This is a genomic window from Nocardioides sp. AX2bis, from assembly GCF_902506435.1.
GTDB lineage: Bacteria > Actinomycetota > Actinomycetes > Propionibacteriales > Nocardioidaceae > Nocardioides.
On sequence record NZ_LR733215.1, the window covers coordinates 1,397,707 to 1,455,377 of the forward strand.

Annotated in this window: 49 protein-coding genes and 1 tRNA gene (1 of these 50 running past the window's edge); 28 read left to right on the top strand and 22 right to left on the bottom strand. The window is 73.9% G+C overall.

The window, feature by feature from the left end:
- Window positions 1-28 precede the first annotated feature (28 nt).
- Complete coding sequence (locus GV155_RS06675; RefSeq protein ID WP_236554098.1) at window positions 29-2,323, bottom strand: glycogen debranching protein; 2,295 nt, start codon at window positions 2,321-2,323, stop codon at window positions 29-31.
- Between the two features lie 140 nt (window positions 2,324-2,463).
- Between GV155_RS06675 and GV155_RS06680 the strand changes: the two genes are divergently transcribed.
- From GV155_RS06680 to GV155_RS06700, 5 genes are all read left to right on the top strand, one after another.
- On the top strand, window positions 2,464-3,243 hold the full coding sequence (locus GV155_RS06680) for an enoyl-CoA hydratase/isomerase family protein (protein ID WP_160006389.1): 780 nt from the start codon (window positions 2,464-2,466) through the stop codon (window positions 3,241-3,243).
- A gap of 80 nt (window positions 3,244-3,323) precedes the next feature.
- Window positions 3,324-3,845 (top strand): hypothetical protein, encoded by a 522-nt coding sequence (locus GV155_RS20665; RefSeq protein WP_236554100.1) that lies wholly within the window; start codon window positions 3,324-3,326, stop codon window positions 3,843-3,845.
- A 177-nt stretch (window positions 3,846-4,022) separates the two neighbouring features.
- Window positions 4,023-4,808 carry an electron transfer flavoprotein subunit beta/FixA family protein gene (locus tag GV155_RS06690; protein WP_236554102.1) on the top strand — a complete coding sequence of 262 codons (786 nt, stop codon included), beginning with the start codon at window positions 4,023-4,025 and terminating at the stop codon, window positions 4,806-4,808.
- 24 nt (window positions 4,809-4,832) lie between these two features.
- Entirely contained in the window at window positions 4,833-5,795 is a 963-nt protein-coding gene (locus GV155_RS06695) for an electron transfer flavoprotein subunit alpha/FixB family protein (protein ID WP_160006393.1), read from the top strand.
- A 147-nt stretch (window positions 5,796-5,942) separates the two neighbouring features.
- Window positions 5,943-7,520: a 4-coumarate--CoA ligase family protein gene (locus GV155_RS06700; protein WP_160006395.1), complete on the top strand. Its 1,578-nt coding sequence runs from the start codon at window positions 5,943-5,945 to the stop codon at window positions 7,518-7,520.
- A gap of 90 nt (window positions 7,521-7,610) precedes the next feature.
- Here the strand turns inward: GV155_RS06700 and GV155_RS06705 are convergent, their stop codons facing one another.
- Complete coding sequence (locus tag GV155_RS06705; RefSeq protein ID WP_160006397.1) at window positions 7,611-9,179, bottom strand: lysyl oxidase family protein; 1,569 nt, start codon at window positions 9,177-9,179, stop codon at window positions 7,611-7,613.
- A 134-nt stretch (window positions 9,180-9,313) separates the two neighbouring features.
- Here GV155_RS06705 and GV155_RS06710 point away from each other — a divergent pair, with 134 nt between their 5' ends.
- The 8 genes from GV155_RS06710 to GV155_RS06740 all read left to right on the top strand — a co-directional run bounded on the left by GV155_RS06710 (window position 9,314) and on the right by GV155_RS06740 (window position 15,428).
- On the top strand, window positions 9,314-10,585 hold the full coding sequence (locus tag GV155_RS06710) for a glutamate-5-semialdehyde dehydrogenase (RefSeq protein ID WP_160006399.1): 1,272 nt from the start codon (window positions 9,314-9,316) through the stop codon (window positions 10,583-10,585).
- Window positions 10,566-11,078, top strand: coding sequence for a hypothetical protein (locus tag GV155_RS06715; RefSeq protein WP_160006401.1), 513 nt, complete (start codon window positions 10,566-10,568; stop codon window positions 11,076-11,078). The genes GV155_RS06710 and GV155_RS06715 overlap by 20 nt, the downstream gene beginning before the upstream one ends.
- A 41-nt stretch (window positions 11,079-11,119) precedes the next feature.
- Entirely contained in the window at window positions 11,120-11,278 is a 159-nt protein-coding gene (locus GV155_RS20425) for a hypothetical protein (protein ID WP_201300089.1), read from the top strand.
- Between the two features lie 5 nt (window positions 11,279-11,283).
- A complete protein-coding gene (gene nadD, locus GV155_RS06720) occupies window positions 11,284-12,000 on the top strand; it encodes a nicotinate-nucleotide adenylyltransferase (RefSeq protein ID WP_160006403.1) in 717 nt (238 codons plus the stop codon).
- On the top strand, window positions 11,997-12,374 hold the full coding sequence (gene rsfS, locus GV155_RS06725; RefSeq protein WP_160006405.1) for a ribosome silencing factor: 378 nt from the start codon (window positions 11,997-11,999) through the stop codon (window positions 12,372-12,374). Before nadD ends, rsfS begins: the two co-directional genes overlap by 4 nt.
- Entirely contained in the window at window positions 12,371-13,003 is a 633-nt protein-coding gene (locus tag GV155_RS06730) for a histidine phosphatase family protein (RefSeq protein ID WP_160006407.1), read from the top strand. Before rsfS ends, GV155_RS06730 begins: the two co-directional genes overlap by 4 nt.
- Window positions 13,004-13,334: 331 nt before the next feature.
- Window positions 13,335-14,885, top strand: coding sequence for an HNH endonuclease signature motif containing protein (locus tag GV155_RS06735; protein ID WP_160006409.1), 1,551 nt, complete (start codon window positions 13,335-13,337; stop codon window positions 14,883-14,885).
- Window positions 14,886-15,352: 467 nt separating this feature from the next.
- Window positions 15,353-15,428, top strand: a tRNA-Ala gene (locus tag GV155_RS06740).
- A gap of 278 nt (window positions 15,429-15,706) precedes the next feature.
- Here GV155_RS06740 and GV155_RS06745 read toward each other — a convergent pair.
- On the bottom strand, window positions 15,707-17,854 hold the full coding sequence (locus tag GV155_RS06745; protein ID WP_160006411.1) for an MMPL family transporter: 2,148 nt from the start codon (window positions 17,852-17,854) through the stop codon (window positions 15,707-15,709).
- Between the two features lie 43 nt (window positions 17,855-17,897).
- Window positions 17,898-19,376, bottom strand: coding sequence for a flavin-containing monooxygenase (locus GV155_RS06750; protein ID WP_160006413.1), 1,479 nt, complete (start codon window positions 19,374-19,376; stop codon window positions 17,898-17,900).
- Between the two features lie 199 nt (window positions 19,377-19,575).
- On the opposite strand from GV155_RS06750, the gene GV155_RS06755 reads away from it, so the two are divergent.
- Window positions 19,576-21,636: a PhoX family protein gene (locus tag GV155_RS06755; protein ID WP_160006415.1), complete on the top strand. Its 2,061-nt coding sequence runs from the start codon at window positions 19,576-19,578 to the stop codon at window positions 21,634-21,636.
- 29 nt (window positions 21,637-21,665) lie between these two features.
- Here the strand turns inward: GV155_RS06755 and GV155_RS06760 are convergent, their stop codons facing one another.
- Together GV155_RS06760 and GV155_RS06765 are read right to left on the bottom strand one after the other, a co-directional pair.
- Entirely contained in the window at window positions 21,666-22,433 is a 768-nt protein-coding gene (locus GV155_RS06760) for an SDR family NAD(P)-dependent oxidoreductase (RefSeq protein WP_160006417.1), read from the bottom strand.
- Window positions 22,430-23,242: a class I SAM-dependent methyltransferase gene (locus GV155_RS06765; RefSeq protein ID WP_160006419.1), complete on the bottom strand. Its 813-nt coding sequence runs from the start codon at window positions 23,240-23,242 to the stop codon at window positions 22,430-22,432. The genes GV155_RS06760 and GV155_RS06765 overlap by 4 nt, the downstream gene beginning before the upstream one ends.
- 160 nt (window positions 23,243-23,402) lie before the next feature.
- On the opposite strand from GV155_RS06765, the gene GV155_RS06770 reads away from it, so the two are divergent.
- From GV155_RS06770 to holA, 8 genes are all read left to right on the top strand, one after another.
- Entirely contained in the window at window positions 23,403-24,212 is an 810-nt protein-coding gene (locus GV155_RS06770; protein ID WP_160006421.1) for a class I SAM-dependent methyltransferase, read from the top strand.
- A complete protein-coding gene (locus GV155_RS06775) occupies window positions 24,203-25,183 on the top strand; it encodes a phytanoyl-CoA dioxygenase family protein (RefSeq protein WP_160006423.1) in 981 nt (326 codons plus the stop codon). The genes GV155_RS06770 and GV155_RS06775 overlap by 10 nt, the downstream gene beginning before the upstream one ends.
- Before the next feature lie 164 nt (window positions 25,184-25,347).
- The gene (gene leuS, locus GV155_RS06780; RefSeq protein WP_160006425.1) at window positions 25,348-27,837 is read left to right on the top strand and encodes a leucine--tRNA ligase; all 2,490 of its coding nucleotides are present in this window, start codon (window positions 25,348-25,350) and stop codon (window positions 27,835-27,837) included.
- Between the two features lie 80 nt (window positions 27,838-27,917).
- A complete protein-coding gene (locus GV155_RS06785) occupies window positions 27,918-29,648 on the top strand; it encodes an alkaline phosphatase D family protein (protein WP_160006427.1) in 1,731 nt (576 codons plus the stop codon).
- A gap of 25 nt (window positions 29,649-29,673) precedes the next feature.
- Window positions 29,674-30,537 (top strand): DegV family protein, encoded by an 864-nt coding sequence (locus GV155_RS06790; protein ID WP_201300090.1) that lies wholly within the window; start codon window positions 29,674-29,676, stop codon window positions 30,535-30,537.
- A gap of 100 nt (window positions 30,538-30,637) precedes the next feature.
- Window positions 30,638-31,585 (top strand): ComEA family DNA-binding protein, encoded by a 948-nt coding sequence (locus tag GV155_RS06795; RefSeq protein ID WP_160006429.1) that lies wholly within the window; start codon window positions 30,638-30,640, stop codon window positions 31,583-31,585.
- A gap of 9 nt (window positions 31,586-31,594) precedes the next feature.
- Window positions 31,595-33,943 (top strand): ComEC/Rec2 family competence protein, encoded by a 2,349-nt coding sequence (locus GV155_RS06800; RefSeq protein ID WP_160006431.1) that lies wholly within the window; start codon window positions 31,595-31,597, stop codon window positions 33,941-33,943.
- Window positions 33,944-34,003: 60 nt separating this feature from the next.
- The gene (holA, locus tag GV155_RS06805) at window positions 34,004-34,978 is read left to right on the top strand and encodes a DNA polymerase III subunit delta (RefSeq protein WP_160006433.1); all 975 of its coding nucleotides are present in this window, start codon (window positions 34,004-34,006) and stop codon (window positions 34,976-34,978) included.
- A 90-nt stretch (window positions 34,979-35,068) separates the two neighbouring features.
- Here the strand turns inward: holA and rpsT are convergent, their stop codons facing one another.
- The 4 genes from rpsT to GV155_RS06825 all read right to left on the bottom strand — a co-directional run bounded on the left by rpsT (window position 35,069) and on the right by GV155_RS06825 (window position 39,020).
- A complete protein-coding gene (gene rpsT / locus GV155_RS06810) occupies window positions 35,069-35,326 on the bottom strand; it encodes a 30S ribosomal protein S20 (RefSeq protein WP_160006435.1) in 258 nt (85 codons plus the stop codon).
- A 195-nt stretch (window positions 35,327-35,521) separates the two neighbouring features.
- Complete coding sequence (locus GV155_RS06815) at window positions 35,522-36,502, bottom strand: phosphotransferase (RefSeq protein ID WP_236554104.1); 981 nt, start codon at window positions 36,500-36,502, stop codon at window positions 35,522-35,524.
- Window positions 36,503-36,602: 100 nt separating this feature from the next.
- Entirely contained in the window at window positions 36,603-37,391 is a 789-nt protein-coding gene (locus tag GV155_RS06820) for a pyridoxamine 5'-phosphate oxidase family protein (RefSeq protein ID WP_201300091.1), read from the bottom strand.
- 42 nt (window positions 37,392-37,433) lie between these two features.
- Window positions 37,434-39,020, bottom strand: coding sequence for an alkaline phosphatase D family protein (locus GV155_RS06825; protein WP_160006437.1), 1,587 nt, complete (start codon window positions 39,018-39,020; stop codon window positions 37,434-37,436).
- A 212-nt stretch (window positions 39,021-39,232) separates the two neighbouring features.
- On the opposite strand from GV155_RS06825, the gene lepA reads away from it, so the two are divergent.
- Window positions 39,233-41,116: a translation elongation factor 4 gene (gene lepA / locus GV155_RS06830; RefSeq protein WP_160006439.1), complete on the top strand. Its 1,884-nt coding sequence runs from the start codon at window positions 39,233-39,235 to the stop codon at window positions 41,114-41,116.
- Between the two features lie 207 nt (window positions 41,117-41,323).
- Here lepA and GV155_RS06835 read toward each other — a convergent pair whose 3' ends face one another.
- From GV155_RS06835 to asnB, 3 genes are read right to left on the bottom strand one after another with little or no spacing between them, the layout of a single operon-like run.
- Window positions 41,324-41,605 (bottom strand): hypothetical protein, encoded by a 282-nt coding sequence (locus GV155_RS06835; protein WP_201300092.1) that lies wholly within the window; start codon window positions 41,603-41,605, stop codon window positions 41,324-41,326.
- A gap of 9 nt (window positions 41,606-41,614) precedes the next feature.
- Entirely contained in the window at window positions 41,615-43,000 is a 1,386-nt protein-coding gene (locus tag GV155_RS06840) for an amidase (RefSeq protein WP_160006441.1), read from the bottom strand.
- A 23-nt stretch (window positions 43,001-43,023) separates the two neighbouring features.
- Window positions 43,024-44,604: an asparagine synthase (glutamine-hydrolyzing) gene (gene asnB, locus GV155_RS06845; protein WP_160006443.1), complete on the bottom strand. Its 1,581-nt coding sequence runs from the start codon at window positions 44,602-44,604 to the stop codon at window positions 43,024-43,026.
- Between the two features lie 73 nt (window positions 44,605-44,677).
- Between asnB and GV155_RS06850 the strand changes: the two genes are divergently transcribed.
- Entirely contained in the window at window positions 44,678-45,607 is a 930-nt protein-coding gene (locus GV155_RS06850; protein ID WP_236554106.1) for an aminoglycoside phosphotransferase family protein, read from the top strand.
- A gap of 90 nt (window positions 45,608-45,697) precedes the next feature.
- Here the strand turns inward: GV155_RS06850 and ppgK are convergent, their stop codons facing one another.
- From ppgK to GV155_RS20670, 5 genes are all read right to left on the bottom strand, one after another.
- Window positions 45,698-46,489: a polyphosphate--glucose phosphotransferase gene (gene ppgK, locus GV155_RS06855; protein ID WP_160006447.1), complete on the bottom strand. Its 792-nt coding sequence runs from the start codon at window positions 46,487-46,489 to the stop codon at window positions 45,698-45,700.
- Window positions 46,490-46,508: 19 nt separating this feature from the next.
- On the bottom strand, window positions 46,509-47,471 hold the full coding sequence (egtD, locus tag GV155_RS06860; protein ID WP_236554108.1) for an L-histidine N(alpha)-methyltransferase: 963 nt from the start codon (window positions 47,469-47,471) through the stop codon (window positions 46,509-46,511).
- A 94-nt stretch (window positions 47,472-47,565) separates the two neighbouring features.
- The gene (gene egtC, locus GV155_RS06865) at window positions 47,566-48,294 is read right to left on the bottom strand and encodes an ergothioneine biosynthesis protein EgtC (RefSeq protein WP_160006449.1); all 729 of its coding nucleotides are present in this window, start codon (window positions 48,292-48,294) and stop codon (window positions 47,566-47,568) included.
- A gap of 16 nt (window positions 48,295-48,310) precedes the next feature.
- Window positions 48,311-49,693 carry an ergothioneine biosynthesis protein EgtB gene (gene egtB / locus GV155_RS06870; RefSeq protein ID WP_160006451.1) on the bottom strand — a complete coding sequence of 461 codons (1,383 nt, stop codon included), beginning with the start codon at window positions 49,691-49,693 and terminating at the stop codon, window positions 48,311-48,313.
- Complete coding sequence (locus GV155_RS20670; protein WP_160006453.1) at window positions 49,690-50,802, bottom strand: glutamate-cysteine ligase family protein; 1,113 nt, start codon at window positions 50,800-50,802, stop codon at window positions 49,690-49,692. The genes egtB and GV155_RS20670 overlap by 4 nt, the downstream gene beginning before the upstream one ends.
- Here GV155_RS20670 and GV155_RS06880 point away from each other — a divergent pair.
- From GV155_RS06880 to hemW, 4 genes are all read left to right on the top strand, one after another.
- A complete protein-coding gene (locus GV155_RS06880) occupies window positions 50,792-51,331 on the top strand; it encodes an MOSC domain-containing protein (RefSeq protein WP_236554110.1) in 540 nt (179 codons plus the stop codon). The genes GV155_RS20670 and GV155_RS06880 overlap by 11 nt on opposite strands.
- Window positions 51,332-51,410: 79 nt before the next feature.
- Window positions 51,411-53,258 carry an AMP-dependent synthetase/ligase gene (locus tag GV155_RS06885; RefSeq protein ID WP_160006455.1) on the top strand — a complete coding sequence of 616 codons (1,848 nt, stop codon included), beginning with the start codon at window positions 51,411-51,413 and terminating at the stop codon, window positions 53,256-53,258.
- A gap of 234 nt (window positions 53,259-53,492) precedes the next feature.
- Window positions 53,493-54,392: a dioxygenase family protein gene (locus GV155_RS06890; RefSeq protein WP_160006457.1), complete on the top strand. Its 900-nt coding sequence runs from the start codon at window positions 53,493-53,495 to the stop codon at window positions 54,390-54,392.
- Window positions 54,393-54,425: 33 nt separating this feature from the next.
- The gene (gene hemW, locus GV155_RS06895; RefSeq protein ID WP_160006459.1) at window positions 54,426-55,661 is read left to right on the top strand and encodes a radical SAM family heme chaperone HemW; all 1,236 of its coding nucleotides are present in this window, start codon (window positions 54,426-54,428) and stop codon (window positions 55,659-55,661) included.
- 12 nt (window positions 55,662-55,673) lie between these two features.
- On the opposite strand, the gene GV155_RS06900 is transcribed toward hemW, so the two are convergent.
- From GV155_RS06900 to GV155_RS06915, 4 genes are all read right to left on the bottom strand, one after another.
- The gene (locus GV155_RS06900) at window positions 55,674-56,111 is read right to left on the bottom strand and encodes a DUF4870 domain-containing protein (RefSeq protein WP_201300094.1); all 438 of its coding nucleotides are present in this window, start codon (window positions 56,109-56,111) and stop codon (window positions 55,674-55,676) included.
- Between the two features lie 17 nt (window positions 56,112-56,128).
- Window positions 56,129-56,980: a DUF3097 domain-containing protein gene (locus tag GV155_RS06905; RefSeq protein ID WP_160006461.1), complete on the bottom strand. Its 852-nt coding sequence runs from the start codon at window positions 56,978-56,980 to the stop codon at window positions 56,129-56,131.
- Window positions 56,981-57,067: 87 nt separating this feature from the next.
- The gene (locus tag GV155_RS06910) at window positions 57,068-57,310 is read right to left on the bottom strand and encodes a hypothetical protein (protein ID WP_160006463.1); all 243 of its coding nucleotides are present in this window, start codon (window positions 57,308-57,310) and stop codon (window positions 57,068-57,070) included.
- A gap of 66 nt (window positions 57,311-57,376) precedes the next feature.
- Window positions 57,377-57,671: the 3' portion of an MBL fold metallo-hydrolase gene (locus GV155_RS06915; protein WP_160006465.1), read on the bottom strand. Its footprint extends 584 nt past the window's final position; 295 of the gene's 879 nt are visible here — the last part of the coding sequence; the start codon falls outside the window, past its right edge — the gene reads right to left on this strand; its stop codon occupies window positions 57,377-57,379.

Sequence of the window (57,671 nt, forward strand, 5' to 3'; positions counted from 1 at the left end):
CCCCGGACGCCCCGGACGCCCCGGGCCGTCAGGTCCCCGTCTGACGCAGCACGACCACGCTGCGTCCGGCCAGCCCCAGCTCCTGCCCGGCCAGCACCGCCTCGCCGACGGCGTGGTCCGGGTCGGTCGACAGCGCGACCGCGCCCTGCCGCACCCAGTCGTTGTCCGGCAGCGAGAGCGTGACCGCGTCGGGGCCGGCGTTGAACCACATCAGGAACGAGGCGACGACCTGCTGCTCACCGCGCGGGCCGGGGGAGCGCAGGGGCGTTCCGGACACGAACATCCCGACGACGCGCTGGCCGTCGTCGTGCCAGTCGTCGGAGGTCATCTCGCGCCCCGTGGGGTGCAGCCAGACCAGGTCCTTGGGGCCACCGGTCATCGTCGGCCGTCCCTCGAACCAGTGCCGCTGCCGCAGCGCCGGCTCCGAGCGGCGCAGCGCCAGGGCCGCCCGGGTGAGCCGGTGCAGCGCCGGCCAGGAGGCCTCGGGCCGCCAGTCGACCCACGACATCGCGTTGTCCTGGCAGTAGGCGTTGTTGTTGCCGTGCTGCGTGCGCCCCCGCTCGTCGCCGGCCACGATCATCGGCACCCCGGCGCTGAGGCAGAGCGTCGCCATCAGGTTCGCGGCCTGCCGCTGCCGCAGCGCGACGACGCCCTCGTCGTCGGTCTCGCCCTCGACGCCGTGGTTCCAGGACCGGTTGCCGTCGGTGCCGTCGCGGTTGTCCTCGCCGTTGGCCTCGTTGTGCTTGTGGTCGTAGGTGACGAGGTCCCGCAGGGTGAACCCGTCGTGCGCGGTGACCATGTTGACCGAGTTGTACGGCGAGCGGCCGTCGTCGGCGTAGAGGTCGGAGGACCCCGCCAACCGGGTCGCGACCGACCGGATGCCGTCTCCGTGACCCCGCCAGAAGTCGCGCACCTGGTCGCGGTACTGGTCGTTCCACTCCACCCACGGCGGCGGGAACCCGCCCACCTGGTACCCCTCGCCGGAGGCGTCCCACGGCTCCGCGACCAGCTTCACGTGCCGCAGGATCGGGTCCTGGCCGATCGCGGTCAGCAGCGGCGCGGCCATGTCGACGCGGCGGTCCACCCGGCACAGCGCGGGCAGCAGGTCGAAGCGGAACCCGTCCACGTGCATCTCGGTGACCCAGTAGCGCAGCGAGTCGAGGATCAGCCGCAGGGCGAACGGGTGACCGGCGTCGACGGTGTTGCCGCAGCCGGTCACGTCCCAGTACGGGTCGACGTCCTCGGGCCGCACCGCGGCCGGCGCGGCGGCTGCCTCGTCGGGCGCCTGGTCTTGGTCGGTGGCCCCGGTGCCGTCGACGGCCGGCGGGGGAGCGGTCGTGGTCGAGACCGGGGGCGGCACGGTGGGGTCCGGTGTGGCCTCGGGGCGGGTGTAGATGCTGTCGTCGAGCCCGCGGAACGACAGGGTCGGGCCGAGCGGCCCGGCCTCGGCGGTGTGGTTGTAGACCACGTCGAGGATGACCTCGAGCCCGGCCTCGTGCAGCGACCGGACCATCTCCTTGAACTCCCTCACCTGCCCGCCGCGGTCGCCCGCGGCGGCGTACGCGCCGTGCGGGGCCAGGAAGCCCAGGGTGTTGTAGCCCCAGTAGTTGCTCAGCCCGCGGCCCGCCAGGAACGGCTCGCTCACGAACTGCTGCACCGGCAGCAGCTCGACGGCGGTCACGCCGAGGTCGCGCAGGTAGTCGGTGACCGCGGGGTGGGCCAGCCCGGCGTACGTCCCGCGCAGCTCGGTGGGCACGTCGGGGTGCGCGGCGGTCAGGCCCTTGACGTGCGCCTCGTAGACGACCGTGTCGCGCCAGCGCCGCTTCAGCGGCCGGTCGCCCTGCCAGTCGAAGGAGCCCTCGGTCTCGTCGACGACCACGCCGTGCGGCACCACGGGCGCCGAGTCGACGGTGCTCGGCCGGGACGGGTCGTCCACGTCGTGGGCGTAGATGCCGGGGCCGGAGCCCAGGTCGCCGCTGACGGCCCGGGCGAACGGGTCCAGGAGCAGCTGGTGCTCGTTGAAGCGGCACCCCCGCGCGGGGTCCCACGGGCCGCGGGCGCGGAAGCCGTACCGGGTCCCGGGCGCGATGCCGGGCAGGGCGCCGTGCCAGATGCCCAGGGACTGCTCGGTCAGCAGGTGACGGGTCTCGGTGAAGGCGCCGTCGTCACCGTCGTCCTCGAGCACGCACACCCACACCGCGGTCGCCCGGGGGGCGTGCACGGCGAAGTTGGTGGACGTGGACGACCAGGTCGCGCCGAGCGGCCAGTTGCGCCCCGGCCAGACGGGGCTCCGCTCGCCGAGGTGGCTCCAGGTGGGGTTCACGGGCGGGATCATCCCATCCCGCGCCGCGCCCCGGTGACCGTTCTGTGCCGCAGGTCACCTTCCTGGGCCGTCGGTGCCCTAGGCTCGGCGACCGGTACGCCGGAACACGACGCAGCATCGATCGCAGGAGGCACGCAGACATGGGTGAGCTGGTACGTCTCGAGGTCGAGGGCGGGGTCGGCACGATCCGGCTGGACCGCCCGAAGATGAACGCGATCAGCGTCCAGGTGCAGGACGAGCTGGTCGAGGTCGCGCGCGAGGCCACGGCCCGCGACGACGTGAAGGCGGTCGTGGTCTACGGCGGCGAGCGCGTCTTCGCCGCCGGCAACGACGTCAAGGAGATGGCCGACATGTCGCACGTCGACATGGTCAAGCGCTCCCGGCCGCTGCAGGACGCGGTGACCGCGGTCGCGGCCATCCCCAAGCCCGTCGTCGCGGCCGTCACCGGCTACGCCCTCGGCGGTGGCTGCGAGCTGGCACTGGCCGCGGACGTGCGCTTCGCCGCCGAGGACGCCGTGCTCGGCCAGCCGGAGGTGCTGCTCGGCATCATCCCGGGCGCCGGCGGCACCCAGCGGCTCGCGCGCCTGGTCGGTCCAAGCAAGGCCAAGGACATCATCTTCACGGGCCGCTTCGTGAAGGCCGACGAGGCCCTGGCGATCGGCATGGTCGACCGGGTCGTGCCGGCCGCCGAGGTCTACGAGCAGGCCGTGGCCTGGGCCCGGCAGTTCGCGGGGGCGGCGACGTACGCCGTGCGCGCCGCGAAGGAGAGCATCGACGCCGGGCTCGAGGTCGACCTGGCCACCGGTCTGGAGATCGAGCGCCAGCAGTTCGCGGCCCTCTTCGCCACGCACGACCGCGAGGCCGGCATGCGATCCTTCGTCGACCAGGGCCCGGGCAAGGCCGTCTTCGAGGGACGCTGACCCGCGACACGGGTCCGAGGATCGACGCAGCAGAGCACGACAGCAGGGGCCAGGACCATGGGGACTTCGAGGAGCACCGGATGAGCGAGCAGCAGGACCAGCAGACCGACGCGTCGGCGGACGCCGGGACCGGCGCGACGTCGGGCGCGACGTCGGACGTGAAGACGGACGGCAAGGCGGCCCGGAAGGCCGAGAAGGCCGAGGCGAAGGCCGACAAGAAGGCCGCGAAGGCGGAGACGAAGGCCGGTCGCACGGACGGCAAGGGCCGGGCCAAGAAGGCCGCCGCGGTCGTGGGCGACGGCGCCAACCGGGTCCGCACCCTGCTCGCCCGCATCATCTGGGCCGTCGCGGTCGTGCTGGCGCTGGTCCTGGCCCTCGGTGCGCTGCTGATCACCCTGGACGCCAACCGTCAGAACGAGGCCGTCCGGTTCGTCCTCGAGGCAGCCAACGCCGTCGACCTCGGCATCTTCTCCCGCACCGACGGGATCAAGGAGTTCACCAAGAGCAACGCCGACGTCAAGAACGCGCTGTTCAACTGGGGCCTCGGGGCCGTCGCGTGGCTGGTCATCGGCAAGGTGCTCGACAAGATCATCCGCCCCTGAGCGACGCGCGCACCGTCCCGCGCGGCGGGGGGTGAGGTGTGTGAGTCACCACATAGAAGATCGCTGTCCACAAGGATGTGACGCGGCGGTAACCTCGGTGGTGGAGTCGACGCACCCGCGTCACCGATCTCACAGGAGGGGCCTTCCCGGCCAACACCTATGAACATTGTCGTTTGTGTGAAGCACGTCCCCGACGCCACCGCCGACCGGCGCTTCGAGTCCGACAACACCGTGGACCGCGTCGGTGTGGACGGTCTGCTGTCCGAGCTCGACGAGTACGCCGTCGAGCAGGCGCTGCAGCTCAAGGAGAAGTCCGAGGACCCCGCGTCCACCACCGTCACCGCGCTGTGCGTCGGTCCCGAGAAGGCCGTCGACGCCGTGCGGAAGGCCCTGCAGATGGGCTGCGACCAGGGCATCCACGTCTCGGACGAGGCCGTGGCCGGATCCGACTACATCGCCACCTCGCTGGTGCTGGCCAAGGCCGTCGAGAAGGCCGGCGAGGAGACCCCCGTCGACCTCGTGATGTGCGGGATGGCCTCCACCGACGCCTCCGGCAGCGTGGTCCCGGCCATGCTCGCCGAGCGGATGGGCCTGCCGCAGGTCACTCTGGCCTCGGTCGTCGAGACCCAGGGCGATCAGGTCCGCGTCAAGCGCGACGGTGACACCTCCACCGAGGTCATCGGCGCCACCATGCCGCTGGTGCTGTCGGTGACCGACCAGACCGGCGAGGCCCGCTACCCGTCCTTCAAGGGCATCATGGCGGCCAAGAAGAAGCCCATGCAGACCTGGTCGCTGGCCGACATCGGGGTCGACCCGTCGCTGGTCGGGCTCTCGGTCGCCTGGAGCGAGGTCGACGAGACCACCGAGCGCCCGCCGCGCTCGCAGGGCGAGATCGTCAAGGACGAGGACGGCTCCGGCGCTCCCGCGCTGGCCGGCTTCCTCGCGTCCAAGAAGTTCATCTGAGCAGCGGAAGCAGAGGAGACACCGATGTCTGAAGTCCTGGTGCTCGTCGACCACGTCGAGGGAGCCGTCCGCAAGCCCACCTACGAGCTGCTGGCTATCGCCAAGCGCCTCGGGGAGCCGTCCGCCGTCTTCATCGGCCCTGCCGACAAGGCGCAGGAGGCGACCGAGAAGCTCACCGCCTACGGCGCCGAGAAGATCTACGTCGTCGACGACAGCGAGATCCGCGGCTACCTGGTGGCCCCCAAGGCCGAGACCCTGCAGCAGCTCGTGCAGCAGGCCTCGCCCGCCGCCGTGCTCATCCCCTCCACCTCGGAGGGCAAGGAGATCGGTGCCCGCCTGGCGATCAAGACCGAGTCGGGCCTGATCACCGACGCCGTGGACGTGCAGTCCGACGGTGGCGTCCCGGTCACCACCCAGAGCGTCTTCGCCGGCAGCTGGACCACCCGGTCGAAGGTCACGCAGGGCACGCCGATCATCACCGTCAAGCCGAACTCGGCCGAGCCCGAGCAGACCGCCGGCGCCGGCGCGGTGGAGAACTTCGCCCCGACCATCTCGGACGCCGCCAAGCTGGCCAAGGTCGTGGCCTCGCAGCCGCGGCAGGCCTCGGGCCGCCCCGAGCTGACCGAGGCCGCCATCGTGGTCTCGGGCGGTCGTGGCACCGGCGGCGACTTCGCACCGATCGAGGGCCTCGCCGACGCCCTGGGTGCGGCCGTGGGCGCCTCGCGCGCCGCGGTCGACTCCGGCTGGATGCCGCACAGCTTCCAGGTCGGCCAGACCGGCAAGACCGTCTCGCCGCAGCTCTACGTCGCCAACGGCATCTCCGGCGCGATCCAGCACCGCGCCGGGATGCAGACCTCGAAGACCATCATCGCGGTCAACAAGGACGAGGAGGCGCCGATCTTCGAGCTCGTCGACTTCGGCGTCGTCGGCGACCTGCACGCGATCCTCCCGGCCGCGACCGAGGAGATCACCAAGCGCAAGGGCTGAGCCCGCAGCACCGTCCGGCCCGTCGGCCCGCCGCCCCACGTGGGTGGCGGGCCGACGTGCGTCCAGACCTATGACGGCGCTCACACCGCTCTGGCAGGATCGTGGCGCACGCAGCCCCGCACCCGACCTGGAGGACACGTCACCGCCATGAGCGAGCCCCACATCCACACGAGCCCCCTGCCGGCCGTCGAGATCCCCGACGTCGCGCTGACGTCGTACTGCTTCGAGCACGCCGCGGACCGCGCCGACCAGCCGGCCCTGGTCGACGGCCCCACCGGGCGCACGCTCACCTACGGCCAGCTCCACGAGCAGGTACGCCGGTTCGCCGGCGGTCTGGCCGCCCGCGGCTTCGGGCCCGGCGACACCCTCGCGCTGCTGTCGCCGAACATCCCCGAGTACGCCGTGGTCTTCCACGGGGTGGCCCTGGCCGGGGGCGCGATCACCACGATCAACCCGACCTACACCGCCAAGGAGATGGCGCACCAGATCAAGGACGCGAAGCCGCGGTTCATGGTGACGATCGGGATGTTCCTCGAGACCGCCCAGCAGGCCTCGGCGGACACCACGGTCGAGGAGGTCTTCGTGCTCGGGGGGACCGAGGACGGCGACCTGCGCGGCGCCCGCGACGCGGCCGAGCTCTTCGGGGAGCCCCTGGCCGAGCAGGTCCCGGTCGGTCGCGACGACGTCGTGGCGCTGCCGTACTCCTCCGGCACGACCGGGCTGTCCAAGGGCGTGATGCTGACCCACGGCAACCTGGTGGCCAACATCGCCCAGGTCATCGATGCCGGCAAGCTCTCCGACGACGAGTCCTTCGTGGCGGTGCTGCCGTTCTTCCACATCTACGGCATGCAGGTGCTGATGAACGCGGGACTGCGCGCCGGCGCGACGGTGATCACGATGCCGCGCTTCGACCTCGAGATGTACCTCCGCCTCAACGCCGAGCACGGCTGCACCCGCGCCTACGTCGCGCCGCCGATCGTGGTGGCGCTGGCCAAGCACCCGCTGGTCGACCAGTACGACCTCGGCTCGATGGGCTACGTGATGTCCGGGGCGGCGCCGCTCTCGGCCGAGACCGGTGAGCTCGCCGCGACCCGCCTGGGCTGCGAGGTCGTGCAGGGCTACGGCATGACCGAGATGTCGCCGGTCTCCCACATGACCGTGCCCGGCGACTACAAGCCGGGGTCGGTGGGGGTCACGGTGCCCGGCACCGAGTGCATGATCGTCGACCCGGCCTCGGGCGACAGCCTCGGGATCGACGCCGAGGGCGAGCTGTGGGTGCGCGGGCCGCAGGTGATGAAGGGCTACCTCGGTCGTCCCGAGGACTCCGACGCCACCCGGGACGCGCAGGGCTGGCTGCACACCGGCGACATCGCCCGGATCGACGACGACGGGCACGTCTACATCGTCGACCGCCTCAAGGAGCTCATCAAGTACAAGGGCTTCCAGGTCCCGCCGGCCGAGCTCGAGTCGGTGCTGCTGACGCACGACGAGATCACCGACGCCGCGGTGGTCGGCACCCCCGACGAGGAGGCCGGCGAGATCCCGGTGGGCTTCGTGGTGCTGAAGCCCGGCTCCACGCTGAGCGCCGAGGACGTGAAGGCGTACGTCGCCGCCGAGGTCGCGACCTACAAGCGGCTGGGCCACGTGGTGGTCGTCGACGAGATCCCGAAGTCGGCCTCCGGCAAGATCCTGCGCCGGGTGCTGCGCGACCGGGTGCCCGCCTGAGCGCGCCCGCCTGAGCGCAGGACCGGCACGCACGACGGGCCCCGACCGGAGATCCGGTCGGGGCCCGTCGCGTGCTGGGAGGAGGACTGCTCAGCGGAAGAACCCGAACCCGAACCCGCCGAAGTTCCACACCTCGTCGACCACGCCGACCTTCTCGGCGCGGACGACCCGACGGCCGTCCTTGCGGGTGTCGAGCGTGACCCTCCGGTCCACCTGGTTGTTGGTGGTGTCGGACTCCACGAGGGCGCCGTTCGGGTTGGCGCTGACGCGGACGTAGTACGTGCCGTCCTCGAGGCTCTTGATCCGGCCGAAGGCCTGCCCGGCGCGGTACTGCGCGTAGGTGTCGCCCGAGCCGGCCGAGAGGACCTCGCGCACCGAGAGCGACCTGCGGTTGCCGCACGCGGTGGAGAGGTCGGTGTTCTCCGGGTGCCAGTCGGCGCCGGCGACGGTGTAGTCGACCGCGTCGGTGTTGGCCAGGCAGAACGAGACCTTGCCGGAGTCACGGACGACCTGCTTGTCCGCGTCGAGCAGCTGGTAGCGGGCGAAGTCCTCGAAGTGCCAGTGCCGGTGGTTCTCGGCGTGCCAGTAGAAGCCGCTCTCCTCGACCGACTGGTAGGCGACCTGGTCACCGTCGGTGTCGAAGAAGTACTGGTAGGCCGCCATCGTGTCCTCGTCGGCGGTCCGGAAGCCGTCGACGACCAGGGGGCTGTCACCGCCGTTCCAGACGTTCGCGGCGAAGCTCATCTGCGTGCCCTTGCCGTTCAGGCCGATCTCGAAGGCCGGCAGCGAGCGGAGGTCGGGCATCGGGGTGCCCTCGGGGAGGTCGGCCGCGGCGCGCGGCGCGGGCTCGGCCGTCGCGGGTCGCGGGGCGACGCCCTGGCCCCCGGCGGTGCGTGCCTGCGCCTGGGCCTGCTGGTCGCGCCACCCCATCTGCCAGTCGGGTCCGCGGTCGCCGGCCTTGCGGACGGTCAGCGGCACGTCGACGTGCGACTCCTCGGGGTCGAGGCCCCACGCGTCGGCGTACCGGTCGCCGACGGCGATCGTCGCGGTGTAGGAGCCGACGGCCAGGCGGGTGCGGGTGCCGGCCCAGAGGCGGGTGGCGTACCCGTCCTGCACGCCCTGCACGGACCCCAGGGTGTACGGGTTGTAGGGGCAGCCCCACGGGTAGGCGTTGGAGGCGGCGCCCTCAGGCTGGATGCGCTCGGAGTCGCCGTTGAGGCAGGCGGTGACCGGCCGGGTGCGACCGACCGGGTCGCCGGCGGCGTCGGTGAAGGAGACCTCGAGCAGGCCGGGGAGACCGGAGAAGTCGTCCTGCAGGTCGCTCCCGAACGTCCCGGACTGCTCGCCGAGGGTCCAGGTGGTGGTGATCGGGCCGTCGTAGGGGTCGGTGGCGGGACGGTTGCTGCGCACCTCGAGGTCACCGGCGCCGGCGACCGCGCGGACCCGGAGGTCGAGGTAGGAGAAGCGGCCGTCCTTCTGGGCCTGCAACGTCGTCGGGCCCATCAGGGCCAGGGGCCCGTCGAAGGTGGTGACGTCCCCGGGACCGCCCGGGTCCTCGTGGCCGGGGCCGGCAACGGCCGGGCCGGGGGCGGCGAGCGTGCCGGCGGCACAGGCGGTGGAGAGGACGGCTGCGGCGACGAGCCGGCGTGGTGAGGTCACGAAGTTCCCCTTAGGAGGTGGTGCGGACCACCGTGGTCCGACCTGTAGACGCCTCACCCTGGCGGATGGTTGCGTCGGGTGGACGGATTTCTCGGATGGTCTGGTCGCGGCGTGTCCTGCTCTAGGCTCGGAGCATGGTGGCGGGCCCCGGGACGTACGACGCCGCGACCGCCGTCGCCGAGCAGGCCGGCCGCGCGCGGACCGCCTCCTGGGACCTCGCCCTGGCGACCCGCGCCCGCAAGGACGAGGCGCTGCGGGCGATGGCTGCGGCGCTGGTCGCCGCGGAGGACGCCGTGCTGGCCGCCAACGCCGACGACGTGGCTGCCGCGGAGCGGGGCGGCACCGAGCCGTCGGTCGTCGACCGCCTGCGCCTGGACCCCGCCCGGCTCGGCGCGATGGCCGCCGGGCTCCGCGACGTCGCCGACCTCCCGGACCCGGTCGGCGAGGTCGTCCGGGGGTCGACCCTGGCCAACGGGCTCGAGCTGCGGCAGGTGCGGGTGCCCCTGGGCGTGGTGGCCGTGGTCTACGAGGCGCGGCCCAACGTCACCGCGGACGCGGCCGGGATCTGCCTGAAGTCCGGCAACGCCGTCCTGCTCCGGGGCAGCTCCTCGGCCGCGCGGACCAACGCCGCCGTCGTCGACGCGCTGCGTGCGGCGGTCGCCGGCACCGGGCTGCCCGCCGACGTCGTGCAGCTGGTCGACAGTCGTAGCCGGGACAGCGTGACCGCGCTGATGCGGGCCCGTGGGCTGGTCGACGTCCTGGTGCCGCGCGGGGGAGCGGGGCTGATCCGCAGCGTGGTGGAGGGCTCGACCGTCCCCGTCATCGAGACCGGCGTCGGCAACTGCCACGTCTACGTCGACGCCTCCGCCGACCTCGACCAGGCGCTCGCGGTGGTGCTGAACGCCAAGACGCAGCGCACCAGCGTCTGCAACGCCGCCGAGTCGTTGCTGGTGCACGCCGACGTCGCCGACGCCTTCCTGCCCCGGGTGGTCGAGGCCCTGCAGGCGGCCGGCGTCACCGTGCACGGCGACCCCGCGTTCGCGGCGTACGACGGGGTGGTCCCGGCCACTGACGACGACCACGCCCGGGAGTACCTGTCGCTGGACCTCAGCGCCGCGGTCGTGCCGGACCTGGAGGCCGCGATCGGGCACGTGCGGCGCTTCTCCAGCGGTCACTCCGAGGCGATCCTCACCCGCGACCAGGGCGCGGCGCGCCGCTTCGTGGCGGCGGTCGACTCCGCGGTGGTCCTGGTGAACGCGTCGACGCGCTTCACCGACGGCGCCGAGCTCGGCTTCGGCGCCGAGATCGGGATCAGCACCCAGAAGCTGCACGCGCGCGGGCCGATGGGCCTGCCCGAGATGACCTCGACCAAGTACGTCGTCACCGGTGACGGCCACGTCCGGTGAGCGTCTCGTCCCCGGACCCGGTGAGGGCACGCTGATGGAGCTGCTCTGGAGCACCTTCGGTGTCTCGGTCCTCTCGGCGTTCTTCCCGGTCGTCAACATCGAGGCCTACCTCGGTGTCGTCGCCTCGCAGGTCGGCACCACGGGGGCGCTCCCGCTGGCGACCACCGCGGCGTTCGGCCAGGCCCTCGGCAAGATCGTCTGGTACGAGGCCGCGCGGCGCGGCACCGACAGCAGGTGGATGGCCAAGCGGCTGGAGAAGCCCGCGGTCCGTGCGCGCTACGAGTCCTGGACCGCCCGCGCCGAGGGCCGACCCCTGCTGGTGGTCGGGGTGCTGTTCACCGCCTCGCTGGTCGGGCTGCCGCCGCTGCTGGTCGTCGCGCCGCTGGCCGGGGCGCTCCACCTGAACCGGCTGGCGTTCGTGGCCACCATCGTGGCCGGGCGGTCGGTGCAGTTCTTCGTGATCCTGCAGGGGATCGGCCACCTGCTGGGCTGAGCCGGGACCGGCCGGCCGCGGGGGACCGGTAGGCTGCGGGCATGTCGCAGAGCCTCGTCCTCCCCCTGGTCCTCCGTGCCGCTGAGGAGGGTGCCCACGGTGGCCCCAACCACTGGCTGATCGGCGGGCTCGTGCTGCTGATCTTCCTGGGCATGCTGATCGGGCTGGTGTCCTTCGGCGGGGGCCGCGAGCACAGCTGAGCCCGATGACCCCCGCGACCAGTGCGAGCGCCGCGACCACCGTGGGCGACGCGATCGACGGAGGGCCGGCCCGGCCCGGCCGGCGCCGCCGCGTCGGCGTCATGGGCGGCACCTTCGACCCGATCCACCACGGCCACCTCGTCGCGGCCTCCGAGGTCCAGTCGTCCTACGACCTCGACGAGGTCGTGTTCGTCCCGACCGGCCAGCCCTGGCAGAAGTCGGGTCGCGAGGTCTCCCCGGCGGAGCACCGCTACCTGATGACGGTGATCGCGACCGCGGCCAACCCCCGCTTCTGGGTGTCCCGGGTCGACGTCGACCGGGGCGGGCCGACGTACACCGTCGACACCCTGCGCGACCTGCGCGCCGCGATGCCCGACGTCGAGCTCTACTTCATCACCGGCGCCGACGCGCTGGCCGGCATCTTCGGCTGGCGCGGCCACGAGCAGCTCTTCGACCTCGCGCACTTCGTCGGCTGCACCCGCCCGGGCTACGAGATGGACGACGCCGCGCTGGCGGCGATCCCCTCGGACCGGGTGGCCATGCTGGAGATCCCCGCCCTGGCCATCTCGTCCACCGACTGCCGTGACCGGCAGCGCGCGGGACAGCCCGTCTGGTACCTCGTGCCGGACGGTGTGGTGCAGTACATCACCAAGCACGGGCTCTACCCCGACCTCGCACGTCACGACCCACCCACCCTCACCAGCACCTCCGGAGACAGATGACCGCCACCGACCACGCCGTCGAGCTGACCCACGTCGCGGCCCGCGCCGCGGGTGACAAGCTCGCCCACCAGATCGTCGCCTTCGACGTCAGCGACCAGCTCGCGATCACCGACGTCTTCGTCATCGCCAGCGCGCCCAGCGACCGCCAGGTCAAGGCCGTCGTCGACGAGGTCCAGGCCAAGCTCCGCGAGGCCGGCGCCAAGCCGCTGCGTCGCGAGGGCGAGCGCCAGGGCCGGTGGGTGCTGCTCGACTACGGCGAGATCGTCGTCCACGTGCAGCACGAGGAGGAGCGCGAGTTCTACGCCCTCGAGCGGCTGTGGCGCGACTGCCCCCTGATCGAGCTCCCGGTGGACGTCGACGGCGGGGCCCGGTGAGCGAGCCCCGCTCGCTCGTCCTGCTCCGCCACGGCCGCACCGCGCACAACGCCGCCAGCCGCATCCAGGGCCAGGTCGACGTCGACCTCGACGACACCGGGCACGACCAGGCCGCCCGGGCGGCCGTGGCCGTCGCCGCCCTCGAGCCGGACGTGCTGTGGTGCTCCGACCTCGGCCGCACCCGCTCCACGGCGGCCTACGTCGCCAAGGAGACCGGCCTCGAGCCGACCTACGACGCCCGGCTGCGCGAGTTCTTCCTCGGCGAGCGCGAGGGTCTGACCCACGCCGAGTTCGCCGAGCTGGCGCCCGAGGAGTTCGCCCGGTTCCGGCTCGGCGACTTCGACGCGGTCGCCGGGGGAGAGGCGACCGCTGCGGTCGCCTCCCGGATGAGCGACGTCCTCAGCGAGCTCCTCGCCGCCACCCCGGCCGGCGGCACCGCGGTCGCGGTCTCCCACGGCGCCGCCATCCGTACGGCGGTCACCGCCCTCCTGGGCTGGCCCCTCTCCGCGCTCTCGGCCCTGCACGGCCTCGACAACTGCGGCTGGGTCGTCCTCGACGAGCACAAGGTCGACCCCGACGGCCCCGGCACGCTGCGCCTGCGCGCCTACAACCGCACCGCCGACGCCTGACCCGCCCCGGCCACCCCGGTGGTCGCGAGCACCCGGTGGTCGAGGAGCGAGCGCCAGCCACGGTGGTCGAGGAGCGAGCGCCAGCCACGGTGGTCGAGGAGCGAGCGCAGCGAGCGTCACGAGACCAAGCCCGGTGGTCGAGGAGCGAGCGCAGCGAGCGTCACGAGACCCGCGCAGCACCACGGTGGTCGAGGAGCGAGCGCCAGCGAGCGTCACGAGACTCGCGCAGCACCACGGTGGTCGAGGAGCGAGCGCAGCGAGCGTCACGAGACCCCTCCACAGGGACGTAGGTCCACTGATGATCGAACACCTGTTCGACTATACTAGATCCATGAACACCACCCCAGACCACAGCACCGGGCCCGACCCGATGCTCGACGTCCAGGTGGAAGCCGTCATGTCCCCCGACCCCTCGTTCTTCGACTGGGTCCACGAGCTCGACAACCGCCGCGAAGCCACCCGGGCCGCCCTGCTGGCCGAGGTCAAGAACGCGAAGGCGGTCCGCGCCGCGGCCGAGGTCGCCGTCCTGCAGTCGATCGTGGAGTGGTGCGTCGCGAACGAAGCACTGCGCGACGACGAGGCGATGTGGATCGCCGGGTACGGCGACCACGGCCTGTCCCTTGGTGGTGTCGGGTGTCCGTTGGTGCGTGAGTCCGCGGTCATCGAGATCTCCGCAGCACTGGAGGTCTCGACCAGGTCCGGTGCCGACCAGATCGCGATCACGTTGGAGCTGCGCTACCGCCTCCCCCTGTTGTGGGAACGCGTCGTGTCCGGTGCGTGCCCGGTCTGGCGGGCCCGGCTCGTCGCAGAGAAGACCATGGCCCTGTGCGAGGACGGCGCAGCCGAGGTCGACCGGCTCGTCGCACCGTTCGCCCACTCCATCTCCTATGCCCAGCTGTGCCGCCTGACCGACGAGGCGCTCCTGCGGTGGGACCCCGCCGCGGCGGAGGAGAAGCGGAAGGCTGCCGCCGACGGCAGGTACTGCCGCATCGGCCTCTCGCAGCATGTCGACGGCACCGTGCAGCTCGACGCCGGCCTCGACCTCGCCGACGCCATGGCCCTCGAAGCAGCGGTCCGGGACCGGGCGAAGGCCTACGCCGAGGACGGATCGACTGAGTCCCTCGACGTCCGCCGCTCCCAGGCCCTGGGCTCCCTGGCCCTCGGCGAGCAGACCCTGCCCACCGACAACACCGACACCGGGAAGACACCTACGGCGCCGGCGGGGCCGGTGGGGCCGGCCCTGGTGTTGTTCGCCCACATCCCCGGTGGGGTGTTCAACCCGTTCTTCCAGGCGGGCGCCGGCTCCGTCAATGACGCCCTGGTGTCGCGGTTGGACAACCGGCACCCCGCCAAGGGCCCGATCACCACCGCGCAGGTCCGCGAGTGGGCGCGGACCGCGGCGAGCATCACGATCCGGCCGGTCCTGGACCTGGCCGAGACGATCCACTGCGACTCCTACGAGTGCTCCGACCGCCTCAAGGAACAGACCCAGCTGCGCGACCTCACATGCGTCTTCCCGTGGTGCACCAACCCGGCGGTCTTCACCGACATGGAACACGTGATCCCGTACCCCGAGGGCCCGACCGAGACCGGGAACGTCGCCCCCGCCTGCCGGCAGCACCACAGGGCGAAGACGCACATGGGCTGGGACTACGACGTCCTCGGCCCCGGGCTCTACCTCTGGCGAAGTCCCCAGGGCGAGCGGTACCTGAGATCGCACGCCGGGACGCACCCCATCGACCAGCTCCCACCCGGTCCACCACCCGACCCGCTGCCCGAGGAACCGGACACCACCCCGTACCCGGACCCGTCACCTTCGGCTGCAGACGAACCCGGCGGTGCCGCCGAGTCACCACCCCGCAACGAAACCCCACCGTTCTGACCCACAGCCGCTACCCGCAGCAGCAGCAGCCGTACCGCCGGACCGGGCACGCCCCACCGGCGGTACCGGCACGCCCGGGCCTTCCCCCGGGCACACGGCGACTCTCGACTCGCGATCTGGTGCCACCCGGTGACACCAGATCGCGACCCGACCGGACCCGCCGGCCCGGCCCACGGGCCGACTCACCGCGACTGGTCTCGTGACGCTCGCTGGCGCTCGCTCCTCGACCACCGGGGCCGCCGCTCGCTACTCGACCACCGGGGCCGCCGCTCGCCCCCTCGACCACCGGGGAGCGGCGTGGTCTCGTGACGCTTGCTGCGCTCGCTCCTCGACCTCCGGGGGCTGGCGTCCGTTTTGGGGTTCGCAGACGGGCGCGGGACGCCACCCCTCCACCGGGGACCCCCTGATTCGCGTCTGAGGTGGGGTGCTTGTAATATCTCCCGAGTCGCCAGCACGGCGGCAGGTCTGGGGCTGTGGCGCAGCTGGTAGCGCATCTGCATGGCATGCAGAGGGTCAGGGGTTCGAGTCCCCTCAGCTCCACCAAAGACAAACGGCGGTCTACTTGCGGAGACGCAGGTGGACCGCCGTTCTGCTTCCCGCGCCAGTCGCGGTCGCCGTGTGGGCAGTGGCTTCGCCCAGGTTCCTGCCATGAGCGAAGGAGCAGCGAGGTCCCTCTCGACACCGGTCCCGACGGAGGCGGAGTCGCTCCTGTCCGTGCTCGAAAGGAACCGGCGCGTCTTCGTTTGGAAGACCTTGTGGCAGGACGCTGTCGCGCGTTCCCGCAAGATCGTCGGCGAGGAAGCCCCCGACGACGTCCGTGTCTAGCGCGCGTGTCCGGCCGGGACGCGCGCCTCGGCCGGTGCGGCGGCGTGGCCCGCGGCGTCGAGACGGCTCGGCCACCAGATCCGTCCGCCGAGGTCCATGTTGATCGCGGTGACCAGCACGGAGCGCACGACCATGGTGTCCAGCATGACGCCGAGCGCGACGGCGACGCCGAGCTGGGCGAGGAAGACCACGGGGATGGTGCCCAGCACCAGGAACGTGGCGGCCAGCACCAGGCCGGCGCTGGTGATCACCCCACCGGTGGAGGTCAGCGCCACCAGGGCGCCCGTACGGGTGCCGGAGTGCCTCGTCTCCTCGCGGACCCGGGTCATCAGGAAGATGTTGTAGTCGATTCCGAGGGCCACCAGGAACACGAACGCGAAGAGGGGGAAGCCGGGGTCGGACCCGGCGAACCCGAAGACGTACTCGAACAGGACAGCCGAGATCCCGAGGGCGGCCCCGAAGGAGAGCACGACCGTCACGATCAGGATGACGGGCGCCAGCACCGAGCGCAGCAGGACCATCAGGATGAGCAGCACCAGCAGCAGGATGACCGGGATGATCACGAGGTTGTCGCGGTTGGCGGCGTCCCGGGTGTCGAGGAAGAACGCCGAGCTGCCGCCCACCAGCGCGTCGGCGCCGTCGAGGTCGTGCACCGCGTCGCGGACCCGTTCGACGGTGGCGAAGGCCGCGGTCGAGGCGGGGTCGGAGCCGATGGCGGCCTCGACGAAAGTGACGTCACCGGACGTGACCGCGGGCTTGGGCGGCTCCACGCCCTCGAGACCCGTCAGCGCCTCGGCGACCGCGGCGTCGGTGCCGGCCCGGGCCACCACCATCACCGTGTTGGACTGGTCGACCAGACCGGCGTCCACCAGGACCTGCTGACCGGTCACGGACTGGAACTCCTCGGTGTAGGAGTCCTCGGTCGAGAGCCCGTTCGTGTCGAGGCGGAGCAGACCCAGGCAGGCGATCGCCAGCAGCACGGAGGTGACCACCCAGACCTGGCGCGGCCGGGGGGTGATCCAGCGCCCGACCCTGGCCCAGACACCGTTCTGCGTCGGCTCCGCGGAGCCGAACCCGGGTCGGCGCGGCCAGAAGATCCATCGGCCGGTGATCACCAGGAGGGCGGGCAGCAGGGTGACCATGACGACGAAGGTCACGGTGATGCCGATCGCCGCGACCGGCCCGAGGCCGGCGGTGGAGTTCATGTCGGCGAACAGCAGGCACAGCATGCCCAGGGCCACGGTCGCGGCACTGGCCAGCAGGGCCGGGGCGGCCCGGTGCAGCGCGAAGGCCATCGCCTCGTGCCGGTCCGCGTGGCGGCGGAGCTCCTCGCGGTAGCGCGCCACCAGCAGCAGGGCGTAGTCCGTGCCGGCGCCGATCACCAGGATGGTGAGGATCGCGTACGACTGACCGTTCACGGTGAGGCCGGCGTCCCGGGCGAGGAAGTAGATCAGGGCCTGCGAGACGAACAGCGCCACGATCGCGCTCAGGATCGGCAGGACCCACAGGATCGGGCTGCGGTAGGTGAGCAGCAGGATCAGGATGACGATGCCCAGGGTCGCAGCGAGCAGGGTGGTGTCGATGCCGCCGAACGCCTCGGCGGAGTCGGCGGCCTGGCCGCCGGCGCCCGCGACGTAGACCTCCACGCCGTCCAGCGCCGCGATGGACCGCAGCTCGTCGGCGATGCCGGGCATCTCGTTCCAGCCCTCGGCTCCGAGGTCGAAGGTGACGCTGGTCTGCGCGACCCGACCGTCCTCCGAGACCGCCGGGAAGCCGAGCTGCTCGGCGGTGGCGGGGCTGACGACGGGAGGGGCGCGGCCCTCGGTGGGCTCGGCGACGCCGTCGATCGTGCCGATCTCCGCCGCCTGGTCCTCGATCGCGGCGAGATCGGCCTCGGTGAGCCCGGCGGCCCGCTCGTACACCACGACGGTGGGGATGGCGTTCGGGTCCTGGAACGGCGCGAGCCGCTCGAGGGCCCGGGTCGACTCGGCCGACTCCGGCAGCCACGAGGAGGCCTCGTTGTTCTGGACGTCGGCCAGCTTGGCAGCGAACCCCGCGGACCCGGCCATCACCAGCAGCCACGCCACGACGACGAGCCACGAGGTGACCCGTCCGGTCAGGATGCCCGCGAGACCACGGTTCATGACATCCAGTGGAGCAGAACCCCCGGCGGTCCGCACCCGAGTACTACGTCCCGGGGGTCCGCGCCGGCTTGAGCTCGTCCCAGTCCACCGAGGTGACCCGCTGCTGGTACTCCGCGACGGTGCCGGGCCAGTTGGTGGTGATCCTGCTGCCCTCCTTGTACCAGCTGTCGCAGCCCGCCCAGGCGCTGTCGGCGAGCCGGTCCTGGACCTCGGCGTCCCACCCGGTGGCGACCTCGGGTCGCACGTCGAGCAGCCCCCGGTCGCCGGCGGCGCGGCGGCGGGCGACCTCGGCGGCGACCTCGGCCACGTAGCCGGCCTGCGCCTCCATCATGTTGATGATGGAGCTGCCGCCGAGGTTCGTGTTCGGTCCGTAGATGAGGAACAGGTGCGGGAATCCGGGCACGCTCAGGCCGCGGTGCGCCCACGCGCCGCCGGCCCAGGTGTCGTGGTGCAGCCGCCGTCCGTCGACCCCGACGACCTCGATCCCGGCCAGGAAGGAGGTCGCGGCGAAGCCCGTGCCCCAGATCAGCACGTCGGCCTCGTGCAGGGTCCCGTCCGCGGTACGCACCCCGCCGGCCTCGACCCGGTCGACCGGCGCGGTCACGACGTCGACGTGGTCGCGGTCCAGCGCGGGGTACCAGTCGTTGGAGAAGAGCAGCCGCTTGCAGCCGATCGGGTAGTCCGGCACCAGCCGACGGCGCAGCCCGGCGTCACGGACCTGACGACGCAGCTGGAGGCGCCAGGCCGCCCGGACCGCGGCCAGCGTCGGTCGGGAGGTGCGCGCCTGACCGCCGAGGGCCGAGTTGAGCCGCTCGGAGAGCCAGAAGACCGCGCCGCGCTCCACGGCCAGGGTGCGCGGACGCTGCTCGAACGCGCGGCGGTAGCGCGGGCCGTACTCCTGGTCGGGCTTGGGGACGACGTAGGGCGCGGAGCGCTGGAAGACCGTCATCGCCGCGACCCGGTCGACGATGCCGGGCACGAACTGGATCGCGCTGGCGCCGGTGCCGACCACGGCCACCCGCTTGCCGGTCAGGTCGACGTCGTGGCGCCAGTGCGCGGAGTGGAAGGCAGGCCCGGCGAAGTCGTCGGCGCCCTCGACCGGGGGCACCACGGGGTTGGAGAGCTGGCCCACGGCCGAGACCACCACGTCGGCGGTGAAGGTGCGCCCGGCGCGGGTCCGCACGGTCCAGGTCCCCGACTCCTCGTCGAGCACGACCTGCACGACGTCCTGACCGGGCACGACCAGGTCCAGCAGGCCCTCGCGCTCGGCGGCGTCGCGGAGGTAGGCCAGGATCTCGGGCTGCCGGGAGTAGCGCCGGCCCCAGCCGGGGTTGGGCGCCCACGACCACGAGTACAGCGGGGACGGCACGTCGCAGGCCGCGTCGGGGTAGGTGTTGTCCCGCCAGACGCCTCCGGCGCTCTCCGCCCGCTCGAGCACCACGACGTCCTCGACGCCGGCCTCCCGCAACGCACGCGCTGCTCCGAGACCGCCGAACCCTGCCCCCACGATGACTGCCCGCACGACCCGCAGTCTGGGCGTCCGGGCTGCGCGCCGTCCACCCGCCCCCCACCGCGGGCGTGCCCCGCGAGGAAGGGGCGACACCTTCACCCCCCGTTCACCCGCCGGCAAGGTCGGGGTCGCCGGCGGGCCCCGCCCGGCGACCTACGTTGCGGTCGTCCACGCAGAGCCACCGCCCGGTCGACCGGGCAGAGGAGACCAGATGACACCCGCACAGCCCCTGCCGCGCACCTTGCTGCCCCTGACCCCGGTCGGCGGCGGTGCCCGCCGGCACGGCTCCCGCAGCCTGGCCACCTGCCACTACCGCTGCGGCAGCGCCTGCGACATGCCGGTCCCGAACACCACCGAGCACGGCCACGTGCAGGACGAGATCACCAAGGTCGTGGGTCGCCGGCGGGTGCTCCAGGGCGCCGCGGTCCTCGGTGTCGCCGGTGCCGCCGGCTCCCTCGGCGGCCTCGTGGCCAGCCCGGTCGCCGCGGCCGAGGGCGACGCCGCCTCCCGCGCCGCCGCGGCCGCCCGGACCACCGCGAACCTCGGCACCACGCCGTTCCGTCCGGTCGCGCCCAACACCGTCGACGCGGTGCGCACCGCGCCGGGCTTCACGCACGACGTGATCATCCGGTGGGGCGACCCGATCCTCCCCGGCGCGCCGAAGTTCGACGCCCGGGCGCAGACCCCCGAGGCCGCCGTGCAGCAGTTCGGCTACAACTGCGACTACGTCGGGCTGCTCCCGACCACGGGCGACAAGGCGCTGCTCGTGGTCAACCACGAGTACACCAACGAGGAGCTGATGTTCCCGGCCGACACCTACACGGCCGAGGAGATCAAGATGATCTCGATGCGCAACCACGGCATGTCGGTGGTCACGGTCAAGCGCGGCCTGGTCCCCGGCTCGTGGCGCCAGGTCAAGAACTTCAAGCGCGCCCCGCAGAACCGCCGGATCCACATCGAGACCCCCTTCGAGATCGACGGCCCCGCCGCCGGCGACGAGCGCCTGAAGACCACCGCGGACCCGACCGGGCGGGAGGCGCTGGGCACGCTGAACAACTGCGCCGGCGGGATGACCCCCTGGGGCACCGTGCTCTCCGGGGAGGAGAACTTCAACCAGTACTTCGACGGCGTGGTGCCGACCGAGAACGCCGCCGCGTACGCCCGCTACGGCATCGCCGGCGGCACCGGGCGCGGCTGGAGCAGCGTGGACCCCCGCTTCGGGCTGGGCAACGAGCCGAACGAGCCGCACCGCTTCGGCTGGGTGGTCGAGGTCGACCCGACCGACCCGTCCTCGACCCCGCGCAAGCACACGATGCTGGGCCGCTTCAAGCACGAGGGCGCCAACGTCGTCATCGCGCGCAACGGCCGCGCGGTGGCACACATGGGCGACGACGAGCGTGGCGACTACCTCTACAAGTTCGTCTCCGCGGGCACCTACGCCCCGGGCGCGGGCCGCAAGGCCAAGCGCAACAACATGCAGCTGCTCACCAAGGGCACGCTCTACGTCGCCCAGCTCACCGGCGACGGCACCACGGACGGCGTCTCGGACGGCACCGGGAAGTGGATCCCGCTCTGCAGCGACACCGAGTCCTTCGTCGACGGGATGGACGTCGCCGACGTCCTCGTCTTCACCCGCCTCGCCGCCGACCGCGTCGCGGCGAGCGGCGACGCCCCGACCCGGATGGACCGCCCCGAGGACGTCGAGCACAACCCCGTCAACGGCAAGGTGTACGCCGCGCTGACCAACAACACCCAGCGCGGCACCACCTTCCCGGTCGACGAGCCCAACCCGGTCGCGGGCAACCGCAACGGCTACGTGCTCGAGATGACCCCGGACCGGGGCAACCACGCCGGGACGACCTTCACCTGGAACCTGCTCCTGGTGTGCGGCGACCCGTCGGCGGCGGAGACCTACTTCGGGGGGTTCCCCAAGGACCAGGTCAGCCCGATCAGCTGCCCCGACAACGTCACCTTCGACGACCGCGGCAACCTGTGGGTGTCCACGGACGGCAACGCGCTGGGCTCCAACGACGGCGTCTTCCGGGTCCCCGTCGAGGGCCCCGAGCGCGGCAAGGTGCAGCAGTTCCTCTCGGTGCCGCGGGGCGCCGAGGCCTGCGGCCCGCTCATCGCCGACGGCAGCCGCTCGCTGTTCTTCGCGGTGCAGCACCCCGGTGAGGACGACGGGTCGACCTTCGACGCGCCGTACAGCACCTGGCCGCACACGAACGACTTCCCGCGGCCCTCGGTCTGCGTGGCCTTCAAGGCCCGCTGACCCCGGCGCAGCGCGTCGACGGCGGGTGATCAGGCGATGGTCATCCCGCCGTCGACGGCGAGGGTCTGGCCGGTGACGTAGCCGCCGGCGGCCGAGGCCAGGAACACCACGGCCGCGGCCAGCTCGGCGGGGTCGCCCTTGCGGCCGGCCGGGATCCGCTGCTGCTGCGCCTCCAGGTAGCCGTCGGGGTACTGGTCGGTCATCTCGGAGGTGAAGAACCCCGGCGCGACCGCGTTGACGCGGATCCCCTTGCGGCCGGTCCACTGCTGCGCGAGGTCCCGCGTCAGGCCGATCAGGCCGGCCTTCGAGGCGGCGTACGCGGCCTGGGGCAGCGCCGCGGTCGTCAGGCCGAGCACGGAGGAGATGTTGACGATGCTCGAGCCGGGCTGCATCACCCGGGCGCAGGACTGCGCCATCCAGTAGCAGCCGTTGAGGTTGACGTCGATGACCCCGCGGAACTGCTCGGGGGTCTCGCGGGTGGCCGGCACCGCGGTGCCGATGCCGGCGTTGTTGACCAGGACGTCGACCCGGCCGAGCTGCTCCATCGCCGCGTCCACCATCGCCTGGCAGGAGTCGGGGTCGGAGACGTCGGTGGTCACGGTGACCGCGCGTCGCCCGGCCGCCTCGACCAGCGCGGCGGTGTCCTTGAGCCGGTCGGTGCGCCGGGCGCCGAGCACGACGTCGGCGCCGGCCTCGGCCAGCGCCTGCGCGAAGGCCACGCCGAGCCCGCTCGAGGCGCCGGTCACCAGCGCCACCTTGCCGTCGAGCCGGAAGAGGTCGTTCACCGTCTGTGTCATGCCCCGGATCGTAGGGGAGGGGTGTCCCCGCGGGGGTGGACCACGAACGCGGTCACCGGGTGCGCCACCCGCAACCCCGGGCCGGGCTCGGCGGACCGGCGCAGGCGCTCCACGACGGCGGTGCGCGCCGCGTCGTCCAGGACCGTCTGCACCGTGAAGTCGAGCAGGGCCGGGTCGTCCCCGTCGCCACCGTCGAGGTCGACCGTCGAGGCGAGGTCCTCCGCGGCCACGTCGACCGGCAGCCGCGCCAGGGCGGCCGCGACGGCGTCGCTCCAGGGCTGCGGACCGCCGGCCGCGGGCGGGGCGAGGTCGGCGACCAGCTCGTTGAGGGCCCCCAGCGGGGCGTGCAGCACCAGCAGCTCGCCGCCCGGGGCGAGCATCGCCACCGCGCGGCCGAGCGCGGCGTCGAGGTCGGGCACGTAGTAGAGCGAGTGCACGAAGACGACCACGTCGAACCGCTCGTCCGGCCCGGTGAGGAGGCTGTCGAAGGTGCCGACGTGCCCGCGCACGGCCAGCTGCTCCCGTCCCAGACCCTCGAGGCCGGCCACGAAGGAGGCCACCCCGGGGGAGTGCGGGTCCACGCCGGTCCAGGACCGGGTGGCCCCGGGAGCGGCCTCGGCGCAGGCGCGTGCGGCCAGCGCCCGGTCGACGGTGCCGTCACCGCAGCCGACCGAGAGGACCGACAGGTGGTCGTCGCCGGCCCGTCGCGCGAGCCGGTCCCCGAGCCAGGACACGATCCTCGACCGCTGGTCGGAGCGGGCCTCGAACAGGGCGTGCCCCCGGGCGTAGGTGTCCGGATCAGGCGTCACGCGTGTCTCCTCGGGCTGTGCTGCCTGGCAGGTGGCCGCGTCGTCGTAGGCTGCACACGCAACCACGGTCGTCCTGCCCGGAGCACACCCGCCCCGTCCGTGGTCCGCCCCCTCGGACTGCTAGAGCCCGATCGGCACGACCCGACCAAGGAGCAACCCGGTGACGTCGTCCCAGGACACCGCAGACCGCAGCCTGGCCCACTGGAGCGAGGCCGGCCGCGCGGAGATGGAAGCCTTCTACGTGCTGGCCACCGCCGACTACCGGCGCCTCGCCGAGGCGGCCGACTGGCCCTCGCTGCTGGCCGGCCGCCGCAGCATCCTCGACGTGGCGTGCGGGAGCGGGAAGTTCCCGGTCGCGCTGACGACCTACGCCGGGCTGCCCGCCGAGCCCCCGATCGCCTACGACCTCCTGGACCCGTCGGCGTTCTCGGTCGCCGAGGCCCGCGCGCGCCTCGAGCCGCCGTTCGCGGCCGCCGCCGAGCACGTGGTCACGCTGCAGGACCTGCCCGAGGGGCTCACCTACGACGTGGTGTGGGCCACCCACGCGCTGTACGCCGTGCCCCCCGCGGAGCTCGGCCTCGCCGCGGAGCGGTTCGTCGGCGCGATCGCGCCGGGCGGCCTCGGCTTCGTCGCCCAGGCCACCTCCGCGGGGCACTACGTGGCCTTCTACGAGGCCTACCGCGCCGGGGTGGCCGGAGGCGCGGACCTCGCGCCGTACACCAGCGCCGAGCAGGTCCGCGACGCGCTCGTGGGCGCCGGCGCGGACGTGCGCGAGGGGCGGATCCGCTACACCAGCGGCACCGCCGACCGCGCGGTCGCCGAGGGCTTCCTCCAGCGCTGCCTCTTCGACGACACCCTGTCCCTGGAGGAGATGGAGGCCGCCCCGGTGCTGGGCGACCACCTCGCCGCCTGCCGGGGCACCGACGGCACCTACACCTTCGAGCACGAGGCGGCACTGCTGTGGCTGTGAACGACCGGGTCAACGACAAGCTCCCCGAGGCCAACCGCGCCGGCGGCATCGACGCCGCCTGGGCGGGCGACGACCAGCAGTGGTGGGACTGGTACGTCACCCTGGCCGCCAACCCCGAGGCGGCCGGCCCGCTCGTCGAGGGTCCCGGCCTGCCCGACGTAGCGCCGGCCTCGGACGCCGAGGTCGAGGCGCTGCTGGCCACGCCGTACGACGTCGCGCCCGCGGCGGTCGAGGCGTTCCGCGGCGATGCGTTCGTCAAGCTGCCCGGCGTGCTGCCGCCGGCCGTCGTGCGGCGGCTGGCCGACCGGCTCCAGGAGCTGCTCGTCGCCGAGCACGGCACCGACACCGCCGGCCGGTTCCTGGCACTGGAGCAGATGTGGCTGCACGACGACCTGATGCGCCTGGTCGCGCTGTCGCCCCGGATCGGCGGCATCGCCGCCACCCTGCTCGGCGAGGACGGCGTGCGGATCTACCACGACAACGCGCTGTCCAAGGAGCCCGGCTGCGGACGCACGCCGTGGCACCACGACGACGAGCACTTCCCACTCGACTCGCTCCAGGTCGTCACCGCCTGGATGCCGGTCTCGGCCATCCCGGCGCCGATGGGCCCGCTGTCCTTCGCCCACGGCACGGAGCTGCGCGAGGTGCTCGCCGGGCTGGAGTTCGACAAGGTCGGCACGACCTACGACGTCGCCGTCTCGCAACGCTTCGGCGCCTCCGGGGTGCAGGTCACCGAGACCCCGTACGCCGTCGGGGAGGTCAGCTTCCACTCGTCGCTGTGCTTCCACACCGCCGGCCCGAACCGGACGACGCAGCCGCGCCGGGCGCTGGCCACGACCTACTTCGCCGACGGGGCGCGCGTGGTGGACGCGCCGACGATGATCAGCGGCACCTGGCAGGAGTTCCTGCCCGACACCGAGCCCGGGGCGGTGGCCCGCAGCCGGCTCAACCCGGTGGTCGGCCACGGCTGAGGCTCGCAGGCGGCGGGGGAGCGGCACGCGCTACAGTGGGCGCGTGCCCACCCGCGAGCTGCTCCTTCGCCAGCCGCGCTGATCCCGCCCCGGATCGCGCGGCCACCCCTCCTGCGTGAGGGGTTTTTTCATGCCCGCAGCAGCCCGACCCGAAGGACCCCGTGATGACCCAGACCACCCCGCCCGAGACCGCGACGGGTGACGCCGAGACCTACGACGCCGTCGCGCTCCAGGAGAAGTGGCGCCGGGTCTGGGACGAGCGCGAGCCGTTCACCGCCGACGACGACAGCCCGCGCGAGAAGCGGTACGCGCTGACGATGTTCCCCTACCCCTCGGGCGACCTGCACATGGGCCACGCCGAGGTGTTCGCGTTGCACGACGTCGTCGCGCGCTACTGGCGCTTCCGCGGCTACGAGGTGATGAACCCGATCGGCTGGGACTCCTTCGGGCTGCCGGCCGAGAACGCCGCGATCCGCAACGACGAGCACCCCTCGACCTACACCTACGCCAACATCGAGACCCAGGCCGCCTCGATGCGCCACTACGGCCTGGCCTTCGACTGGAGCCGGCGGCTGCACACCTCCGACCCGGAGTACTACCGCTGGACGCAGTGGCTGTTCACCAAGTTCCGCGAGCGGGGCCTGGCCTACCGCAAGAACAGCGCCGTCAACTGGTGCCCCCAGGACCAGACCGTGCTGGCCAACGAGCAGGTCGTCGACGGGGCCTGCGAGCGCTGCGGCGCCGAGGTCACCAAGCGCGAGCTGACCCAGTGGTACTTCCGCATCACCGACTACGCCGAGGAGCTGCTCGGCGAGCTGGACGCGCTGGAGGCGACCTGGCCGAACCGCGTGGTCACGGCCCAGCGGAACTGGATCGGCCGCTCCGAGGGCGCCCACGTCTCGTTCGTCGTCGAGGGACGCGACGAGCCGCTGCGGGTCTACACCACGCGCCCCGACACCGTCTTCGGCGCGACCTTCATGGTCGTCGCCGCGGACGCGCCGCTGGCCGCCGAGCTGTGCACCGACGACCAGCAGGAGGCGCTGGAGGCGTACCGCGCCGAGGTGCGGCGCGCGAGCGACATCGAGCGGCTGGCCACCGACCGCCCGAAGACCGGCGTCTTCCTGGGCGTGCACGCCACCAACCCGGTCACCGGCGCGCAGGTCCCGGTGTGGGCCTCCGACTACGTGCTGGCCGACTACGGCACCGGCGCGATCATGGCGGTGCCCGGCCAGGACCAGCGCGACTGGGAGTTCGCGGCCCGCTTCGACCTGCCCGTCATCCGTACCGTGCAGCCGCCGGCCGACTTCGAGGGCGAGGCGTTCACCGGCGACGGCGCGGCGATCAACTCCGCCAACGACGAGATCGACCTGGACGGCATGGGTGTGGCCGAGGCCAAGGCCGTCGTCATCCCGTGGCTGGAGTCGAAGGGCCTGGGCGAGGGCACGGTCAACTACCGGCTGCGCGACTGGCTGCTGTCGCGCCAGCGCTACTGGGGCGTGCCGATCCCGGTCGTGCACTGTCCGTCGTGCGGCGAGGTCGACGTGCCCGAGGACCAGCTGCCCGTCGAGCTGCCCGAGCTGCGCGGCGCGGACCTGAAGCCGAAGGGCGTCTCGCCGCTGGCCGCGGCCGCGGACTGGGTGAACGTCGACTGCCCGTCCTGCGGCGGACCCGCGAAGCGCGACAGCGACACGATGGACACCTTCGTGGACTCGTCGTGGTACTTCCTGCGCTACTGCTCGCCGCACTACACCGGCGGCCCGTTCGACCCGGCGGTGACCAACGCCTGGATGAACGTCGACCTCTACATCGGTGGTGTCGAGCACGCCGTGCTGCACCTGCTGTACGCCCGCTTCTTCACCAAGGTGCTGCGCGACATGGGCCTGCTGGAGACCGGCGAGCCGTTCGGTGCGCAGCTGAACCAGGGCTTCGTGATCAACCAGGGCAAGAAGATGAGCAAGTCCCTGGGCAACGGGGTCAACCTGGGCGCGCAGCTGGACGAGTTCGGTGTCGACGCGGTGCGCCTGACGCTGGTCTTCGCCGGCCCGCCCGAGGACGACATCGACTGGTCGGAGATGAGCCCGTCGGGCTCGCTGCGCTTCCTGCAGCGCGCCTGGCGCCTGGCCGGCGACGTCACCAGCGCGCCCGGGACCGACCCGGCCGGCGGCGACGCCGCGCTGCGCTCGACCACCCACCGCACCGTCGAGGAGGTGCAGCGCCTGGTCGAGGGCCACAAGTTCAACGTGGTCGTCGCCCGCACCATGGAGCTGGTCAACGCCACCCGCAAGGCCATCGACACCGGCGCGGGGCCGGCCGACCCGGCGGTGCGCGAGGCCGCGGAGACGGTCGCGCAGCTGCTGAGCCTGGTCGCGCCGTACGTCGCCGAGGAGATGTGGGAACGACTCGGCCACGAGCCGTGCGTCGCGCAGTCGACCTGGCTGGGCGTCGACCCGGCCCTGCTGGTGCAGGCCTCGGTGACCGCGGTCGTCCAGGTCCAGGGCAAGGTGCGTGCGCGCCTCGAGGTCAGCCCTGACATCTCGGCTGCGGACCTCGAGGCGGCCGCGATGGCCGACGAGGGCGTGCAGCGCGCGATCGAGGGCCGCGCGGTCCGCAAGGTCGTCGTGCGCGCGCCGAAGCTCGTCAACGTCGTGGTCTGAGGCGCGCCGGACGGGCAAGGGTCACCGGGGCTTCACCCCGGGGACGCGCGGGGGTCGCCGGCACGGGGTCGGTTGGGTGCATGACCTCTCGGGAACCCCGCTCCGCCCTGCCCACCCCCACCCCGGCGCCCCGGCCGGCGACCCGACGTACGGTCCTGGCCGCCGCCGGGCTCACCGGCCTGGCCGTCGGCACCGCCGCGACGGGTGCCTCCGCCCCGGTCCACGCCGCCGGCGTGCGCCCCACGGCCGCGGCACCGCCCACCCACCGCGACCCGTTCACCCTCGGGGTCGCCTCGGGCGACCCCGACCCCGACGGGTTCGTGATCTGGACCCGCCTGGCCGTGGACCCGCTGGCCGACGACGGGCTGGGCGGGATGCCCTCGCGCCGCTACCCGGTGCGCTGGGAGGTCGCCACCGACGACCGGTTCCGCCGTGTCGTACGCCGCGGCACGGTGGGCGCGGGCCCGGAGGCGGCGCACTCGGTGCACGTCGAGCTGACCGGTCTCGAGCCGGGCCGGGAGTACCACTACCGCTTCCGCGTCGGCCGGCACGTGTCCCCGGCCGGTGTCACCCGGACCACCCCGGCGCCCGGGGCCCGGGTCGCCTCGCTGGCGATGGCGTTCGCCTCCTGCTCGAACTACCCCGTCGGCTACTTCACCGCCTACCGGCGCCTGGCCGAGGAGCAGCCGGACGTGGTGGTGCACCTCGGCGACTACCAGTACGAGGGCCCCGCCGGCACGAGCGTGGTCGGGCGGCCCCACGTCGGGCCCGAGACGGTCACCCTCGCGAACTTCCGTCAGCGCCTGGCGCAGTACAAGACCGACCCCGACCTGCAGGCCGCCCACGCGGTCGCGCCGTGGCTGGTGATCTGGGACGACCACGAGGTCGACAACAACTACGCCGACCTGGTCCCGGAGAAGGTCGCGGAGACGGCCGGCTTCGCGGACCGGCGGGCGGCAGCGTACCGCGCGTACTACGAGAACATGCCGCTGCGTCGCGGGTCGGTGCCGCGGGGCCCCGACCTGCAGCTGTTCCGTCGGGTGCAGTGGGGCTCGCTGGCCACCTTCCACCTGCTCGACACCCGGCAGTACCGCTCCGACCAGGCGTGCGGGGACGGCTACCAGGACTGCCCGGAGGCGGCCGACCCCGCGCGCACCCTGACCGGCGGCGAGCAGGAGGCGTGGCTGGACCGTGGTCTGCGCGACTCCCGGGCCCGGTGGGACCTGCTGGCCCAGCAGGTCTTCTTCGGCCAGCGCGACAGCGACCCCGGGGCCGCGCGGACGGTGTCGATGGACGCCTGGGACGGCTACCCGGCCTCCCGCGACCGGGTGGTGCGGTCCTGGGTCGAGGGCGGGGTGCGCAACCCGGTGGTCCTCACCGGCGACGTCCACGCGCACTGGATCTCCGACCTCTACCGCGACCAGTCCGACCCGTCCTCGGGCCTGGTGGGCTCCGAGCTGGTCACCTCCTCGATCACCTCCGGCGGTGACGGGTACGACGCGCCGACCGGCGAGCACCCGTGGTTCCCGCAGAACCCGAACCTGCGGTTCTGGACCAACCTGCGCGGGTACGTCAGCACGACGATCACGCCCGACGCGCTGCACGCCCGCTTCCGCTGCCTGCCCTCGGTGACCGACCCGGACGCCGAGGCGTTCACCCGCACGGAGTGGAAGGTCGAGGACGGCGTGCCCGGTGCCCAGCGGGTCTCGGACTCGCCGCTGCCGGCCCGGACCGCGGCGCGGAGGCGGTTGCCGAGCGACGCCGAGATCGTCGCGGACACCATCGAGCAGGAGACCGGCGTCCGGCCCTGACCCGCGGCGGCAGTAGCGTGCGCGCATGCCGATCGCCCGGGTCGCCGTCGTCACGGACTCCACCGCGACCCTGCCGGCCGACGTCGTCGCGGCGCACTCGCTGGTCGTCGTGCCGCTGCAGGTCGTCGTCGGTCCGCACGCCCACCTCGAGGGGTCGCCGGAGGCCACGCCGGGACGGGTCGCCCGGGCGCTGCGGGAGCACGTGCCGGTCAGCACGTCACGCCCGGCGCCGGCCCGGCTGCTCGAGGCGTACCGGGCCGCGGCCGACGCCGGGGCCGAGGCCGTGCTCTCGGTGCACCTGTCGGGGCAGATGAGCGGCACCGTCGAGGCCGCCCAGCTGGCCCGGCGGGAGTCACCGGTGCCGGTGACGGTCGTCGACACCCGCCAGGTCGGCTTCGGGACCGGGTACGCCGCGGTCAGCGCCGCCGAGGTCCTCGAGGCCGGCGGCGGGGTCGAGGAGGCCGCGGCGGCGGCGCGGGAGCGGGCTGCGGCCTGCTCGGCGCTGTTCTACGTCGACACCCTGGAGTACCTGCGACGGGGCGGCCGGGTCGGCGCGGCCGCCGCCCTGCTCGGCGGTGCGCTCGCGGTCAAGCCGCTGCTGACCATCGAGGACGGCGTCGTGAGCAGCCTCGAACGGGTCCGCACCTCGGGCCGGGCGCTCGCGCGGCTGGAGGAGCTCGCCGTCGAGCGGGCCGGGTCGGGCCCGGTCGACGTGGGCGTCGCGCACCTGGCCAGCGAGGAGCGTGCCGCCGCCCTCACGGCCGCTCTGGGCGAGCGCCTCGCGGACCAGCTAGAGGGCCGGGACGTGTGGTGCGCCGAGCTCGGGGCGGTCCTGGGGGCGCACGTCGGGCCCGGGACGATCGCGGTCTGCGTGGCGCCCCGCACCTGACCGGCCCGAGGACGTCCACAGGGACGCGTCCCGCGCCGTCGTCCACCGGTGGCGGCCCAGGGCCCGCGCCGGGACCGGATCGCTTCCTAGCGTCACGCCCATGCGCCCGCCCACCGACTCCGGCCCCGGCACGTACGACGACGTCCTGCAGCGCCGCAGGGACGCGCTGCGCGTCCGGCCGCCCGACCTGCCAGGCCCGGGCGACCCGTACGTGCTCCCGGTTCCGGGGCGGCACGTCTCGCGCCGCGCCGCCGCGGAGCCGCGGGCGGTCGCCGGGCGCGCGGTGGGAGGGGTGGTCGCCGGTGTCGTGCCGGCGCCGCTGCGCGGGCGGGTCGCGCTCGGCGGTGCCCAGCTCGCGGTGCTCGCGGTGGTCGTCGCGGTGGCGCTCAGCGTGACGGCGTGGTGGGTGCTGCGGGCCGACGCCCGGGCGGTCGAGGCCCCGGCGCCCGCGGTCGGGCTGGAGCCGGCGGCGGACCTGGTCGCGCTGGAACCGGTGGCGGCGACGCCGGGGACCACGGGGATGGCGGAGCCGGCAGGGCCGGCAGGGCCGGTGGATGCGTCGTCCGCGGCGCCGGAGGGCGAGGTCACGGTCGACGTCGCCGGCCGCGTACGCCGCCCGGGCGTCGTCACGCTGCCCTCCGGCTCGCGGGTGGTGGACGCCCTCCAGGAGGCCGGCGGGGCCCGGCCCGGTGTCGACCTGTCCCCGCTCAACCTGGCCCGGGTCCTCGACGACGGTGAGCAGGTCCTCGTCGGTGCGCCGGCCGCCGGGACGACGACCGCGGGAGCGCCCGCACCCGCTGCCCCGGCTGCCCCGGTTGCCCCGGGTGCCCCGACCGCCGCGGCGGGGACGCCGGTGGGCACGGTGGACCTCAACACCGCCGACGTCGTGGCGCTGGAGGCGCTGCCCGAGGTCGGTCCGGTGACGGCGGCCGCGATCGTGGCCTGGCGGGAGGAGAACGGCGGTTTCACCGCGGTGGAGGAGCTGCTCGAGGTGGACGGGATCGGCGAGGTCACGCTGGCGCAGATCGCCCCGCACGCGACGGTCTGAGAGCCGGCCGTGAGGGTCCCGGCCGCCGAGGACGAGCCGCGCCGTACCGACCTGCGGCTGGTGCTGGTGGGGGCGGCCGCCTGGGTCGGGGCGCTGCTGGCGCGGGCGTACGGCGGTCCCGCCGTCCTGCTCCCGGTCCTGCTGGTGCCGGTCGTGGTGGTCGGCGCCGTCGCGACCCGGCGTGGGCCGGCGCCCCTCGTGACCGTGCTCGGCGTGCTGGTCGCCCTGGGCGCGGGTGCGGGCGCGACGGTGCTGCGAGCCGAGGCGGTCACGCAGAGCCCGGTGACGGCGCTGGCCGCCGAGGGCGCGGCGGTGACCCTGACCGGCCATGTGGTCACGGACCCGCGCACGGTGGAGGGGAGGTTCGCCGACCTGGTCGCCGTCCGCCTCGACGTCCGCGACGTCACCGGCCGGGGGGACCGCTTCCTGCTCTCCGCGCCCGTGCTCGTCCTGGGTGGGCCGGAGTGGGCCTCGGTCGAGCTCGGGTCCGAGGTCACGACGACGGGCCGGCTCGCCGCCGCCGACGACCCCGACCTGGCGGCGCTCCTGCTGGGCGGCCGGGCGCCCGAGGTGGTCTCACCGCCCGGTCCTGCCTGGCGCGCCGCCACGCGGCTGCGCACGAGCATCCGGACCGCCGTCGACCACCGCCCACCCGAGCAGGCCGCCCTCGTGCCGGCCCTGGTCGACGGCGACGACGCCGGGCTCGACCCCGCCCTGGAGGCCGACTTCGCGACGACGGGCCTGACCCACCTGACCGCGGTGAGCGGCACCAACCTCACCCTGGTGGTCGGGTTCCTGCTGGTGCTCGCGCGCTGGGTCGGTGTCCGCGGCCGGTGGCTGATGGTCGTCGGGGCCCTCGGCGTGGTCGGGTTCGTGCTGCTCGCCCGCACCGAGCCGAGCGTGCTGCGGGCCGCCGCCATGGGCACCGTCGGCCTGCTGGCCTTCGGGCTCGACGGCCGGGACCGGGCGCTGCGTGCCCTCGGCCTGGCGGTGCTGGTCCTCGTGCTGCTGCAGCCGCACCTGGCCGCGGCGGCCGGCTTCGCGCTGTCGGTGCTCGCGACGGCCGGCATCGTCCTGCTAGGCCCCGGGATGCGCGACGCCCTCGCCGGGTGGCTGCCCCGGGTGCTGGCCGAGGCGGTCGCCGTGCCCCTGGCCGCCCAGCTGGCCTGCACCCCGGTGGTGGCCGCGATCTCGGGGCAGGTGAGCCTGGTGGCCGTCGGCGCCAACCTGCTGGTCGGGCCGGTGGTGGGTCCCGCCACCGTCCTCGGCCTCGTCGCGGGGCTGGTGGGGCTGCCGGGGGGGTTCGCGGAGACGGTGTCGCGGGGGCCCGGCACGCTCGCGGCCTGGTGCGTGGGGTGGATCGTCCTGGTGGCCCGGAGGGGCGCTGACCTGCCGCTGCCGGCGCTGACGTGGGGGACCGGGGTGCTCGCGCTGGCGGTCCTCACGCTGCTGACCGTGCTGGTGGCGCTGCTCGCACCGTGGGTGCTCAGACGGCGCGTCCTGGCCGTGCTGGTGGTCGTGGTCCTCGTCGCCGTGGTGGGGGCACGGGTCCCGCTGCCCGGGAGCTCCTGGCCGCCGACGGGCTGGGTGGCGGTGGCGTGCGACGTGGGACAGGGCGACGCCCTGGTGCTGCGGTCCGGTCCGGGCAGCGCGGTGGTGGTCGACGCCGGACCGGAGCCGGCGCTGGTCGACGGGTGCCTCGGCCGGCTCGGCGTCACGCAGGTCCCGCTGGTCGTGCTGACCCACTTCCACGCCGACCACGTCGACGGGCTGCCCGGCGTGCTGGAGGACCGTGCGGTGGGCCATGTGGTCACGACCCGGGTGCACGACCCGCCCTCGGGTGCCGCCCAGGTCGCCGACGACCTCGCGGCCGCGGGCGACGCCGCGGCCGTGCCGGCGCCACCCGGCACCGTCCGGGTCGGTGACGTGGTCCTCCAGGTGCTCTGGCCCGAGCCCGGGCCGGTCACCGACGGCGCGGGCGACGGGTCGGGCGCGAACGACGCCAGCGTGGTCCTGCTGGCCGAGGTGGGGGGCGTACGCCTGCTCCTGACCGGCGACGTGGAGCCGACCGGCCAGGCCCGGATCGCTGCCGAGCTGGGCGGCGCCGACCTCGGCGTCGACGTGCTCAAGGTGCCCCACCACGGCAGCGCGTACCAGGACCTCGACTGGCTCACCGGGCTGGCGGCGGGCACCGCGCTGGTCTCGGTGGGTGCGGACAACGACTACGGCCACCCCGCGCCCGACGTCCTCTCCACCCTGGAGGCGGCCGGCACCGCGGTCCACCGCACCGACGAGGAGGGTGACCTCGCGGTCGTCCCTGGCCCCGACGGCGGGCCCGTGACGGTGGTCGGCCGGTGAGCCGTCCGGACGGGCCGAGCCCGGACCGGGTGTGTCGGCGCGTTGTGGGAGGCTGCTCGCATGTCACCTGCTGACGTCCTGGGCCGGGTGCTGCTGGTGACCGGCAAGGAGGAGTACCTCGCCGAGCGCGTCGTCACCCGGGTCCGCGGCGTGGTCCGCGGGCACGACGCCGAGGCCGAGCTGGCCGACACCGATGCCTCGTCGCTGAGCCTGGCGACCCTGGGCGAGTTGGCGGCGCCCTCGCTGTTCTCCACCGTCCGCTGCGTCGTCGTGCGTGGCCTGCAGGACCTCCCCGAGGAGTCGGCGGCCGGCCTGCTGTCCTACGCCGCCGCGCCGGCCGAGGACGTCGCGCTCGTCCTGGTCCACGGCGGGGGCCAGAAGGGCACCGGGCTGCTGGCCAAGCTGCGCAAGGTCGCTGCGGTCACCGAGGAGAAGACCGGGGAGGTCAAGGCCTCCGAGCTGTCGGCCTTCGTGGCCGGCGAGGTCCGGGCCCACGGGGCAACCATCGACCGCGAGGGTGCCCAGGCGCTGGTGCAGGCCGTCGGTCACGACCTGCGCGGCCTGGCCGCCGCGGCCTCGCAGCTGGCCTCCGACTTCGGACGGGCGCGGATCACCGAGGAGGTCGTCGGCCGCTACTTCGGCGGCCGCGCCGAGGCCAAGTCCTTCGCCGTGGCCGACGCCGCCTTCGCCGGTCGCCGCCAGGCGGCGCTCGAGGAGCTGCGCTGGGCGCTCGACAACGGCACGGCACCGGTGCTGGTCACCTCGGCCTTCGCCGGCAGCGTCCGGGGCATGGCCCGCTACAAGGGGGCGCCGCGGGGCATGCGGGAGGCCGACCTGGCGCGCGAGATCGGCGTCCCGCCGTGGAAGGTCCGCCAGGTGCGCGACCAGTCCCGGTCCTGGCCCGACGAGGCCCTCGCGGCCGCGATCCGGGCCGTGGCGCGCGCCGACGCCGACGTGAAGGGCGCGGCCAGCGACGCGGCGTACACCCTGGAGCGCCTGGTGCTCACGGTTGCGGCGCTGCGCGACGCGCGCTGACCTGCGTACCGACGCCCGGGGACGACGACGACCCGCCGGGGAACCCCGGCGGGTCGTGACGTCAGGCTCGGCCGCCCAGGCGGCGCCGGCTCAGAGAGAGGCGGTGCGCTTGCCGATGGCCGACTTACGGTTGGCGGCCTGGTTCTTGTGGATGACGCCCTTGGAGACGGCCTTGTCGAGCTTGCGGGTCGCAGCCTGACCGAGGGTCGCCGCGGTCGAGTCGCCGGAGTCGGCGGCCTCGCGGAACTTGCGGATGGCGGTCTTGAGGTCGCTCTTGACCGCCTTGTTGCGCTGGTGACGCTTCTCGTTCTGCTTGATCCGCTTGATCTGGGACTTGATGTTCGCCACTGCTACGCCTTCGTCGTCGGGTGTGCTGCCGGTCGGTGCCTGGTACGTCTGGTGAGCGGGCGCGTCAGCGCCCCACTGCGACAGGCAAGGCTAGCAGCGGGCCCGGAGGCGCCCAAATCAGGCGCCGGGCCACCGGCGTCAGCCGTTGCCGTCGACACCCAGCCTACGGGCCGCGCCAGCCAGGGCAGCGGCGGCTCACCGCCAGCCCCGGCGCTCGCAGAGCCAGGTCCAGCAGACCTCGGCCTGCCACCGCTGCGCCTCGCGGACGTGCGGCGAGGTGGTCGGCACCGGCAGCGTCGCCGAGTGCAGGAACATGCCGGTGACGAGCGCGAGCAGCGCGTCGACGTCGGCGGGTCGCACGTCGCGGGTCAGGGGCCCACGGGCCAGGACCTCGTCGACGTCCAGGCCGTCGCCGCGGGGGCCGATCATCAGCAGCACGGTGTCGACCCAGGCGGCCCCGATCGCGGGCCAGGCCCAGTCGCAGACCAGGGTCCGGCCGTCGTCGGCGAGGAGCAGGTTGTCGTCCCGGACCTCGGTGTGGACCACGGTCGAGCCGGCCGTGGCCGCGCCGAAGCCCGCGGCGAGCCGGGCGGCCTGCTCGCGGCGCTCGGCCAGCAGCGGGAACGCGACCGCGGCGACCCGCGGCAGGTGCCAGTACCCCGGTGCGTCCGCGAGGTCGTCGGCCAGCGTGGCCGGGCCGGACCTTGCCACCAGCCCCGCGGGCGCGGGGGTCAGCGCCCCGGCGGTCTGCGTGAGCGCGTCGACGCAGCGGTCCAGGTCCGCGGCGTCCCACGGCCGGCCCGGCGGCCGGGCCTCGACGTGCTCGAGGCCCAGCACGACCCACTCGTCGTCCTCGTGGACCCACCGCAGCGCGGGAGCCGGGACGGTGCCCGGCAGGGCCGCGAGCGTGCGGGCCTCCGCGCGGTACGACCCGGCGAACGCGCGCTGCGCCTGCACGGACGCCGCCTTGACGAAGTGGCGGCTGCCGTCGGCGCAGGTGAGCACCGAGGCGAACGCCGGCGTGAAACCACCGCCCTGGGAGACGGCCTCGACGACGGGGGAGCCGCACCGCTGCTCCACCAGGCGCCGCACGGGGACCGGCAGGAACCGCCACTCCAGGCGCCGGGCGGTACGCCCGTGCGGGACCAGCGAAGGGATCGGGGAGGGGGCCACCACGGCACCATCGTCGCCGAGATGACGCTCCCGACCGGCCGAGGTGACGCTCGCGGCGCGTCGAGATGACGATTTCGGCGCCTTCGACCCGTTCCGGGAGGCGTCAGGCGGGCACCTCGGCCTCGGTCTCGTAGCGGTGCACCGCGGTGATCAGCCCGTCGGCCACCTCGAAGACCACCCACGTGTCGGCCGGCTCGGTGGTCGGGACGTCGGCGGGCGCGTCAGGCGTACGCCACCGGGCGCGCTCGTGGACCACGACGCGGCCACCGTCCGCGGTCAGCTCGTGCTGGGGCTCCAGGGAGATCCCGGACCGCTCGAGCCAGGCCCGCATGACCTCGGTCCCGCGGGCCTCCCCGCGCGGACCACCCACCGCGACGTCGGGGGAGCAGAGCACCAGCGCCCGGCGTACGGCGCCGGCCTCGACGGCCTCGTGCCAGGCCGCGACGACCCGGGCGGGGTCCTGCTCGGGCACCGAGCCGAGCGCGCGCACCAGCTCCACGACCACGGCGACCCGGTCGGGGTTGGGGCGCGGCACGCGGTAGCGGCGGGCGTACCGCTCCTCGGCCTCGGCCACGACCGCCGGGTCCTCGCTGACCCGGGCGGTGCCCTCGAGCGAGGTCCACCACCGCCCGTCGACCGTGCCGATCGCGACCGGCACGCCGTCCTCGCCGCCGGCGCGGATGTTGCGGGCCTTGACCGAGCCGCGGGAGGTGACCGCCCATGCGCGTCTGCCGTCGGCGTCGAGCACGACGCCCATCGGCGTGACGTGCAGCCCGCCGTCGGGACGCGGCGTGGTCACCGTGCAGAGGTGCCGCTCGCGCCAGAACGAGAGGTACGCCGGGTCGGCCAGGCGGGCGAGCGGGCGCGGCAGGTCGGAGGACGGGTCGGTCACGCCCCCAGTCTGCCGTCCCCGGTCTGCTGCGCCCACCGCCGGTCAGCGGTCCTCGGGCTCCAGCGTCCTCGACCACAGCGCGCCGCCCTCGACGTCACGCAGCGTCACCGTCAGCGCCTGGGTGGTGCCGTCGATGCCGACCTCGCCGAAGAACTGCGAGCCCTCGGCGGGCGAGGTGTTGGGCCGTGGCGGCGCGGCGACGAACTCGGCCCGCGGTCCGAAGGTGCCGTCGAGGGCGCTCGGGCCGAACGCGCCGGCGTTGAGCGGCCCGGAGACGAACTCCCAGAACGGGTCGAAGTCGGTGAACGACGCGCGCTCGGGGGAGTAGTGGTGCGCAGCGGTGTAGTGGACGTCGGCGGTCAGCCACACGTGGTTGCGGATGCCGAGCCGCTTCAGCCCCCGCAGCACCGTGGCGAGGTCGATCTCGCGGCCCAGCGGCGAGCCGCCGTCGCCCTGCGCGATGCCCTCCTGGGCGGTGCCGTCGGGCACGACGAGGCCGATCGGGAGGTCGGCGGCGATCACCTTCCAGGTGGCGCGCGAGCGCTCGAGCTCGCGCAGCAGCCAGCGGGTCTGCGTACGCCCCAGGACGCCACCGTCGCCGGTCGTCTCGTCGTTGGCGGTGTTCGGGTCCTTCGCGCTGCGCATGTCGAGCACGAACAGGTCCAGCATCGGTCCGAGGTGCAGCACGCGGTAGACGCGCCCGTCGGGGTCCGGCGAGATCGGGGCGACCGGGAGGTACTCGTGGAAGGCCCGCTTCGCGCGCCGCGCGAGCACGTCGACGCGGCGCTCGGTGTAGCGCTCGTCGGTGAGGACCTCGCCGGGGTACCAGTTGTTGGTGACCTCGTGGTCGTCCCACTGCGCCACGATCGGCGTCTGTGCCAGGAACGCGCGCCAGTTGTCGGCCTCGAGGTTGTAGCGGTACTGCCCCCGGAACTCCGCCAGGGTCTCGGCGACCTTGCTCTTCTCCGGGGTGACCAGGTTGGTCCAGGTCTCGCCGGAGGGCAGCAGCACCTGCTCCTCGAGCGGCCCGTCGGCGTAGACGTTGTCGCCGCTGCAGAGGAAGAAGTCGGCGTCGCGGGCGGTCATCGCGTCCGCGATGCGGAACCCGCCGTACGCCGGGTTGACGCCCCAGCCCTGCCCGGCGATGTCGCCGGACCACAGGAACGAGACGTCGGCCGGGCGGCGCGACGCCGTGCGCAGGTGTCCGGTCCCGGGTCGGCTGGTGGCCTGGCGCCGGTGCTCGTCGACCGCGGTGATGCGGTAGAAGACGTCGCGCCCCGCCGGCAGCCCGCGCAGCGGCACCTGGCCGGTGAGGTCGGTGCGCGGCGTCACCAGCGGGCCGCGCACCCAGCGGGAGCGCCGGAACGACGGGTCCGCCGAGACCTCGGCCCAGAGCCTGGAGGGTCGGTCGGCGCGCGCCCACAGCTGGCCGGAGTCGACGCCGACGTCCCCGGCGGCGACGCCGTGCGTCAGCCGGGGGCGGTCCCGGCGTACGAGCGCGGGCGCCGCTGAGGGAGCGGTGGCCCCCGCCGTCGCGGCCGACGCTGCGGACGAGGGGAGGAGGACGGCGCCACCGAGCAGCGGCACCGCCCCGAGCAGGGCACGACGCGAGGGTCCCGAGGAGGTCATGGGACACCTTCCCCACGCCGGCGTGAACGCCCGACGACCGCCGTGGGCCGCGCGGGTGTCCGTACCGGAGCGCGCGGGTGTCCGGAAGTGTCACCTCGACGCGCCGCGGGCGTCATCTCGGCCGTCCGCGAGCGTCATCTCGGCGGTTCGGTCCGGGGCGGGGGGCCGTGGGACACTGGAGGGGACCGCCGCCTCGCTACAGAAATGACGACGTGCCCAAGACTTCCGCTGCTCCGCAGCCCGGCAGCACCGACCCGGCGATCATCCGGAACTTCTGCATCATCGCCCACATCGACCACGGCAAGTCGACCCTGGCCGACCGGATGCTGCAGCTGACCGGGGTGGTCGACGCCCGTGCCGCACGCGCCCAGTACCTCGACCGGATGGACATCGAGCGCGAGCGCGGCATCACCATCAAGAGCCAGGCCGTACGGATGCCCTGGACGGTGCCCGAGGACAACGACGAGCTCGCGGAGCCCGGCACCTACCTGCTCAACATGATCGACACCCCGGGCCACGTCGACTTCACCTACGAGGTGTCGCGCTCGCTGGCCGCGTGCGAGGCCGCGATCCTGCTGGTCGACGCCGCCCAGGGCATCGAGGCGCAGACGCTGGCCAACCTGTACCTGGCGATGGGGGCCGACCTCCACATCATCCCGGTGCTGAACAAGATCGACCTGCCCAGCGCCGACCCCGACAAGTACGCCGCCGAGCTCGCCGGTCTGGTCGGCTGCGACCCCTCGGACGTCCTGCGCGTCTCGGCCAAGACCGGCGTGGGCGTGGAGTCGGTGCTCAACGAGATCGTCAAGCAGACCCCGCCGCCGGTCGGCGACCCCCAGGCGCCCGCCCGGGCGCTGATCTTCGACTCCGTGTACGACACCTACCGCGGCGTGATCACCTACGTCCGCGTGATCGACGGCAGCCTGACCCACCGCGACCGGATCAAGATGATGTCGACTGGCGCGACGCACGAGATGCTCGAGGTCGGGGTGATCAGCCCGGAGCCGAACCCCGCCAAGGAGCTCGGCGTCGGCGAGGTCGGCTACCTGATCACCGGGGTGAAGGACGTGCGCCAGTCGCGCGTCGGCGACACGGTCACCAGCCAGCACGGCGGTGCCACCGAGATGCTGGGCGGCTACGCCGACCCCAACCCGATGGTCTTCGCCGGGCTCTACCCGATCGACGGCGACCAGTACCCCGACCTGCGCGAGGCGCTGGAGAAGCTCCAGCTCAACGACGCCTCGCTCACCTACGAGCCGGAGACCTCGGGCGCGCTCGGCTTCGGCTTCCGCTGCGGCTTCCTCGGCCTGCTGCACATGGAGATCACCCGCGACCGCCTCGAGCGCGAGTCCGGCCTCGAGCTGATCTCGACCGCGCCCAGCGTGAGCTACGAGGTGACGATGGAGGACGGCTCGCTGCACACCGTCACCAACCCCAGCGAGTACCCCGAGGGCAAGATCGGCGAGGTCCGCGAGCCTGTCGTCGACGCCACGCTGCTGGCGCCCGCGGACTTCATCGGCGTGATCATGGAGCTCTGCCAGATGAAGCGCGGCACCCTCAAGGGGATGGACTACCTCTCCGAGGACCGGGTCGAGATGCGCTACTCGCTGCCCCTGGCCGAGATCGTCTTCGACTTCTTCGACCTGCTGAAGTCGCGCACCAAGGGGTACGCCTCGCTCGACTACAACCTCGCCGGCGAGCAGGCCGCCGACCTGGTCAAGGTCGACATCCTGCTCCAGGGCGAGCCGGTCGACGCGTTCTCGGCGATCGTGCACCGCGACGGCGCGTACGCCTACGGCGTCTCGATGGCCGGCAAGCTCAAGGACCTGATCCCGCGCCAGCAGTTCGAGGTGCCCATCCAGGCCGCGATCGGCGCCCGGGTGATCGCCCGCGAGAACATCCGCGCGATCCGCAAGGACGTGCTCTCCAAGTGCTACGGCGGCGACATCACCCGCAAGCGCAAGCTGCTGGAGAAGCAGAAGGAGGGCAAGAAGCGGATGAAGATGGTCGGCCGCGTCGAGGTCCCCCAGGAGGCCTTCGTGGCCGCGCTGACCAACGACGGCGCCGGCTCCAGCGGGGAGAAGGGCAAGAAGTAGGTCCGCCCCGCTCCGGGGCGGAGCGGGCGTTCCGCTCCGGGTTCAGAAGTCCCCGGTCGGCCGGGGACTTCTGAACATGTCCGGCTTTGCAAAGGCCGACAAGTTCGAAACTTGCCCGTCAAGTACTCGAAAGTCCCCGGTCGACCGGGGACTTCCCGCGCCCGGCGGCCCGGCCGGCCCGGGGACCCGGCGGCGAGCCGGCCCGGATCAGCGGGGGAGGCGGCAGGTGCCGCCGACGCGGCCCCGGCTCAGCGTGGCGCCGAGCCCCATCAGCCAGCAGGTCGGGCAGCCGCGCCAGGCGACCACGGCCGGCACGAGCAGCAGCAGCGCCAGCGGCTGGCGACCGGCGAGGGCGAACGCGGCGACGACGAGGCCCAGCCCGAGGATCCCGCGGAGGACGTGCTCGGTGACCGAGCCGCTCGCGAACATCGACGTCACGGGATCCACCTCGGTCGAGGGGTCCTGACGGGGCGGCGCCGTGGTGGTCACGGGTCCAGGCTAGTCCGGCACCGGCTGGTCCGGCAGCGGGCAGGGCCTGGCCAGCAGCGCCCCGAGCGCCACCAGGCGGTCGTCGGACCCGACGCTGCCGGTGAGCATGACGCCCACCGGCATCCCGTCGGCCGGTGACGTCCCGGCCGGCACCGACAGGGCGGGCACCCCGGCCAGGTTGGCCACCACCGTCCAGCAGTCGGTGTACGGCGCGAGCATCGGGTCGGCGACCGAGGCGTTCGGCGGACCGGCCGGCGCGAAGAGCGGCGCCGTCGTCGGCAGGGTGGGGGACAGCAGCACGTCGTGGTCGGTCAGGGCCGCGGCGACCTGCGCGCGCAGCCGCTGGCGCACCTCGGCCGCCTCGGCCAGGACGCCCGGCCGGTGCTCGGCCAGGGACCGCCCGAGCCGGAGCCGGCGTACCACCTCGGGGCCGCAGCGGCCGCCGGCCAGCCACGGGGCGAGCTCCCGGGCGGCGGCCACCGACGTCAGGTCGAGGTACGCCGCGAGCGCCCGCGGCGCGTCCGGCACGGTGGCCGGCCTGACGACGGCGCCCAGCGCGCGGAGCCGGTCGGCGGACTCGTGCAGGCGGGCGAGGACGCCCGGCTGGTTGGTCGCGTCGGACAGCTCGGTGACCAGGCCGACCCGCAGGCCGGCCAGCTCGGCGCTCCCCCCGAGGCCGAGGCCGGGGCCGGAGCCGGGGCCAGGGCCGGTTCCGCGGACGGGCCGGGGCGTGCGTCCGGTCATCGTCGCCAGGGCCGCGGCGAGCACACCCGCGTCCGCCGCGATCGGACCGACCCGGTCGCAGGTGGGGTCGAAGGGGACCACCCCGCCCACCGGCACGAGGCCCGGGGAGGGTGCCAGGCCCAGCACCCCGCACTGGGCCGCCGGCTCCCGCACGGAGCCGCCCGTGTCGGTACCGACCGCGAGGTCGGCCAGGCCGGCTGCGACGGCGGCCGCGCACCCGCCGCTGCTCCCGCCCGGGCTGCGGCGGTGGTCGTGGGGGTTGCGGGTCGCCCCGTGCACCGACGTCGCCGTGGAGGCACCCATCGCCAGCTCGTCCATGTTGGCGCGCCCGAGCAGCACCGCGCCGGCGGCGCGCAACCGGGTGACGACCGGCGCGTCGTACGCCGCGGGCACTCCGAGGTGCCCGTGGCTGGCGCACGACGTGACCTGGCCGGCGACGTCGATGTTGTCCTTCACCACGAAGGTCAGCCCGGCGAGCGGTCGCGGCTCGGTCCCGTCGGCGGCCTCGTCGTCGAGGGCCCGGGCGTGCCGGAGCGCGCCGGCCTCGCCGACGAGCACGAGGCTGCGCAACGCACCGTCGCCGCTCTCGATCTGTCGGAATCGGGCCAGGACGGCGCCCTCGACGGACGCGTGCGGGCTTCGCAGGCTCACGGCGCTCAGCGTGTCAGGGCCGGTCAGGCGTGGGCGAACCGGCCCAGCACCCGGTCGGCGCGGACGCCGTCGAGGTGCTCGGCGAAGATCCGCTGGTAGCCGAGCTCCTCGCGGGTACGGGCGGGCGGGAGGCCCGGCAGGGACACCGACGCCCAGTCCTCGTCGGGCACCATCGCGGCAGCCTGGCGGGCCATCACGTCGGTCGTGCCCGACCCGTCGCCGAACTGCTCCTTGCGCCGCCACAGGATCTCCTCGGGCAGCCAGCCGGCGAACGCCTCGCGCAGCAGCGCCTTCTCCTGGGCCTGCGGCTGCCCGTCGTCCCCGAGCAGCTTCCACTCCACGGGCACCCGCTGGGCGACCTCGAGCACCTGGCGGGCCAGGAACGGCACCCGCGCCTCCAGCCCGAACGCCATGCTGACCCGGTCGGCGCGCTGCAGGTTGAGGTGGTGCAGGACCTCGATGCCGTCCACGAGCGCCTGGGCGAGGTCGGCCGCGGAGAGCTCGCGCAGGTGGTGGTATCCGGCGAACAGCTCGTCGGCGCCCTCCCCGGTCAGCACCACCTTGACGTGCTGGGCGGCGAGCTCGGAGAGGAGGTAGTTCGGGACGGCAGAACGGATCAGCGACGGCTCGTAGCTCTCGGTGGAGCGCACCACGTCGGGCAGCACCGCGACCACCTCGTCGTCGGTGTAGACACGTTCGAGGTGCTCCAGCCCGAGGTGCGTGGCGACGACCCGGGCCGCGGCCAGGTCGGCGCTGCCCTCCGTGCCGGCGGCGAAGGAGCGCACCACCGTGCCGGGCTCCGCCGCGCGGGCCATCACCGCGGCCACGATGCTGGAGTCGAGCCCGCCGGAGAGGAAGACCCCGAGCGAGACGTCGGCCATCATCCGCTCGCGGACGGCCTCGACGACGGCCTCCCGCACCGCGGCCAGCGCCTCGTCGCGGTCGGTGAAGGGCGCGCCGACTCCGGTGCCGCCGCCCAGCGGGTCGTGACGCAGGTCCACCACCCGGCGCAGTCCGCCGTCCGGGGTCCAGACGTGCCCGGGAGGGAACTCCTCGACGTGCGGGCGCAGCTCGGGTGCGAAGGCGGCCAGCTCGGAGGCCACGACGACGCGGTCGTCGACGTCGGCCCAGTAGAGCGGCTTCACCCCGAGGGGGTCGCGACCCAGGACCACACCGCCGTCGGGGTGGGCGACGCAGAAGGCGTACATCCCGAACAGCCGGTACGCCGCGTCCGCCCCGGCCTCGGCGACCAGGTGGAGCACCACCTCGGAGTCCGAGCGGGTGCGGAACGGCCCGGCGAGCTCCTCACGCAGCACGTCGTGGTTGTAGACCTCGCCGTTGGCGACCACCCACCAGCCGTCGCGGTGGTCGCGCGGGCCGTGCTTGTCGGGGCCGATCCCGCCGGTCATCGGCTGGGCGCCGCCGGCCAGGTCGACGATGGCGAGCCGGGTGTGGCCCAGCCAGGTGGGACCGACCTGCTCGGAGCCGGTGCCGTCGGGCCCGCGGTGGCGCAGCGGGCCGATCATCGCCTCACCGAGGCGGCGTCCCTCCTGCAGCCGCTCGGGGGTCGGTCGGCGGTCGTGGACGGCGGCGATTCCGCACATGCGGGGGACTCCTGGGTCGGCTGGGTGGTGCGCCCATCGTGGTCCACCCACGTTACGGCTAGCGTCCTGCGGCGTGACCGGATCCCCGCACGACCTGCCTGCGGGGGTGCGTGCGATGGCCGCGCGCGGACCGGACTGGGCCGCGTGGGTCGACCTGCTGCCCCGCCGGCGCGCCGAGGTCCTGGAGGAGTGGCGGCTGGCCCCGGACGGGACGCCTGCCTACGGCTGGTGCTCGCTGGTGCTCCCGGTGCGTGACCCCGACGGACGCCCCGGGGCGCTCAAGCTCGGCTTCGACGGAGACGCCGAGTCGGCCCACGAGCATCTCGCGCTGCGGCAGTGGGACGGTGACGGCGCCGTACGCCTGCTGCGCGCCGACCCGCGGCGCCGTGCGCTGCTGCTCGAGCGGCTCTCGACGCAGGACCTCTCCGACGAGTGGGACCTCGCCGCCTGCGAGACGGTCGCGGCGTTGTACCACCGGCTGCACCGGCCCGCGCTGCCGCAGCTGGCGTCGCTGACCTCGTACGTCGGCCGCTGGGCCGAGGCGCTGGCCGCCCTCCCGCGCGACGCCCCGCTCCCGCATCGCCTGGTCGAGCAGGCCGTCTCGCTCGGCCGGTCCTTCGCCGCCGACCCCGCCAGCACCGGCACGACGATCCACGGCGACCTGCACTACGGCAACGTCCTGGCCACGCCGGACCGCGAGGGCGAGGAGTGGCTGGCCATCGATCCCAAGCCGGTCGACGGCGACCCGCACTACGAGGTCGCGCCGCTGCTGTGGAACCGGTTCGAGGAGCTGGCCGGCGACGTCCGCGGCGGGGTGCGGCGCCGCTTCCACGCGACCATCGACGCCGCCGGCCTCGACGAGGACCGGGCCCGGGACTGGGCGGTGGTCCGGATGGTGCTGAACGCGGCCTGGGAGCTCGACGACGCCCGCACCGCCCGTCGCGCCCCCGACGCCGACCTGCTCACGCGGTGCGTGAGCGTGGCCAAGGCCGTCCAGGAGTGAGACCGCCCGCGAAACGTCATGCGGAGCGTGGAGACGTCTCCACGGCTCGGACGACGTCCCGTCCCCGGCCCCGCCGGGACCAGCGTCCCCTCAGCGCCCGGCCGCCCGGTCTGCCTCCAGCGCCGCACCGACGATGCCGGCCTTGTTGCGCAGCGTGGCCGGCACGATCTCGGTGTCGATCTCGAGCAGCGGCAGGAACTCGTCGGCCTTCTTGCTGACACCCCCGCCCACGACGAACAGGTCGGGGGAGAAGAGCCGCTCCAGGTGCCGGTAGAACCGGGTCAGCCGCTCGGCCCAGGCGGCCATCGTCAGCTCCTCGCGCTCCCGGGCGGAGTTGGCCGCGCGGTGCTCGGCGACATGGCCGTCGAGCTCGAGGTGCCCCAGCTCGGAGTTCGGCACCAGCTGCCCGTCGTGGACCAGCGCGGAGCCGATGCCGGTGCCGAGGGTGGTGACCAGGACCAGGCCGCGGCGGCCGCGGGCCGCGCCGTAGGTCGCCTCGGCCAGGCCCGCGGCGTCCGCGTCGTTGACGACGTGCACCGCGCGCCCCAGGGTGCGGCTGAAGAGCGCGTCCGCGTCGGTGCCGACCCAGGCCGCGTCGATGTTGGCCGCGGAGCCGACCACGCCGTGGCGCACGATCCCCGGCATGGTCACCCCGACCGGGGCGTCGGAGACGGGGAACGTCGAGACCACCCGGGCCAGGGCGTCGGCCACGGCCTGCGGGGTCGCCGGCTGCGGGGTCCGCTCGCGCACCCGCTCCGCGGCGAAGTCGCCCGCACCGAGGTCGACGGGCGCCGCCTTCATCCCGGTGCCGCCGATGTCGACCCCGAGCGGGAGTCCGGCCAGGTGCCCCGGGTCGGGGCGCGTCGTCTCGCTGCTGCTCATGGAGGGCAACCCTGTCAGATCAGGCGGTGCCCAGCGAGAGGGCGTAGTCGCCGGCCTCGTCGGTCCAGAACGCGGTCGGGCGCAGCCCGGCCGCCTCGAGCTCCGCCTCGACCTTGGCCTGGCGGAACTTGGCCGAGATCTCGGTCCGCACCTGCTCGCCCTCGGCGAAGTCGACCTCGAGGTCGAGCGCCGCGAGACGCACCCGCTGGGCACGCCGCGACCGCAGCCGCATCTCGATCCACTCGTCCTCGGCGTTCCACACCGACAGGTGCTCGAAGCCGTCGACGTCGAAGTCGGCGCCCAGCGAGGCGTTCATCACCCGCAGCACGTTCAGGTCGAAGTCGGCGGTGACCCCCGCCGCGTCGTCGTACGCCGCGACCAGCCGGGCGGGGTCCTTGACCAGGTCGGTGCCCAGCAGCAGCGCGTCGCCGGGCGTCATCGTGGCCGCCACGGCGGCGAGGAAGGCCGCACGCTGGTCGGGCTCGAAGTTGCCGACCGTGCCGCCGAGGAAGGCCACCAGCCGGGGCCCCTCGGTGGGCAGCAGGTGCAGGTGCCGCTCGAAGTCGGCCACCACGCCGTGCACCTCGACCCCGGGGTAGGCCTCGACGAGGCCGGGCATCGCCCACTCGATCGCGTCGACGCTGACGTCCACGGGCACGTACCGCTCCAGCGACCCCACGTCGCGCAGCGCCCCGAGGAGCAGGTGCGTCTTCTCCGAGGACCCCGAGCCCAGCTCGACAAGCGTGCGGGCCTTGGTCAGGTCGGCGATCTCGCCCGCCCGGGTCTGGAGGATCTCGCGCTCGGCACGGGTCGGGTAGTACTCCGGGAGCCGGGTGATCTCCTCGAAGAGCTCGCTGCCACGGCCGTCGTAGAAGTACTTCGGTGCGAGGACCTTGGGCGAGGCGGTCAGCCCGCGTCGTACGTCCTCGCGCATCGTGGCGGCGAGGTCGTCGGGCGTGAGGTGTCGGTCGATGGTGGGCACGGCCACTCCTTCGTGGGGTGCAGCGGACTGCTGCGTGGATGGGCGGGCAGGCAGGGTCGGGCAGGCAGGGTCAGGCAGGCAGGGTCAGGCAGGGTCAGAGGGGGTGCAGGCGCAAGCCGTCGTCGTCCACGACCAGGACGTGGTCGTCGGGGACCTCGGTCCAGGCGGGGTCGTCGTCGTGAGGCTCGGAGGAGACCAGGACCCCGGTCGGGCCGGTCAGGGTCCACATCGGCTCGCCGTGGACGACGCCGGCGATGCTCGCACCGTCGCCGGCCAGCGTGGTCAGCCGCCCCCCGCCGTGGTCGAGCACGTCACGGGTGGCCGCGGCCAGCCCCTCGTCCAGCGGCACGCCGTCGAGCCACCGGGCGAGGGCCAGCCCCACCAGTAGGGCGGAGTCGACGCCCGCGCGGGTGTCGGGCACGTCGGCGGCCCGGGGCCCGAGGGCCGCGCGGGCGGCGGCCCAGTCGCCGAGGCGGCCGTTGTGGCTGACCAGCCACGGGCCGTGGGTGAACGGGGCCGCCGCGCCCTCGTCGGGCGCCGTGCCCGGCGTGGCGGAGCGGACCGCGGCCACGACCGAGGTCGCGGACACGGTCGGCGCCAGCGAGGCGAAGGAGGCGTCGGTCCAGATCGGCTGCGCGCGGCGGTAGCGCACCGGCTCGGCCCGACCCGGCACCCACCACCCGACCCCGAACCCGTCGACGTTGACGGTGCCGTGCCGCTGGCGCCGCGGCGCCCACGACTGGGTCTCCAGCGAGTGCGGGGGTGCGAGGACGAGGTCGTGCAGCGAGCGCGGCTCGCCGCGCCAGGCCAGGTGGCGACACATCGGGTGCTCGCCGTCCTCAGGCGTCGCGCGCGGTGCGGAAGCCGGAGAAGACCTGTCGGCGGATCGGGTGGTCCCAGTTGCGGAACGTGGTGCGGACGGCCTGCGGGTCGGTGGCCCAGCAGCCGCCGCGCAGCACGCGGTAGCCGTCGTCGAAGAAGACCTCGGAGTACTCCGGGTAGGGGAACGGGCGGAATCCGGGGTAGCCGGTGAACACCGTCGAGGTCCACTCCCACACGTCGCCCACCATCTGCAGGGCGCCGTACGCGGAGGCGCCCGCGGGGTACGAGCCGGCGGCCGTCGGCCGGAACCGGGTCTGGCCGAGGTTCGCGCGCTGCTCGTCGGGGGCGCCGTCGCCCCAGGGGAAGCGCCGCTTGGTCGCCGTCACCGGGTCCCAGGAGGCCGCCTTCTCCCATTCGGCCTCCGTCGGGAGCCGCCGCCCGGCCCAGCGGGCGTACGCCTCCGCCTCGTGGAAGCAGACGTGCTGGACGGCCTCGGCCGCCGGCAGCTCCTCCACGCGGGCGAACCGTCGGCGCAGCCAGGTGCCGGCGTCGCGGAACCAGAACGCCGGCGCGCGCTTGCCGCTCTCGCAGCGCCAGCGCCACCCGGCGGTGCTCCAGAGCCGCGGGTCGTCGTAGCCGCCGTCCTCCACGAACGCCAGGTACGCCGCGTTGGTCACCGGGGTGGTGTCGATGGCGAACGCGCCGACGTCCACGGTGTGCGCGGGCCGCTCGTTGTCCAGCGACCACGGGTCGTCGGAGGTGCCCTGCACGAACGGGCCGGCCGGCACCAGCACCTCGGCGGCCACGACCGGGCCGGCCGGGGCGGGGAGGCCGTCGGTGGCCGGCAGCACCGGGGCGCCGCGGCGCAGCTGGTGGGTGGCCAGCATCGTCTCGTCGTGCTGGTGCTCGTGCTGGATCACCATCCCGAAGACGAAGCCGTGGTCCCGCAGGGGGTCCGGCCGGTCCTCGCGGGCCGTCACCGGGGTCGTCCCGAGGGCGTCGAGGACCTTGCGTCGCACCAGCGCCAGGTAGTCCCCGGCCTCGTCGGGTCGCAGCAGCGGCAGGCTGGGCCGGGTGTCGCGGGGGTGCTCGAAGGCGTCGTAGAGGTCGTCGATGTCGGGACGCATCGCCGCGTCGCCGTGCGTCTCGCGCAGCAGCCACAGCTCCTCGTAGTTGCCGACGTGCGCCAGGTCCCACACCAGCGGTGACATGAGCCGCGAGTGCTGGGCCAGGAGCTCGCCCTCGTCCAGCACCGCGGTGGTCAGCCCGGCGCTGCGCTCGCGCACCCGCTCGAGCTCGTCGGCGACGTGCTGGCGCAGCGCGTGCTCGTCGAGCGTGCGGACGTCGGTGCCGGGGAGGGTCTCGGTCGAGGACTCGGTCGAGGTCTCGGGGGAGGTCATGCGGTCTCCAGGGGGTCGTCGGCCGGGCAGCGGCCCGACGCGGTGTAGGTGTCGCGGAAGGCGGCGACCAGCGCGACCAGCGCGGGGTCCTCGCCGAGGCGGGTCAGGGCGGCGAGCGCCGCGTCGAGGCAGGCCACGGCGGCGGCCTGCAGCCCGGGGGCGGCCAGGCCGTCGCGCGCGGCGGCGGTCCAGTCGTCGAGGCCCGCGCAGGCCTCCTCGGCGGCGGCCGAGGCGACCGGGTCGTCGAGCAGGGCGGCCAGCACCGCGGTCGGGACCACCCACCAGCGGTACGGCTGGGTGTCGAGGTAGCGCACCTCGTACCAGCCCCGGGGCCGTACGGGCGGGAAGAGCGTGGTCAGGTGCAGCGCCAGGTCGGTCTCGGCGAGCGGGTCGTCGGCGAGCAGCCAGTCGCGCAGCGTCCAGCCGGCGGGCCCGGCCCAGTCGTCGTCCTTCCCCCGACGCAGCATCACCGAGGCGTCGAGCGCGTAGTCGGTCCAGGCGGCCACCGGGTCGCCGTCCTGGGGCGCGGACGTACGGCCACGCTCCAGGCCCTGCCAGACCCGCTGCCGACCCGAGCGCCACCCGGTGTCGCCGTCCGCGTCGACCGGTGAGTTGGCGAAGGCCGCCACCATCACCGGGCCGACGGCGTGCAGCAGCGCCCACCGCCGGTGGGCGTCGGCGCGGTCGCGCCCGACGTCGAGGTTGACCTGGCAGGCCGCGGTGGTGGTCATCATGGCCGGGCCCATCGAGGCCGAGGCGCCGCCGGCGCGGACGAAGTGCTGCTCCATCGCGTCGTAGCGGGGGTGCTGCAGCTGGCGACGGGGGACGCGGTACGGGTCCAGGGCGGTGTCGAGGAGCCGGAGCCGGGCCGCCTCGAGCGCGGTCCGGACGTGCCGTGCGTCCTCCTCCAGCGCCGACCAGCAGGCGCTGGCGCCCTGGTGGGGCAGGGAGCTGAGCTCGACCTGCCCGCCGGGTTCGAAGGTGAGGCGGCTTCCCCGTGGTGGGGGCCCCGCCGCGGCGAGGACCTCCCGGAGGTGGGGGAGCGGGACCGGGGCCGGCGTGGCGCCGCGCGCGACGCTCGGGCTCGACGGCGACGAGGTGGCCGACACCCGTCACCACGGCGGGCCGGACAAGGCGGTCTACGCCTTCGCCCGCGAGGACCTCGACCGCTGGGCCGGGGTGCTGGGCACCGAGCTGCCCGACGGCCACTTCGGGGAGAACCTGACCACCACCGGGATCGACGTCAACGAGGCCGAGATGGGGGAGCGCTGGCGGGTCGGCGGCCCGGACGGCACGGTGCTGGAGGTCGCCTCGGTCCGGACGCCCTGCAACGACTTCAAGACCTGGATGGGCCGGACGGGACACGACAGCCGGGCCTGGGTCCGTCGCTTCGCCGAGGAGGGGCGCCCCGGGCCGTACCTGCGGGTGCTCGTGCCGGGCACGGTGGCCGCCGGGGACCCGCTCGAGGTGGTGCACCGCCCCGGCCACGGGGTCACCGTGACCACCTTCTTCCGTGCGCTGCACGGCCACCCGGACCTGCTGCCCGAGCTGCTGCGCGTCGAGGGCCTTCCGGTGCAGGCGAGGGAACGGGTGGCGGCCTATCTGGGCGGCCCGGCGGGTATGCCTACCGACGCGTAACCATGTGAACTAGGTTACGCACCAGTCCCGCCGGCACCACCAGTCCCGCCCACCCGTCTCGGCCGTCGCCAGGAGAGTCATGCCCGTCCCGATCGACACCAGCTTCCTCGACCACCTCCCCCAGAACGTGGCCGTCCAGTTCCTCGACCGCGTGAAGGCCTCCGGGTCCGCCGAGGCCTTCCGCTTCCCCCGCGGCGAGTCCTGGCAGTCGGTGACCTGGGACGAGGCGGGCAAGCGCGTACGTCGCCTCGCCGCCGGCCTGGTCGCCCTCGGGGTGACCCCGGAGCAGCGCGTCGGCATCGCCTCCAACACCCGCTACGAGTGGGTGCTGGCCGACCTGGCCGTGATGTGCGCCGGCGGCGCGACCACGACGGTCTACCCCAGCACCAACGCCGAGGACACCGCCTACATCCTCAGCGACTCCGACTCCCACGTCGTCTTCGCCGAGGACGCCGAGCAGCTGGCCAAGCTGCGCGGGCGCCGCGCGGAGCTGCCGGCGCTGACCAAGGTGATCGCGTTCAGCGACCACGACGGCGGTCCGACCGGCGACGACGACGCCGACGACTGGGTGATCAGCATGGACACCCTCGCCGCGCTCGGCGACGAGCGCCTGGCGGCCGAGCCGGGCCTGATCGACGACATCGCCGCCTCCATCCAGCCCGACCAGCTGGCCACCCTGATCTACACCTCCGGGACCACCGGCAAGCCCAAGGGCGTGCGCCTCAAGCACCGGTCCTGGGTCTACGAGGGCGAGGCGATCAAGGCCCAGGGCATCCTCGACGAGACCGACCTGCAGTTCCTGTGGCTGCCGATGGCGCACTCCTTCGGCAAGGTGCTGCTGTCCACCCAGATGGCCTGTGGCTTCGCCACCGCCATCGACGGCCGGGTCGACCGGATCGTGGACAACCTCGGCGTCGTCAAGCCGACCTTCATGGGCGCCGCCCCCCGCATCTTCGAGAAGGCCCACGGCCGGATCGTGACGATGACGGCCTCCGAGGGCGGGGCGAAGAAGAAGATCTTCGACCAGGCCTTCAAGGTCGGCCTGGAGGTCGACCGACGCAAGCGCGAGGGCCAGAGCATCCCGCTGCCGCTCAAGGCGCAGCACGCCGTCTTCGACAAGCTGGTCTTCAGCAAGGTCCGCGAGCGCTTCGGTGGCCGGGTCCGGTTCTTCATCTCCGGCTCGGCGGCGCTGAACGGCGAGATCGCCGGCTGGTTCCACGCCGCCGGGATCCTGATCCTCGAGGGCTACGGGCTGACCGAGAACGCGGCCGGCGCAGCCGTCGGGCACCCCTCGGACTACAAGATCGGCACCGTGGGCCACGCGATGCCGGGCAGCGAGATCCGGATCGGCGAGGGCGACGAGGTCCAGGTCCGGGGCCCCCACGTGATGGACGGCTACCACAACCTGCCCGAGGAGACCGCGGCCACGCTGACCAAGGACGGGTGGCTGCGCACCGGCGACAAGGGCAGCCTCGACGCGGACGGCTTCCTGACCATCACCGGCCGGATCAAGGACCTCTTCAAGACCTCCGGCGGCAAGTACATCGCCCCCTCGGCCATCGAGTCGAAGTTCAAGGCGCTGTGCCCCTACACCAGCCAGTTCGTGGTGTTCGGCAACGAGCGGAACTTCGTGGTCGCGCTGATCACCCTGGACCCGGACGCCATGGCGACCTGGGCCGAGGAGAACGGCATGAGCGGCAGCTCCTACACCGAGATCGTCTCCTCGGAGAAGGTGCACGCGATGGTCGGCGACTACGTCGAGCAGCTCAACGAGCGGCTCAACCGCTGGGAGACCATCAAGAAGTGGGAGATCCTCGACCACGACCTGTCCATCGAGTCCGGCGAGCTGACGCCCTCGATGAAGGTCAAGCGCAACGTCGTGGAGGACAACCACCAGCAGCTGATCTCCTCCTTCTACACCGCTTGAGACGACGTCAGCGGTGGTCGAGGTGGCGCGGCGGGGTCTCGTGACGCTCGCTGCGCTCGCTCCTCGACCACCGGCGTCGACGCTCGCTGCGCTCGCTCCTCGACCACCGGGTCGACGCCCACCGGCGTCGACGCTCCCCGTCCTCGTCGGCGGCTCACACGGCACGCACAGGTGACCCACAGGGTCGCCGGGTCTCCTGGGTCCTGACCAGCACCACCGGACCTAGGAGACCTCATGCCGCGCCCCGCCCGTACCCACCGCACCACCGCCGTCGCGGAGCTCGAGGACCACGACCTCGGCCTGTCGGCCGACCTTCCCCGCCTGGCCGAGCGGAACCTCGGCCGTCGTGGCCTGCTCGGGCTGCTCGGCGGGGTCGGGCTCGTCGCCGCCGGGTGTGCGACCGACAGCGGGGCGACCACCACGGCCACCGACGACGCGCGGCCCGCCGGCGGTCCCGGCGGCACGCCCCCGGACGGAGGCGGCGCGGGGAGCGAGGTCCAGGTGGCCGACGGCGAGGTCCCCGAGGAGACCGCGGGCCCGTACCCCGGGGACGGGTCCAACGGCGTCAACGTGCTGTCCGAGAGCGGCATCGTCCGCAGCGACCTGACGACCAGCTTCGGCACCGCCTCCGGCGTGGCCGAGGGCGTCCCGGTGACGGTGCGGCTCACGGTGCTCGACCTCCAGGGCGAGGACGCCTCCCCGCTGGCGGGGGCCGCGCTGTACCTGTGGCACTGCAACCGTGAGGGCGAGTACTCGATGTACTCCGAGGCGATCGTCGACGAGAACTACCTGCGCGGGGTCCAGGAGACCGACGCCGACGGGCGCGTCGAGTTCACCTCGATCTTCCCGGCGGCCTACGACGGCCGCTGGCCGCACATGCACTTCGAGGTCTACGAGTCCCTCGACTCCGCGACGAGCTACACCAGGAAGCTGCGCACCTCGCAGATCGCGCTGCCCCAGGAGGCGTGCGACGCGGTCTACGCCACCGAGGGCTACGAGGCCAGCGTGGCCAACCTGGCCGCGACCAGCCTGGACTCCGACACGGTCTTCTCCGACGGCCACACCCTGCAGATGGCGTCGGTGACCGGGTCGGTCGACGAGGGGTACGTGCTCTCGCTCAACGTCCCCGTCTGAGCGGGGCCACGACCGGGGTGGGAGGATCGGGGCGTGCCGTCCACGCTGCCCGAGGGCGACCCCGCCCCTCCCGACGGGTCCCTGCCGGCCGAGGCCATGGCCGAGCTGGGCCGCCGTCCGTTCGGCTTCTACCTGCACGTGCCGTTCTGCACGGTGCGGTGCGGCTACTGCGACTTCAACACCTACACCGCCGACGAGCTGGGTCCCCAGCAGCACCCGGGGGCGTCCCGGGCGACCTACGCCGAGGCGGCCGTGACCGAGGTCCACCGGGCCCGTGCCGCGCTCGGCGACGTCGACGTCCCGGTCTCGACGGTCTTCGTCGGTGGGGGGACTCCGACCCTGCTGGAGCCGGCCGACCTCGGCCGGGTCGTCGCCGCGGTCCGGGACTGCTTCGGGCTGGCGCCCGACGCCGAGGTGACCACGGAGTCGAACCCCGACAGCGTCACCCCGGAGCGGCTCGTGGCGCTGCGCGAGGCCGGTTTCGACCGGATCTCCTTCGGGATGCAGTCGTCGGTGCCGCACGTGCTGCGCACCCTGGACCGCACCCACGACCCCGAGCGGGTGCCGCAGGTGGTCGCGTGGGCGCGCGAGGCCGGGATCTCGCAGGTCAGCCTGGACCTGATCTACGGCACGCCGGGCGAGTCGGCCACCGACTGGGCCACGACCCTGGACGCGGCGCTGACCTGCGAGCCCGACCACGTCTCGGCGTACTCCCTGATCGTGGAGGACGGCACGGCCCTGGCCCGCCGCGTACGTCGCGGCGAGCTCCCGATGCCCGACGAGGACGACCTCGCCGAGAAGTACGTCGTGGCCGACGCGCGGCTCCGGGCCGCGGGCCTCGGGTGGTACGAGGTGTCCAACTGGGCCCGTGGCGAGCCCGAGGACCGGACCCGCCGGTGCCGGCACAACATGGGCTACTGGACCGGCGGCGACTGGTGGGGCGTCGGCCCCGGCGCGCACTCCCACGTGGGCGGGGTGCGCTGGTGGAACGTCAAGCACCCGGCGGCGTACGCCGCGCGGCTCGCGGCCGACGCCAGCCCGGCGCAGGCGCGCGAGGTGCTCACGGCGGAGGACCGGCGGGTGGAACGGGTGATGCTGGAGCTGCGGCTGCGCGACGGCCTGCCCGTCGACGTCCTCGACGCGACGGGCGTCGCGTCGGTGCCGGACCTCGAGTCGCGGGGACTCCTCGTCCGCTCGAGCGACCGCCTCGTGCTCACCGACGCGGGCCGGCTGCTCGCCGACGGCGTCGTGCGCGACCTGCTGCCCTGAGGACCGGGACGGTCAGCTGACCATCCGGATCGTCAGCGGGTAGCGGTAGTCCTCGCCGTTCGAGGCCTTGACGGCGCCGATGATCGTGAACACCAGCCAGAACCCGGCCGCGGCCAGCGCGATCGGGATGACGGCAAGCACCCCGATGCCCAGGGTCAGCACGACGACCACGACCGCGAGGATCCCGCCGACGATCCCGTAGATCACCATCGAGAGCTGGAAGTTGAGCGACTCCACCGCCTGCCGCCGAACCCAGGGGGAGTCGGAGCGGACGAGCAGCACCAGCAGCGGGCCGAGGAAGGCGAGGGCGAGGAACGCCGCCACCAGCGCGCTCCAGTGCGCGGCGCCGCCCCAGGTGCGGTCCATGGCGCTGAGCTGACCACCCGGCTGCCACCCGGACGGCTGCTGGCCGTAGGGCTGCTGAGGGGGGTACGGGGGCTGCTGGTCCATGAGGGTCTCCTGACGGGTCACGCGTCGGGGTCGGTGACGAAGTCGATGAGCTCCTCGACCCTACCGAGCAGGGCCGGCTCGCAGTCGGCGAAGGTCGAGACGCGGGCGAGGATGCGCTGCCAGGCCCGGGCGATGTCGGCCTGCTCGGCGTGCGGCCAGCCGAGCGCCGCGCAGATGCCGCGCTTCCACTCCACCGACCGCGGGATCTCGGGCCACGCCTCGAGCCCGACGCGCTGCGGTTTGACCGCGGCCCACACGTCGACGAACGGGTGCCCGACGACCAGGACGTGCTCGCCCAGCGGGGACGCGGCGACCTCGGCAGCGACGCGGCTCTCCTTGGAGCCGGGGACGAGGTGGTCGACCAGGACGCCGACCCGACGACCGGGTCCGGGGCCGAACTCGCGCAGCTGGGCGGGCAGGTCGTCGACGCCGTGCAGCATCTCGACCACCACGCCCTCCAGGCGCAGGTCCTCGCCCCAGACCTTTTCGACCAGCTCGGCGTCGTGCTTGCCCTCGACGAAGATCCGGCTGGGGAGGGCGACCCGGGCCCGGGCGCCGGCGACGGCGACCGACCCGGAGGCCGTCCGCGTGGGGGCGGCCGGGGCGCGGACGTGCACCGGTGCGGACAGCACGACCGGCCGTCCCTCGAGCAGGAACCCGGCGCCGAGCGGGAAGGTGCGGCGCTTGCCGTGCCGGTCCTCGAGGGTGAGGACGTGCAGGTCCCGGTCGACCGAGACGACCTCGCCGCAGAAATCGGTGGTGACCTCCTCGACGACGGTGCCGAGGTCGGCAGTGGCGGGCTGGGCCCGCCCGCGCCGGGGCGCGCGCCAGTCGCCGGAGAGGACGTCGGAGCCGTAGCGATCACTCACGCCGGACACGCTAGGCGGCGGTGCCGACACCTCCGGGGACGCGCGCCGGGGGACGCGCCGGGGTACGCGCCGGGGTACGCGCCGGGGTCAGGACCCGGTGCTGTCGTCCTCGTCCTGGTCGTGGGAGGTGTCGTTCTCGCCGAACGGGCCGTCGGGCTCCGTGCGCTCCACCGGCTTGCCGCTCGTCATCAGGTCGTCGACCTGCTCGCCGTCGGTGAGGCCCTCGGCCAGCGGGTTGTCCTCGGAGGGCACGAGGTCCTCGGGCAGCTGGTCGTCCGAGATCCCGATGTCGGGCCCGGAGGTGTCCTGGTCGTCGGAGGCGTCGCTCATGGCCGTGACGGTAGTGGGTCGGGTGGGGACGTCAACCACCCCGGGGACGGGCGTCGCGACGGTCGGTCAGGCGAGCGGGAGCCGGCGGCCGCCGCGGGGGAGCGCGTCGTACGCCCGCCGCACCGCGTCGGCGAGCAGGTGCCGGGGGAAGGGCCACTCCCCGCGCTCCAGCGCCTCGTCCGGCCCGACGCCGGCGGCGGCGAGGTCGCGCACCTGCTGGGCGAGCAGGCCGAGCTCGTTGCGCTGCTGCTCGACGTGGTCGCGGTCGACGGGCCGGCCGTGGCCGGGGACGACCAGGGTGGCCGGGGTGAGCAGGTCGAGGACGACGTCGAGGGTCGACGGCCAGGCCAGCGGGTGGCAG

What these genes read in the sequence shown, in the direction of transcription:
- GV155_RS06900 (WP_201300094.1), bottom strand. Translation starts at nt 56,111, where the DNA reads ATGGACCAGCAGCCCCCGTACCCCCCTCAGCAGCCCTACGGCCAGCAG.
- GV155_RS06825 (WP_160006437.1), bottom strand. Translation starts at nt 39,020, where the DNA reads ATGACCTCCTCGGGACCCTCGCGTCGTGCCCTGCTCGGGGCGGTGCCG.
- asnB (WP_160006443.1), bottom strand. Translation starts at nt 44,604, where the DNA reads ATGTGCGGAATCGCCGCCGTCCACGACCGCCGACCGACCCCCGAGCGG.
- GV155_RS06785 (WP_160006427.1), top strand. Translation starts at nt 27,918, where the DNA reads ATGACCTCTCGGGAACCCCGCTCCGCCCTGCCCACCCCCACCCCGGCG.
- holA (WP_160006433.1), top strand. Translation starts at nt 34,004, where the DNA reads ATGTCACCTGCTGACGTCCTGGGCCGGGTGCTGCTGGTGACCGGCAAG.
- GV155_RS06745 (WP_160006411.1), bottom strand. Translation starts at nt 17,854, where the DNA reads ATGAACCGTGGTCTCGCGGGCATCCTGACCGGACGGGTCACCTCGTGG.
- GV155_RS06695 (WP_160006393.1), top strand. Translation starts at nt 4,833, where the DNA reads ATGTCTGAAGTCCTGGTGCTCGTCGACCACGTCGAGGGAGCCGTCCGC.
- leuS (WP_160006425.1), top strand. Translation starts at nt 25,348, where the DNA reads ATGACCCAGACCACCCCGCCCGAGACCGCGACGGGTGACGCCGAGACC.
- GV155_RS06760 (WP_160006417.1), bottom strand. Translation starts at nt 22,433, where the DNA reads ATGACACAGACGGTGAACGACCTCTTCCGGCTCGACGGCAAGGTGGCG.
- GV155_RS06795 (WP_160006429.1), top strand. Translation starts at nt 30,638, where the DNA reads ATGCGCCCGCCCACCGACTCCGGCCCCGGCACGTACGACGACGTCCTG.
- egtC (WP_160006449.1), bottom strand. Translation starts at nt 48,294, where the DNA reads ATGTGTCGCCACCTGGCCTGGCGCGGCGAGCCGCGCTCGCTGCACGAC.
- GV155_RS06885 (WP_160006455.1), top strand. Translation starts at nt 51,411, where the DNA reads ATGCCCGTCCCGATCGACACCAGCTTCCTCGACCACCTCCCCCAGAAC.
- nadD (WP_160006403.1), top strand. Translation starts at nt 11,284, where the DNA reads ATGACCCCCGCGACCAGTGCGAGCGCCGCGACCACCGTGGGCGACGCG.
- GV155_RS06890 (WP_160006457.1), top strand. Translation starts at nt 53,493, where the DNA reads ATGCCGCGCCCCGCCCGTACCCACCGCACCACCGCCGTCGCGGAGCTC.
- GV155_RS06790 (WP_201300090.1), top strand. Translation starts at nt 29,674, where the DNA reads ATGCCGATCGCCCGGGTCGCCGTCGTCACGGACTCCACCGCGACCCTG.
- GV155_RS06910 (WP_160006463.1), bottom strand. Translation starts at nt 57,310, where the DNA reads ATGAGCGACGCCTCCGACGACCAGGACACCTCCGGGCCCGACATCGGG.
- GV155_RS20665 (WP_236554100.1), top strand. Translation starts at nt 3,324, where the DNA reads ATGAGCGAGCAGCAGGACCAGCAGACCGACGCGTCGGCGGACGCCGGG.
- GV155_RS06710 (WP_160006399.1), top strand. Translation starts at nt 9,314, where the DNA reads ATGGTGGCGGGCCCCGGGACGTACGACGCCGCGACCGCCGTCGCCGAG.
- GV155_RS06735 (WP_160006409.1), top strand. Translation starts at nt 13,335, where the DNA reads ATGAACACCACCCCAGACCACAGCACCGGGCCCGACCCGATGCTCGAC.
- GV155_RS20425 (WP_201300089.1), top strand. Translation starts at nt 11,120, where the DNA reads ATGTCGCAGAGCCTCGTCCTCCCCCTGGTCCTCCGTGCCGCTGAGGAG.
- GV155_RS06680 (WP_160006389.1), top strand. Translation starts at nt 2,464, where the DNA reads ATGGGTGAGCTGGTACGTCTCGAGGTCGAGGGCGGGGTCGGCACGATC.
- GV155_RS06755 (WP_160006415.1), top strand. Translation starts at nt 19,576, where the DNA reads ATGACACCCGCACAGCCCCTGCCGCGCACCTTGCTGCCCCTGACCCCG.
- ppgK (WP_160006447.1), bottom strand. Translation starts at nt 46,489, where the DNA reads ATGAGCAGCAGCGAGACGACGCGCCCCGACCCGGGGCACCTGGCCGGA.
- egtB (WP_160006451.1), bottom strand. Translation starts at nt 49,693, where the DNA reads ATGACCTCCCCCGAGACCTCGACCGAGTCCTCGACCGAGACCCTCCCC.
- rsfS (WP_160006405.1), top strand. Translation starts at nt 11,997, where the DNA reads ATGACCGCCACCGACCACGCCGTCGAGCTGACCCACGTCGCGGCCCGC.
- GV155_RS06700 (WP_160006395.1), top strand. Translation starts at nt 5,943, where the DNA reads ATGAGCGAGCCCCACATCCACACGAGCCCCCTGCCGGCCGTCGAGATC.